Genomic DNA, 57671 nt, shown 5'->3' with positions numbered 1-57671 from the left:
CTACAAAAAGCAATAGCATTATTACCTCAAAAACAACAACAAGTATTCAATATGAAATATTTTCAAGAATTAAAATATAAAGAAATCTCTGAAATCTTGGAAACTAGCGAGGGAGCTCTAAAAGCTTCTTACCATCTAGCGTCTAAAAAAATTGAAGAATATTTAAAAACTAATTAAACCTTTTTACATTTACAGCGTCCTAGATATAGTGAAAAAAAATAATTTACATAACAAAAAAGGAGGATTTAAAGTTCCCAGTGATTATTTCGAGAATTTCGAAGAGAAACTTTTTGAAAAAATTTCTAAAGATGATCAAGTCAATTCTGCACTCCCCAATAAAGCTAACTCTGGTTTAAAAGTTCCAGAAAACTATTTTGATAAGCTTGAGCGCGATATATTTAAAAACGTAAATTCTGAGAATCAGGAATCCTCTATACTTGCTGGTAGTATCAAAACAGGATTAAGCGCTCCTGACAAATACTTTGAAAATGTAGAGAACACTATTCTACAAAAAACAATAAATACCAATCAAGAATCTAAAATAATATCACTTTTATCTCGGAAAAACATTTTATATATCTCTGGTATAGCTGCTATGATAGCTATTATAATTTCTATATCAATAAATAAAGGACAAGATTCTTTTAGTTTTGATTCTGTTGATATAGTAGATATTCAAGAATATTTCGATGAAGGAAATGCAGAATTTAGTGATTCTGAAATTGCAGAATTATTAGACGAAGAAATTAACCTAACGAATACATTTAGTGACGAAGATATTACTGACGAAGAATTAGAAAACTATTTATCAGATGAAGAATTAGAGGATGAAATTATATATGTTGAATAAAAAAGAGCACATGAAAAAGATATTACTACTATTTATTATCGTTTTTACTATTAACTTCTCTTTTGGTCAAAGAGGACCTAGAGGAAAAGTAAAAGCTTTAAAAATAGCTTACATAACGGAACAATTAGATCTAAGTAGTAAAGAAGCTCAAGAATTTTGGCCTATTTATAATGAGCATGAAGAAACTATGGAAAACCTTAAAAGGACAGAACGTAAGTCTCTTAGAGCCATTAAGGAATCTAATGGTTTCGAAAATCTAACTGAAACACAAGCAAAGGACTTTTTAAATAACTATATAAAAGCGGAAGAAAAAAAACACCTAATGCGTAAAAAACTAATTACCGATTTAAGACAGGTGATTCCGCATAAAAAAATCCTAAAACTGGTAAAAGCAGAAATGGACTTTAATAAACGTTTATTAAAACAACTACGAAATAGACGTCAAGGAAAGTAAAAAAACAATCTATTATCATAAAAAAGTAAATGAACTCTATTGATCATTTACTTTTTTTGCTTTTAAAAATCAATTTTGCCATTCTATTTTTACCTGCTGCAATCGCTATACTATCATTAATAAATCGTATTGTATAAAAGCTTTCTGCGCTTATATCTTTCCAGGTATTTCCGGAGTCATTGGAAATAGATATTCCTGTAAAACCAACCGTAACAATCTCTTTTCCCTCACTATTAGGTACATATCGGACACAACTCTTATAACCCGCTCCTACCCCATCCGCAATTAAATTCCAAGTTTTTCCTCCATCAGTTGTAACGGCTTTATTTTTTTGATTTGCTTCTGGCTTTGTATAATCTCCTCCGAATATTATTCCAATATTCTTATCATAAAAGTCCAATGAATACGCTCCTTTAGTCTCTGTACCTTGAATTATCGGAGTTTCTGAAACACTCCAAGTATTACCTTTATCAGAAGAATAAAATACTCTAGATTTAATTCCTCCTGAAGCCATCCAAACATCATCCTCTATTATTTTTATATTTCCGTTACTTGCAGCAAATGCAGCTTCTCCTTTTGCAGTCTTTGGTAATACATCGCAAGAAACTTTATTCCAGGTTTCTCCCCCATCTTTGGTTCGTATAACTGATAAACATCCATCGGTAGGATCCCCCATTGCTATTCCATCGGTATTATCCCAAAATACCATAGAATCATAAAATACTTTATCGTGATCCTCTTTGTATACTAATTTTGGTTCCCTACTTTGCTTGTTAACCTTATATAATAATGCTGGCGATTCAATACTTAATACAAAAAAATCGGTCTTAGTTTGCGCAATAGCTCTAAATTGAATTTTTCTTCCCTCAAAATCTAAAACTGAGATTTTTTTATTCTTTACGTTAAACTCATTATCAATATCAAAAGTTCCATATATCCCATTACTACCAGCAAAAATTAATTGATTATCACTTATATCGACAGCTCTAATACTAACAGAATCATCATAAAAAGGTGACACCTCGACAGCAGAAAAATTATGATTAACAACTATAGGTTTTTCAGAACTACAACTAAAAAGAAGTATCAAAGTAATTAATGATAGTAAAAATCTCATACCCAATATTTTTAAACCAAATATAACACTATTCTAAAGCAAAGGATTACCTTTGCAAACCCTAAAAAAATAAAGGATGCGTTTACATAGAAATCTGGTCTTTGCTGTAATTGATGGACTCAATGAAATTTTTAATGAAGAAGCTTATGCGGATAAGGTAGTTCAGAAATTACTAAAACGAGACAAAAGATGGGGTTCTCGCGACAGAAGTTTTGTTGCAGAAACCGTTTATGACATTGTACGATGGAAACGTCTTTATGCAGAGATTGCTGATGTTTCGGAACCATTTTCAAGAGAAAATCTTTGGAGGATTTTTGCGGTTTGGGCGACACTTAGAGGAATTACTTTACCCGATTGGAAACAGATTGTTCCTACACCAACAAGACGTATCAAAGGTCGTTTCGACGAATTAAGTCAAATTCGCAAGTTTAGAGAATCTATTCCTGATTGGATGGATGAATTAGGCGAAAAAGAGCTTGGAAAAAAATGGGAAAAGGAAATTGCTGCTTTAAATGAACAAGCACCTGTAGTACTTAGAACTAATGCATTAAAAATATCTAGAGATAAACTTAGAAGTATCCTTGAAGATGAAAATATAGATACCGAATTTATAAAAGGATATTCATCAGCGCTTCAGCTCACAGAAAGAGCTAATGTCTTTTCTACAGAAGCTTTTAAAAAGGGATTCTTCGAGGTACAGGACGCTTCTTCTCAATTGGTAGCCGATTTCTTAGATGTAAAACCTGGTCAACGAGTAGTAGACACTTGTGCCGGAGCAGGAGGAAAAACACTACACCTGGCTGCTTTAATGGAAAATAAAGGGCAAATAATTGCCATGGATATCTATGGCAATAAGTTAAAAGAACTTAAAAGAAGAGCAAGAAGAGCAGGTGCTCATAATATAGAGCCAAGAACTATAGAGAGTTCTAAAGATATCAAGAAACTACATGCCAAAGCAGATCGCGTTTTAATCGATGCTCCCTGTAGTGGATTAGGTGTTTTAAGTAGAAATCCAGATGCTAAATGGAAATTGCAACCAGAGTTTCTAGATAAAATTAAACAAACTCAATCACAGATTTTAGAAAGTTATTCTAAAATGGTTAAACCAGGTGGAAAGCTGGTATATGCAACTTGCTCCATACTTCCTTCTGAAAATCAAGATCAAGTTAAAGCTTTCTTAACTAAAGAAATAGGAAAAGGTTTTACTTTTATAAAAGATAAAAAAGTGCTTTCTTCAGAATCTGGATATGATGGATTTTACATGGCATTGCTAGAAAGAAAATAACTCAACTTACGTAACAAACAATGAAAACAAAACTACTTCTTATTGCACTTTGTACATTTTATATAGGATATAGTCAAGTTCCTACCGGATATTATAATTCTGCTACTGGATCAGGATATACGCTAAAAACACAATTAAAAAATATTATTGATAGTGATAATGATGGATTATCTCCAGAGTTTCAATCAACAGATCCCGGATATAGCGGGCTGTACACTACATATGTAGCGTCAGATTCTGACTCATATTATGAAAATAACGGAAGTGTACTAGATATGTACTCAGAAAACCCGACAGGAGCTGATGATTACGAATATACTCACTTTACAGATCAAGACCCTGGATCTGGAGGAACTTCAGAAGGAGAATTTTACAATAGAGAACATATAATACCACAATCTGTTTTTAATCAAGTAACTCCTCAACGTTCAGATGCTCATTTTGTGGTTCCTTCTGACAAATTCGTAAATGGTGCTCGTGGTAGTTTACCATTTGGAAGAGTGGAAACAGCTAACTTAACTACCACAAATGGTTCTAAAAGAGGGAATAATGTAAATTCAGGATATTCAGCAGGATATGCAGCTACCGTTTTTGAGCCAATAGACGAGTTTAAAGGAGATATTGCCAGAATGCATTTTTACTTTGCCACTCGCTATGAAGATGACGTAGCTGGTTATTCATATACCATGTTTAATGGAACAAGTGATCAAGTTTTTGATCAAACCTTTTTAAACATTCTTATAACTTGGCATAATCAAGATCCTGTATCAACAAGAGAAATCGACAGAAATAATGCAATTTTTGGAAGACAGAGTAACAGAAATCCATTTATTGATCATCCAGAATACGTAGAAATGATATGGAGTACTGTAATTGATTCAGAAGCTCCAACATCACCTACTAACATAATGGTATCTAATGAAACTTCTAATAGTATCGACTTGTCTTGGACAGCTTCTACAGATAATATAGCCGTAACTGAGTATGATATATATGTAAATAGTGTTTTTAATAAATCTGTTTCTTCTACAACAACCACAGTAGGTGGTTTAAGTTCGGAAACAACATATGCTTTTACAGTATTGGCAAAAGATGCTGCAGGAAACGAATCCTCTCAAAGTGCTCCTGTGAACGGAACCACATTAACTGGCGGAACTGGCGGAACTGCTTGTGCTACAGAAACGTTTGGTAATATTGGAGCCGCTTCTAGTTCATATTCCGAACGTACTTGGACTGGTGATGACGGAGGAGAATGGACCGCTACGGATGCCAGAACAGACCAGACATTAACTGCAAGTGCAATTACTATTAGAAATGGTGAACTAACTTCTTCTTCAATTTCTGGAGGAATTGGATCACTTACTGTTACTACGCTAAGAGCCTTTAGTGGTGGTACAGGAACATTTACCATTAGAGTTAACGGAACTGAAGTAGGAACAATACCTTATAGCGATGTTCAAGAAACGACTACTATTAATAACATCAATGTAACTGGAAATATTATAGTTTCTTTTACTGATAAAGCTACAACTAGTGACCGAGTAATTATTGATGATTTATCCTGGACCTGCTATGATACAACATTAGGGGTGGATGATCTTGATCTGGATAACCTTATAACGGTATATCCAAACCCTTCTTTAGATAGAAGACTGACGATAGACATTTCAAATAGTGTAAATAATGAAGTAAATGTTTATGATATTACTGGTAAGCGAATAGTCTCTAAAAAGAATATTGACGAAACCATTCAATTAAATAATTTACCTCAAGGTGTGCTGCTCTTAGAAATTATTTCTTCTAAAAGAAGTATTACCAAAAAGGTAATCATACGATAAAACGAAAAGCGGCTAGAAAAGCCGCTTTTTTTTATTTTTAATCGTTGTTTAAAATTTAGTGAATAACTCTATCATTACGATAAAGTTTTATACAATACTTTCTTAAGAAAAGTAGTAAATTTGCAGCTTATTAAAAACAACACAAAGTCTGGGAGCATGATCCACTTCTTCGGAAACCAAAATGAGAAAGTATTTGCAGTACAAACCACTGACGAAATCTCAACAGAAAACATCAAAAAATTAGTATGGTTATTTGGCAACCAACCTAAAATCTCAACGGCGTCTATTGACGCTTTTTTTGTTGGTCCACGGGCCGCTATGATAACTCCATGGAGTACCAACGCAGTGGAAATCACTCAAAATATGGGGATATCGGGAATTATCAGAATTGAAGAGTTCGAAGCGGTTACTGAAAATTACACTGATTTTGACCCTATGCTTTCGCAAAAGTATTCTAATTTAAACCAAGATATTTATACCATTGATATTGAGCCTGAAGCCATTCTAGAAATTGATGATATCGATGTATATAATAAAGCAGAAGGTTTAGCATTAAGCGCAGAAGAAGTAGTGTATTTAGAAGAAGTTTCTGAAAAAATCGGAAGAAAACTTACAGATTCGGAAGTCTTTGGTTTCTCTCAGGTAAATTCAGAACACTGTAGACACAAAATATTCAACGGTACTTTTATCATCGATGGAGAAGAACAGCCAACCTCTCTTTTTAAATTGATAAAGAAAACTTCAGAAACAAATCCTAATGATATTGTTTCTGCATACAAAGATAATGTAGCTTTTATAAAAGGTCCTAAGGTTACTCAATTTGCGCCAAAAAGTGCTGACAAACCAGACTTTTATCAAGAAACACATTACGAAAGTGTAATCTCACTTAAAGCTGAAACACACAATTTCCCTACTACAGTAGAACCATTTAATGGCGCTGCTACAGGTTCTGGTGGAGAAATTAGAGATCGTCTTGCAGGTGGAAAAGGTTCTTTACCGCTAGCGGGAACTGCTGTATATATGACCTCCTATTCTCGATTAGAAGAAAATCGTCCTTGGGAACAGTCGGTCGAAAAAAGAAAATGGTTATATCAAACTCCAGTAGATATTTTAATCAAAGCTTCTAATGGAGCTTCAGATTTTGGTAACAAATTTGGGCAACCCTTAATTACTGGATCTATATTAACTTTTGAACACGAAGAAGATGCTCGTAAATTAGGTTTTGACAAAGTTATTATGCAAGCTGGTGGTATCGGATATGGTAAGAACGAACAAGCACTAAAGGACAAACCTGAAACTGGTGATAAAATCGTTATTCTTGGTGGAGAAAATTATCGAATTGGTATGGGTGGAGCTGCAGTATCTTCTGCAGATACTGGGGAATTTAGTAGTGGAATCGAATTAAATGCAATCCAACGTTCTAATCCAGAAATGCAAAAACGTGCTGCCAACGCTATTAGAGGTATGGTAGAAAGTGATACAAATACTATTGTTTCTATTCATGATCATGGAGCTGGAGGTCATTTAAATTGTCTTTCTGAATTAGTAGAAGAAACAGGAGGAAAAATTGATCTTGATAAATTACCTGTTGGAGATCCTACCCTTTCTGCAAAAGAAATTATTGGTAATGAATCTCAGGAGCGTATGGGATTAGTCATTGGGCAAAAAGATATTGATACTTTAGAACGTATAGCTGATCGTGAACGTTCTCCAATGTATCAAGTAGGTGATGTTACAGGTGATGATCGTTTTACTTTTCAATCAAAAACCAAAGGTGATAAACCAATGGATCTTGCACTAGAAGATATGTTCGGTAGTTCTCCTAAAACGATCATGAATGACAAAACAATTGATCGTAATTATAAGGAGATATCTTATCAAAAAGAAAATATTCATGACTATCTAGAACAAGTATTGCAGTTAGAAGCTGTTGCTTGTAAAGATTGGCTAACAAACAAAGTAGACCGTTGTGTAGGTGGAAAAGTTGCCAAACAACAATGTGCTGGACCCTTACAATTACCACTTAATAATTGTGGAGTAATGGCTTTAGATTACACCTCTAAAGAAGGTATCGCTACATCTATTGGACACTCCCCTATTTCTGGACTTATTAATCCCGAAGCGGGAAGCAAAAATTCTATCGCAGAAGCTTTAACCAATATCGTTTGGGCTCCACTTAAAGATGGATTACAATCTATTTCTCTATCGGCAAACTGGATGTGGCCCTGTAAAAATGAAGGTGAAGATGCCAGATTGTATAAAGCAGTAAAAGCAATTTCCGATTTTGCTATTGATTTAGGAATCAACGTGCCTACTGGTAAAGATTCTCTTTCGATGAAGCAAAAATATCCTAATGAAGAAGTAATCTCTCCGGGTACTGTAATTATTTCTGCAGCTGCCAATTGTAATGATATTACTAAAGTGGTAGAGCCAGTTCTTCAAAAAAATGGTGGAGATATCTATTATATCAATTTATCACAAGACAATTATGAATTAGGTGGTTCATCTTTTTCACAAATAACAAATAAAATTGGTTCTAAAGCTCCTAATATTAAGGATGCTCAAAGTTTTAAAAACACTTTTAATACTATCCAACAACTAATAAGAGAAAATAAAATAGTTGCTGGACACGACATTGCTTCTGGAGGGTTAATTACTACACTACTTGAATTATGTTTTGCAGATATTAATCTGGGAGCAACCTTAGACCTTTCTAAACTTGGAGAACAAGATACTATCAAGTTACTATTTGCTGAAAACGCTGGTATTGTATTCCAAAGTGCTAATAATTCTAATATAGAAGCTATACTTTCTCAGAATAACATCCAGTTTTTCAATATTGGTACAGTAACCAATAAAGCTTCATTAGAAATTAAAAATGTAGATGATTCTTACAATTTTGATATCGAAAAACTTAGAAAAACTTGGTTCAAGACATCGTATTTATTAGATCAAAAGCAAACTGCCAATAATCTAGCAAAAGATCGTTTTGAAAATTTTGAAAATCAAGCTTTACAATATAGTTTCCCTAAACATTTTACAGGACAGCTTCCAGTAATTATTAATGATCAACCAAGACCTAAAGCTGCTATCATCCGTGAAAAAGGAAGTAATTCTGAGCGTGAAATGGCAAATGCTATGTATTTAGCAGGTTTCGATGTTAAAGATGTTCATATGACTGACCTAATATCTGGTCGAGAAACATTAGAAGACATCCAATTTATTGGAGCTGTAGGTGGATTTTCTAACAGTGATGTTTTAGGTTCCGCAAAAGGTTGGGCCGGCGCTTTTCTTTATAACGAAAAGGCAAATACTGCACTCAAAAACTTTTTCAAAAGAGAAGATACCTTATCCGTAGGGATTTGTAATGGGTGTCAATTATTTATGGAATTAGAAGTAATCAATCCTGAGCATAGCGAGCATGGGAAAATGCATCATAATAATTCTCATAAACACGAAAGCAATTTTACTTCTGTTAAAATACAAGAAAACAATTCGATTATGTTATCCACATTAGCAGGAAGCACATTAGGAGTATGGATTTCTCATGGTGAAGGGAAATTTAACCTTCCTCTTTCTGAGGATCAATATAACATTGTTGCTAAATATGGGTATGAAGGATACCCTGCAAATCCTAATGGATCAGATTATAACACTGCTATGATGTGCGACACATCTGGACGTCATTTAGTAATGATGCCACATATAGAACGTTCTACATTTCAATGGAATTGGGCAAATTATCCCGAAGGAAGACAGGATGAAGTATCACCTTGGTTAGAAGCTTTCGTAAATGCTAGAAAGTGGATTAAAAATCAATAGTTATACGAATTCAGTACATTATTAGTTTAATCTGTTTAGGGTTTATTATAGTCTAACTGTTATATATCTATACTAGTTAGATTGATCAATGGAATATTACGATTGAAGATTTAATCAGTATTTTTATCCCATTGCTATTAACTATTTTAAAACCTAAACACCTAAACCCTTGAAAAAAAAAATTATTTTCCTGTTTTTTTTGGTCTCGGCCACGATTATAGCGCAAACAAAACCGTCATATAGCAGAGCAAAAATTATTTATAATACTTCAGCTAATTTTAAGATCTTAATGGACGCTGGAGTACCAATGGACCACGGACAACATAAACGAGGGATGTTCATTATTTCCGATTTTTCTAATGAAGAGATTCAGACTGCAAAAGATCTTGGGTTTAATGTAGAAATTATAATTGAAGATGCAGAGGCCGATTTTATACTAAGAAATGAGATAGCGAAAAATCAAAAAGCGATTCAGAATTTAACATGTCCGTCCGGAAACGGAACCGTTAACAACTACCCAACTCCATCTAACTTTTCTCTTGGATCTATGGGCGGATATCTAACTTATCAAGAAATGTTAGATAATCTTGATGCCATGCGAGTACAATACCCAACATTAATTTCGGCAAGAGCGGACATCGGTACATTTGTTACGAATGGTACACCTGATAATTCCGTTTCTCCATCCATAGGAGGAAATACAATACAATGGGTGCGTATTTCTGATAATCCTGATGTAAATGAAAACGAATCTGAAATATTATATGATGCCATACATCATGCGAGAGAACCTGCAAGTTTATCGCAACTCATCTATTATATGTGGTATTTATTAGAGAATTACAATACTGATCCTGATATTAAACAAATTGTAGATAATACTGAGTTATATTTCGTACCTGTCATAAACCCAGACGGATATCTTTATAATCAAGTAACAAATCCAAACGGAGGTGGATTATGGAGAAAAAATAGATTCAATACACACGGGGTTGATAATAACAGAAATTACGACCACTATCCTAATGGAAATTCTACAGCAGCTACTTGGGGAGGTCCAGGCTCATCTAGTAATACAAATGATCAAACCTATCACGGCACTAGTGCTTTTTCTGAGGTAGAAAACCAAGCAATGAAGTGGTTTACTGAACAACACGAGTTTGTTATTGCTTTAAACAACCACACTTTTGGAGAGTTATTATATTTCCCATATTCCTATGCCGCCAACACGCCAACTCCTGATGAGGATATTTTTATTGCAATAGGAACCGAACTTACTTCTCAAAACGGTTATAACCCATTAAGAGACGCTCCATTTGCTGGTGATAGTGATGATTTTATGTACGGAGGTGTATCATCATCTCACAATAAAATATTTTCTTTTACTCCAGAAGTTGGGACCTCCTTCTGGCCTGCTTCTAACCAAATAGATGGGATCTGCAAAGAAATGATGTATCTAAATCTTACTGCTGCAAAAATGACTAACAATTATGCACAATTAGAAAGTATAGGAAGTCTTTTTGTAGGAGAAATGACTTCTTTTAATGCAGAGTATACACTAAAAAGACTTGGTATAACAGGAAATGGAAACTTTACTGTAGCTATTATACCAATATCAAATAATATTACTAGCGTTGGTAACACTAAAACGTATAACAATACCCAAATCGGAGAAGATATTACAGATAATATCCAGATCAACGTTGATAATACAATAAAAGTTGGTGATGAGATCTCTTATACTATTGAAATAGATGGAGGTACGATTACTGAATCCATAAATGTCATTAAAAAATATGGATCATTACAGAGTATTGTAAATAATGACGCTAATAGTTTAACAGATTATACGCAATCTGGATGGTCCACAACAACAACTACATTTGTTTCTGCCAATGCATCAATAACTGAATCTCCTACTGGAAACTATGGCGCTAATGAAAACAAAACAATTGAACTTACCCAAAGTATCGATCTTACCACAGCGGCTTTTGCTAATGTTCAATTTAATGCCAAATGGGATATCGAAAATAATTGGGATTATACTCAATTTGAAGTTTCTATCGATAATGGATCTTCTTGGACTCCTCAATGTGGAAAATTTACCAACTCGGGAAGTACAAATCCAGGTCAACCAACAGGAGAGCCTCTATACGATGGAACTCAAACGGATTGGATATTAGAAGAAATTGATCTTAGCGATTATTTAGGAGAAACGATTAAAATACGTTTTCAATTTGTTTCAGATAGTGACATCGAAAGTGATGGATTCTTTTTCGATGATTTAATAATAAATGGTATCAATGAAAATGTATTAACTATTGAAGAAAATTTATTTTCAGAATTCAAAGTTTTTCCAAACCCCGTAAAAGATCTACTACAAATATCAGCAACTTCTTCCTCCAATTTCAATCTACATTTAAGAAATGTCATTGGACAAAAGGTTGCTACAAAAAACAAAGTTTCTGGAAATCAAGAATTTGATATTTCAAAATTAAATGTAGGATTGTACTTTTTAACGATTGAAATGGAAGAAAACGTCAAAACTTTTAAAATTCTAAAACAATAATTATTCAATTAAATCCCATAAAACTTAAGGAGTTATCAAAAGATAGCTCCTTTTTTTATATATTAGGGTTGTGTATTGTTAGATTTTTTATAATTTGCGAAACTATGCGCGCATAGTAATTTTCAAAAAATTCTCTATAGAATAAAAAGTACGAGAATTTTAAGAATATAAAATAAATTTTGTGCAACTTTATAATAACGGTTAACTATCATTTTTCTTAAAAATACAGTTAACTGAAGGTCTTTTAAACAGAGTAAAAATATCTGAAACAACGTATGAATACAATTACTAGATTATTTGATTTTCCGCATTATCAATTAGAAAAATACAACTTAGACAAAGCTTTAATTACGAAATATAATGGTGAGTGGGTTGCAACTTCAACTAAGGAGTATGTAGATAAAGCAAATCAGATCAGTCGTGGTCTATTACGATTAGGAGTTAAGCCTAATGATAAGGTCGCAATTATTTCTTCCAATAATAGAACGGAATGGAATATTGTGGATATTGGAGTTTTACAGATCGCTGCACAAGATGTACCTATCTACCCTACTATTTCCCAAGAAGATTACGAATATGTTCTAAATCACTCAGAATCTGTTTATTGTTTTGTATCTGATGATGAAGTTTTACAAAAAGTAAATAACATAAAAGGCAATGTTCCTTCATTAAAAGGAGTATATTCTTTTAATGATCTTGATGGATGTGATAGCTGGAATAAAGTATTAGAACTTGGTAAAGATGATAGTAATCAAGAAGAAGTAGAAAAAATAATGGCTTCTGTTAAAGAAGACGATTTAGCTACATTAATTTATACTTCTGGAACCACTGGGAGACCTAAGGGTGTAATGCTAAGTCATAAAAACATTGTATCTAACGCTTTACATAGCTCTACGAGATTTGCAGATTTTGGAGGAGAAGTTAAAGCATTGAGTTTTTTACCGGTTTGCCATATTTATGAAAGAATGTTAATGTATCTATACCAGTATAGAGGTATTGGTATTTACTTTGCAGAATCTCTAGAAACTATAAGTGACAACTTAAAAGAGATACAGCCGGATATGATGACTGCTGTTCCTAGACTTCTAGAAAAAGTATATGATAAAATTATTGCTAAAGGAGCTGACCTCACTGGTATCAAAAAGAAATTGTTTTTCTGGGCGGTAGAGCTTGGTCTTGAATATGAACCATATGAAGCAAATGGTTGGTGGTATGAAAAGAAATTAGGTATTGCCAAAAAATTAATATTTAGTAAATGGCAAGAAGCATTAGGAGGAAATCTTAAAGTAATAGCTTCCGGTAGTGCTGCTTTACAATCCAGACTAGCTAGAGTGTTCAATGCTGCTGGTATTAACGTAATGGAAGGTTATGGATTAACCGAAACGTCACCTGTAGTCTCCGTTAATGATATTAGAGACAGAGGGTTTAAAATTGGTACTGTTGGAAAAATGCTTCCGGATACCGAAGTAAAAATTGCGGAAGATGGAGAAATTCTTGTAAAAGGTCCTCAAGTTATGATGGGATATTACAAAGATGAGGAAAAAAGTAAAGAAGTATTAAAAGATGGATATTTTCATACTGGAGATATAGGAGAAATAGATAATGAAGGTTTCTTAAGAATTACAGACCGTAAAAAAGAAATGTTCAAGACTTCAGGTGGAAAATATGTAGCGCCTCAAGTAATCGAAAACGCAATGAAACAATCTCGTTTTATTGAACAAATAATGGTAATTGGAGATGGAGAAAAAATGCCAGCTGCATTTATCCAACCAAATTTCGAATTTGTAAAAGACTGGGCAAACCGAAAAGGCATATCTATTGGAACTACTAATGAAGAAATTGTTAGTAATCAGATAGTAATTGATCGTTTCCAAGAAGAAGTAGATGAACATAATGAAAAATTTGGAAAATGGGAACGCATCAAACGATTCGAACTTACATCTGATGAATGGAGTATTGAAGCGGAACACCTTACCCCTACAATGAAATTAAAAAGAAGAGTGATCAAGGCAAAATACCAAGATCTATACAGTAAAATTTATGGCTAATTCAATTCACTGATTACAAATGTATAGTGTAAAACTTTAACTTTAAATCAGTAAACTCCTCATTTTATGAGGAGTTTTTTTATTAATTCAATAGAAAAACGTAAATTACTTACTCTTTTTTTGATTTTTTACACAATTTATTATGCGTGCATAGTAAATTTTTCTTACCTTTACTGCATAACAAATTTTCTGAATGAGAGAAAAAACGATTGATTATGCACTACGAGCTACATGGATGGCAGTTGCCAAGATGTATAACGAAGAAGCAGGTAAAAAAGGTAGTACAATGGCAACAGGTTTTGCTTTAATTAGCATTGATCCTGAAAACGGAACACCATCTACCTCATTAGGCCCTAAAATGGGTATGGAAGCCACCAGTTTATCTAGAACTTTAAAAACCATGGAAGAAAAAGGATTAATCTTTAGAAAGAAGAATCCTCAAGACGGCCGTGGTGTTTTAATTTATCTAACACCTTTCGGTGTAGAAATGAGAAATTTTTCAAAAGACGTAGTTTTTACATTTGATCATGCCGTAAGAAAACATGTTTCTAAAGAAAAGTTAGATACTTTCTTAGAAGTATTTCAATTGATCAATGATCTCATTGCTACGAAGAAAATATACACAAAACAAGAATCTATAACATCTTAACAACCAGAAGTTAAAAAAAATGAAAAGAGTCATTAAAAAAGTTGCAGTAGTTGGTTCAGGAATTATGGGATCCGGTATTGCATGTCATTTCGCTAATATAGGCGTCGAAGTACTATTGTTAGATATAGTACCAAGAGAATTAAACGACAAAGAAAAGGCCAAGGGTCTTACATTAGAAAGCAAAGTGGTTCGTAATAGGTTAGTAAATGATTCACTAACCGCCGCTCTTAAGTCTAAACCCTCTCCTATTTACAGTCAAAAATTTGCAAATCGTATCACTACGGGTAACCTAGAAGATGATGTTGCAAAAGTAGCAGACGTAGACTGGATCATAGAAGTAGTAGTAGAAAGACTGGATATCAAAAAACTAGTTTTTGAAAACCTAGAGAAACATAGAACTCCTGGAACACTAATAACTTCCAATACCTCAGGTATACCAATAAAATTTATGAATGAAGGAAGAAGTGAAGATTTCCAGAAACATTTCTGTGGAACACATTTCTTTAACCCGGCACGATACTTAAAATTATTTGAGATTATTCCTGGTCCAAATACTTCTACAGAAGTTCTCGAATTCCTTAACGGATATGGAGAACAATTCTTAGGAAAAACATCAGTAGTAGCTAAAGATACTCCAGCTTTTATTGGAAACAGAATAGGTATTTTTAGTATTATGAGTTTATTCCATATGGTAAAAGATATGGGATTAACTATAGAAGAAGTAGACAAATTATCAGGTCCAGTAATAGGACGCCCTAAATCTGCTACTTTTCGTACAGTTGATGTAGTAGGGTTAGATACTTTAGTACATGTGGCTAACGGTATTGCAGATAATTGTCCTGATGATGAACGTCACGAATTATTTAAACTTCCTGCTTTCATCACTACAATGATGGAGAACAAATGGTTAGGGAGTAAAACAAAACAAGGATTTTATAAAAAGAGTGTTTCGCCAGAAGGAAAAAAGGAAATCCTTTCTTTAGATCTTGACACTTTAGAATATAGAAGCAAAAAAAGAGCTTCATTTACTACTTTAGAAATGACCAAGACTATTGATAAAGTAGTGGATCGTTTTAAAGTACTTGTAGCCGGAAAAGATAAAGCAGGCGAGTTTTATCGTAAAAGTTTTGCTGCATTATTTGCATATGTATCAAATCGCATCCCTGAAATCACTGATGATCTTTATAAGATTGATGATGCCATGAAAGCAGGATTTGGATGGGAACACGGACCTTTCCAAATATGGGATGCTATCGGAGTAGAAAAAGGAATCGAAATAATGAAAGCAGAAGGGTACGAACCAGCTGCTTGGGTACATGATATGATCGCTTCAGGAAGTACTTCTTTTTACACTGTAAAGAATGGAGCTACTAATTATTACGACATTCCGAAAAAGGAACAAGTAAAAGTTCCTGGACAAGACGCATTTATCATTCTTGATAATATTCGTAAATCATCAGAAGTTTTCAAAAACAGCGGTGTTGTAGTAGAAGATCTTGGCGATGGAATCCTTAATGTAGAATTCCAAAGTAAGATGAATACTATAGGTGGTGATGTACTTGCAGGATTAAATACAGCTATTGATATGGCTGAAAAAAACTTCCAGGGATTAGTTGTAGGTAATCAAGCCGCTAACTTTTCTGTTGGAGCAAATATCGGAATGATTTTTATGATGGCTGTAGAGCAGGAATACGATGAGCTAAATATGGCTATTAAGTATTTCCAAGATTCTATGATGCGTATGCGTTATTCTTCGATCCCTACAATTGTTGCTCCTCACGGCATGGCATTAGGTGGTGGATGCGAAATTTCATTGCACGCTGATAAAGTAGTTGCTGCTGCAGAAACCTATATGGGATTAGTAGAATTTGGTGTTGGTGTAATCCCTGGTGGTGGTGGATCAAAAGAAATGGCTTTAAGAGCTTCAGATCTTTTTAAGAAAGATGATGTAGAACTTAATGTATTACAGGAACATTTCTTAACTATTGGTATGGCTAAAGTATCCACTTCTGCTTACGAAGCATTTGATACAAACTTACTTCAAAAAGGAAAAGATATAGTTGTTGTTAATAAAGATCGTCAGATCGCTACAGCGAAAGCATATGCAAAATTAATGGCAGAACAAGGATATACACAACCTGTTAGAAGAAAAGATGTAAAAGTCCTTGGAAAACAAGCACTAGGTATGTTTTTAGTTGGAACAGATTCAATGGAAGCAAGTAAATATATCTCAGAGCATGATCATAAAATAGCAAATAAGTTAGGATATGTTATGGCTGGAGGAGACTTATCAGAACCTACCCTTGTAACGGAGCAATACCTATTAGATCTAGAGCGCGAAGCTTTCTTGTCTTTATGTACAGAACGCAAAACGTTAGAGCGTATTGAACATATGCTTAAGAAAGGTAAACCTTTAAGAAACTAGAAAAAAGAAAAAGAAATGAAAACCGCATATATAGTAAAAGCATATAGAACAGCCGTAGGAAAAGCGCCTCGCGGAGTGTTCAGATTTAAAAGAACTGATGAGTTAGCTGCTGAAACAATTCAGCATATGATGAAAGAGCTACCACAATTAGACAAAAGCCGTATTGATGATGTTATTGTTGGTAATGCTATGCCAGAAGGATCTCAGGGTCTTAATATGGCACGTTTAATATCATTGATGGGATTAGAATCTATTGATGTACCAGGTGTTACTGTAAATAGATTCTGTTCTTCTGGAATTGAAACCATAGGTATGGCTACTGCAAAAATACAAGCTGGAATGGCAGATTGTATTATAGCCGGTGGTGCAGAAAGCATGAGTTCAGTTCCTATGACTGGATACAAAACAGAATTAAACTATGATTTAGCAAAGTCTGGTCATGAAGATTATTATTGGGGAATGGGAAATACTGCAGAAGCGGTTGCCAATCAATTTAATGTTTCTAGAGAAGATCAAGATGAGTTTGCTTACAATTCTCATATGAAAGCTTTAAAAGCGCAAGCAGAGGATCGTTTTCAGGATCAAATTGTTCCTATCAATGTTGAACAGATTTATGTTGATGAAAATGGTAAAAAAGCTAGCAAATCATACACCGTAAATAAAGATGAAGGACCACGTGCCGGAACTAGCAAACAAGTATTAGGTAAACTAAGACCTGTATTTGCAGCTGACGGAAGTGTGACTGCTGGTAATTCTTCTCAAATGAGTGATGGTGCAGCTTTTGTAATGGTAATGAGTGAGGATATGGTAAAAGAATTAAACCTAGAGCCAATCGCAAGACTTGTAAACTATGCTGCAGCCGGTGTAGAGCCTAGAATTATGGGAATCGGTCCTGTAAAGGCTATTCCTAAAGCATTAAAACAAGCTGGTTTAAAACAAGATGATATCGATCTGATTGAACTTAATGAAGCTTTTGCTTCACAATCATTAGCGGTAATGCGTGAGCTAAACATCAATCAAGATATAGTGAACGTAAATGGAGGTGCTATTGCTTTAGGTCACCCACTTGGCTGTACTGGAGCTAAACTTTCTGTTCAGTTATTTGATGAGATGCGCAAACGTGATATGAAAGGTAAATACGGAATGGTAACCATGTGTGTTGGAACGGGACAAGGTGCTGCAGGTATTTTTGAATTTTTGAACTAAAAAAAATAGAATAAAGAAATAACACTAATAAAATGAGTACAGAAACTTTAAATAAAGACATTCTTAGAGGAGGACAATTCCTTGTGAAAGAAACGAAAGCTGAAGATGTATTTACTCCAGAAGATTTTTCTGAAGAGCAAAAGATGATGCGTGATAGTACCAAAGAATTTGTAGATAGAGAACTTTGGGCACACTGGGAAAAATTCGAATCAAAAGATTATGCTTTTACTGCAGAGTGTATGAAAAAAGCCGGAGAACTTGGTCTTCTTGGTGTTGCTGTACCAGAAGCATATGACGGTCTAGGAATGGGATTTGTTTCTACAATGTTAGTATGTGATTATATATCAGGTGCTACAGGATCATTTAGTACTGCTTTTGGAGCACATACAGGTATTGGTACTATGCCAATATCATTATATGGAAACGAAGAACAAAAGAAGAAATATGTTTCGAAATTAGCTACTGGAGAGTGGATGGGAGCATATTGCTTAACAGAACCAGGCGCAGGATCTGATGCAAATTCTGGAAAAACAAAAGCTGTATTATCAGAAGATGGTAAACATTATTTGATCTCAGGTCAAAAAATGTGGATCTCTAATGCAGGATTCTGTAATGTAATGATTGTTTTTGCTCGTATTGAGGATGACAAAAATATCACTGGATTTATTGTAGAATATGATCCTAACAATTCTAACGGTATCTCATTAGGTGATGAAGAAAAGAAATTAGGTATCCACTCCTCTTCTACTCGTCAAGTTTTCTTTAGTGACACTAAGGTCCCTGTAGAGAATATGTTATCAGAAAGAGGTAATGGATTTAAAATTGCGATGAATGCTTTAAACGTTGGACGTATCAAATTAGCAGCAGCTTGTTTAGATGCGCAACGTAGAGTAATTGGAGAAGCTACTAAATATGCTAATGAGCGTATTCAGTTTAAAACTCCAATTATGAATTTTGGAGCAATCAAATCTAAGATCGCTGAAATGGCTACGAATACCTATGCAGATGAATCTGCAAGTTATCGTGCTGCAAAAAATATCGAAGATAGAATTGCTATCCGACAAGCGGAAGGAAATACACATCAAGAAGCTGAATTAAAAGGAGTTGAAGAATACGCTATCGAGTGTTCTATACTAAAAGTAGCTGTTTCTGAAGATGTTCAGAATACTACAGATGAAGGTATTCAAATATTTGGAGGAATGGGATTCTCTGCAGATACTCCTATGGAATCTGCTTGGAGAGATGCTCGTATTTCTCGTATCTATGAAGGTACTAATGAGATCAACCGTATGTTAGCTGTAGGTATGCTAGTAAAGAAAGCAATGAAAGGTCATGTAGATCTTTTAAATCCTGCTATGAAGGTTGCTGATGAATTAACAGGAATTCCTTCTTTTGATACTCCTGATTACTCTGCTTTATTTGCAGAAGAAAAAGAGATCATTGCAAAATTAAAGAAAGTATTCTTAATGGTGGCAGGAGCTGCTATGCAGAAATTTGGTCCGCAATTAGAAGAGCACCAACAATTATTAATGGCTGCCTCTGACATTCTAATTGAAATCTATATGGCGGAATCTACAATTCTACGTACAGAGAAAAATGCTAAGCGTTTTGGAGAAGATTCTCAAGAGATTCAAATTGCAATGTCTCAATTATACTTATATAACGCAGTAGATATCGTTATTAAAAAAGGAAAAGAAGGAATCGTTTCTTTTGCTGAAGGAGATGAGCAACGCATGATGTTAATGGGACTTAAACGTTTCACTAAATATGCGAACCAACCAAATGTGGTTGCATTAAGAACAAAAATTGCTGATAAAGTAGCTGCCGAAAACGGATACTGCTTTTCATAACAATAATAATATATCCGTTCCTAAGGATTAAAACTAGGAAGTTGTTTAATTTTGATTTAAGAAACCGTCTTTCTGTTGGGGAAAGACGGTTTTTTTATTTATCAAATTTTATCTACCCTCTACATCCACGTAATACTCCAAAAAGGAAATCATCAGCAGCTTGCGCATATTCATCTCCACAATTACGATCAAAAGGATTCGTACTTCCACCTAATACACGTCCGCATTGATCATGATCTAAACAATCTTTAGTCCAAGCACTAGCGATAGAAAAAACACCCGGACAACCAGAACCGCAACGGCCTAAACAACGATCACCATTTACTAATTCACGATCTCTATATATTTGGCCTTCATTATCATCGTACACAGCAGTAACATATGTATTTTTTCTAATACAAGTTATTCCATCATCATTACCTTTCACTAGATTGGTTTGGTTCCCTTTAAAAACAATTTTTTCGTAACTATAATTACTTGGAGATTTAGCCCAATATTCTAGTAATTTCAATAAGGTGAATTCTGCCATCGTAAAATCATCCACAGAACCATCCTTAAATAGATATGCAGAGATCTCTTCTCCTATCATTAATAATGTTTCTTTCTCTTTACTAGATAACACAACATTCTTACCATCGATTTCAATAAATTCTGTATCATAATCTATTGAAGCGACTAGCCTTACATCATTTATCGCTACTTTAACAGTATAATAATTCGATTTTTCTACAACTTTATATGCTATCTGGAAACCGTTAAGTTCTTTTTTTCCTTCTAATTGATCTTCTTGATGAATTTCTAATCCAATTGTTTCATCATTATTGGAGTCCTCTTGATTATCACAAGAGTTTAATAAAAATAAAAACAAAAAGATGTTTACTAAAAATTTAAATTGAATTTTCATGATTTGATATATTTAAGTTAGTTATACTAAAATACTTTACTAATCTAAATTTCTTACTACCAAATGATTATCAAAACATTAATCTAATTTAATATTATGGAAATATCACATTATAGTTCATTAAGAAATTTTTAAAAAAACAATAAATAAGTACGCTAATAATTCATTAAAAGAGCCTCAAATTTTTACAAATACAATAAACAACTGTTAATTATATGTTGTTTTTCAATATATTATGTGAAATAACAAGAATTTATCAACACGAAAACGTTATAGTAACTTTTCAGAAGATAAGAATTGAATATTTCGTAATAACTTAGTAGAAATTTAACACAAGAAACACTTTTACAAACTAAAACTTATGAATTATGAAATCAATTTCCCCTCCTCCGAAAATTTCGAAATTATTTGAGCTACTCTAATTAAATAAAATAGTTCTATTAACTAATCAGTCAGAATAAATAGAACCTGTTTTTTTGAATAAAAATTTTGAAAAAATCACTTATCTATAGTCGTCATAATTACTGTTTTTATAATTAAGAGCACCAAACTCTTGATTATCTTTTCATTAAAACAAACAAAGTAAGTTTCGCTGGTTGTCAGACAAACTTCTATTTTCTTGTATATATACGTCTTTTCATAAGTTATTTATTTCATATTCTTATTTAACTAAGAACGAAAATTTGCGAAAAAAACTTACTCACTTATTACAAACTACTGTTTTCAACAGAACAAAAAATCTTAAAATGAAAAGAAAAAACCTCTTAAAAATCCTGGTAAGCTTTTTATGTTGCTTCCCATTTTTACAGTTACAGGCACAAGATGAAGATGTAATGTTTCAGGCTTTTGACTGGAATGTACAAAACCAACCTGCAGGTCAAACTTGGTATGATGTTGTTTCTAGTGTTAGAAATACCATCAGTAATGCAGGAATTGACCTAATCTGGATGCCTCCTCCAAGTAATTCTGCCGCCCCACAAGGATATCTGCCTAGAGAGATTAATAACTTCGATAGCGCCTATGGTACTACTAATCAACTGAAGTCATTGATCGATCAATATCATAATTTAGACATTAAAGTAATAAGCGATATTGTAGTGAATCATCGAGTAGGTACTAACGACGCAGTTACATTTACAAATCCGGCTTGGCCAACATTTTATATTACAGCCGATGATGAAGGTAGAAATTTTGTAAATGGTCCCGTAGAGTTTAGTATTAATAATGATTTTGTACCTGGATTTGATTTAAAAGCAGATGGTTCTAGTGGAGGATTTGCAGCTGCCAGAGACTTAGATCACAGAAATCCAGCAGTAAGAGCAGAGATTATAAAATGGATGAAAAAGTTACAAGATGATCTTGGTTTTGATGGATGGAGGTATGATTTTGTTCACGGATATGATCCTATATATAATAAAGAATACAACGATGCTACAAACCCTTACTTTGCGGTAGGAGAATTACTAGAAAGTAGCAGAGTACAAACGAATAATTTTGTGAATAGAACACAAGGTTCGTCTTCTGCTTTTGATTTTAACACAAAAGTAAGTTTACAAAATGCGATTAGAGATAATAATTTATCTTATTTAAGAGATGGTCAAGGTAGGCCTTCTGGTATGATGGGTATCAATCCATCTAAATCAGTTACTTTTCTTGATAATCATGATACTGGTTTCGCACAACAATGTTGTGGCTCAAATTTTGTTTTTCCAGGTGGAGAGACAAATCTTAGAAAAGGATATGCTTATATTTTAACACATCCTGGAAACCCAATGGTATTCTGGACTCATTTCTTTGATACTGGCGCAGGCGTACAAAATGCTATTAAGGATCTTATTGCAGCAAGAAAAAGTGTAAGAATTCACTCTGGATCTACTATAAGTATTGATGAAGCAAGAGGAGATTTATATGCCGCTTACATCGATGGAAGATCTGGAACACTAGCAATGAAGCTAGGATCTGGTAATTGGTCTCCTAACGGAAGTGGATGGACACTACAAACTTCTGGTACTGATTATGCGGTATGGACACAAGGTGCAAATACTGGTGGCGGAGAAACGGTACCTCCTTATACTGTTAACTTCTTTAAACCATCAGGTTGGGGATCTAACATCAATGCTTATGTATTCGATTCAGGAGCAAACGCTACACTTCCTGGGACTAGTGATTGGCCTGGAAACAATATGACGAACATTTCAGGAACAGATTGGTATTCTTTTACCATTACTCCTCCTGCAGGTGTTTCTGCAGCAAATCTTAGAGTCATCTTCAATGATGGAAATAACCAAACTGATGATCTTTCAAGAAGTACCAATGGATGGTACCGAGGAAATAGTTGGTCCGACAATTGTCCTAGCGATTGTAGTGGTAGTGGATCAGGAACAACTAATGATGTAACATTAAACTTCCAAAAACCTGGCGGTGGATGGGGTACTAATACCAACATGTACTTATATAATAAATCCACAAACCAAACATTGTCTGGAACTGCAGGTTGGCCTGGAACAATTATGAACAACTTAAGTGGTACATCTTGGTGTAGAAAAACGTTTACATTACCTAATGGAGTTGCTACAAATGATGTTGGAGTGGTTTTCAATAATGGAAATGGTCAACAAACAGTTGATCTCACAAGAGGTACCGATGGATGGTTTATAGTAACCGGAAGCAGTAATGGAAAAAGAACCGGAACTTGGTCTAATAACTGTACTAATAATTGTCCTTCTAACAGAGCAATGGAATTAGCTGATACAGCTGATAAAGAGAATACTTCCATCATAGAGAAAAGTATTGTTACTCTTTGGCCAAATCCAATTAAAGATAGAGGTACATTAAGCGTAAATACATCAGAAAATGGTGTTTTAAAAGTTAGTATCTCTAATATTTTAGGTCAAACTAAAACTATATACAGCCAAAACACGCAAGTAGGGAATCAAACTATAGAAATTAATTCAAGTGATATGCGAGAATCCGGCATCTATTTTGGTACCATAACATTAAATGGTAAAAAACTTAAAAGAATTAAAATTGTAAAACAATAATTTTTTTGTCCTAATTACTTACCAATAATTATCACAAGTTGATATGTTAGTCAAAAAGCGGTCGTTTTAATAAAACGACCGCTTTTTTAACCTTATTTAATTCTGATATCTTTTCTATTAACTTTACAAAATCTTAACTTTTATATATCGCCAATAAAAAGCGTATTGTTTTTAATATCTTTCCACTCTTTAAAAATTCAATTTATTAACTATAATACTCAAACTTTGAAAAAAATAGCTTTCATTTTATCTCTAATTATATTGATATCTTGCAAAAATCAAGAACCAAAAAGTTCTGATAAAACAATTGCAGATTCAACAGAAAAAACTGCACTTCCAAAAAAAGAAAAAAAAGATCATCAAATTCGAGATATTAAAAAAGCAGAAATAGCTCCCAACGTAGATGGAGATATGGATGATCCAATCTGGAATCAAACGAAATGGTATCCAATGGATCAGAATTGGATTGGGGAATTTCCAGATATCAAAGATTTCTTTGGCAGGTATAAAATGACTTGGACTCCAGAAGCTTTGTACATTTTAGTAGAAATTAAAGATGATATTTTATATGATCAATATAAAGACCCACTTAAATTATGGTGGGATGATGATTGTGTTGAGATATTTATAGACGCCGATAATTCCGGAGGAGAACATCAATACAACAACAATGCGTTTGCATATCATGTAGCATTGGATGGTAATGTTGTAGATCTAGATTCACAGAAAAAACCATTACTTTATAATAATCATGTAAAAATGAAACGTACAACAAAAGATGATGTTTCTATATGGGAATTCGAACTGACCGTATATGATGATACTTACCAAGAAGGTAAAGCCAATGATCCTGTGGTTTTATCTAAAGATCAAAAATTAGGTTTCGCTATAGCCTATAACGATAATGATACGAGTAAAGAAAGAGAAAATTTCATGGGTTCTGTCTTCGTACCTGGCGAAGATAAAAATCAAGGCTGGATTAATGCTGATATCTTCGGTACTATAGTTCTTGTTGAGTAAAATAATTCTCTAAAAATATAGAAAAGGAATTTTCCGTTGTGATACTCTTATAACATTGTTTCCATCAATTGTTCATCTTTAGATACGTCTTCAGAAAAATTAACTGCGGTTTCAATAAGTGCTAAATGAGAATATGCTTGCGGAAAATTCCCTAACAATCTTTTAGACTTAAAGTCTATATCTTCACTAAAAAGCCCTAAGTGATTGCTATAAGATAACAATTGATCAAACATTGCTTTTGCTTTTGCTTTCTCTCCTATTTTATTTAAACTATTGATAAACCAAAAACTACAAATAGTAAATGACGAAGAAGGCAACCCAAAATCATCTTTATTCTTATAACGATATAATAACCCATCATTACATAATTCTTTTTCTGTAGCTTTTACAGTACTTATAAATCTTGGATCCATTGGCTCTATAAAACCATAAGATTCCATTAATAACGTAGAAGCATCTAAATCAGAGGATCCGTAAGATTGGGTATAAGCCTGTACCTCTTCATTCCAAGCATTCTTATAAATATCATTATAAATCCGATCTCTAAGCTCAATCCACCTCGTATTATTTTCTGTTTTACCAATAAGCTCTCCTATCTTAATAGCTCTATCTACAGCCACCCAACATAACAATTTAGAGAATGTAAAATGTCTTTCTTCTGTTCTAAATTCCCAAATACCTTTGTCTGGTTTTTCCCAGTTTACATTTACAATATGAACAATACTCTTACTTATGGTCCATAAACTCTCACTATCATCTACGGCGCAATCAAATTTCACGAATTGTTGGTAAATTACATTCATCAGAATCCCATAAATATCATTCTGTTTTTGATGAAAAGCAGCATTACCAATACGTACGGGACTAGAATTTTTATAACCGCTTAAATGATCCAATGTTTTCTCCGTAAGATCCTTTTCGCCATTAATACCATACATAATCTGGATCTTTTCATCTTTATCTGGTATAATATCTATAATAAACTGAAGAAAACGTTGCGCTACCCTTTTATGTCCTAAATCAGAAATCACTTTTATTACCATAGAAGCATCTCTAATCCAACAAAAACGATAATCCCAGTTACGAACTTCTCCTATTGTTTCGGGTAAAGATGTAGTCGCAGCAGCCAAAACAGCTCCAGATTTTTCATAACTAAGTAATTTAAGTACCAATGCACTTCTTAGAATCTGATCATTGTAAACTGCATACGAAGTAGTTTTCTCACTCCAATTCATCCAGTACACACGTGTTCTCTGTAATTTAAGATAACATAGTTCTAAGGATTGCTTTAGAATTTTTTCGTGATAACTGATTAAAAAATAAGCATTACCAGATAAAACTATCTCTTCTGAATTTAAAATAGCTTCTAAATCTAAATCCGAATAAAGGTATAAAGTATCATATTTATCTTTATCTGTTATACTTTTTATATATTCATCAGTTTTTTTAGAATAAGTTTCCTCTTTGGCATACTCCAATCTAGGATTATATCTAACTCTAAAAGATGGCTTTCCTGAAATCAATTTAATATATCGTATGATATCAGCTGGTGTATGATAAGTACCATCTTCATTCTGATATCTAGGCATAAAATCTATACTTTCGAAAGCATCTGTGCCATTATTAAATTCGGTAACTAAAATATTTGTTTTGGCGATATACTTTTGGGAAATAGTATATTCATCTGAAACTAAAATTTCAAAAGAGCCTCCTTTTTTTTCATCTAAAATTTTTGCAAAAACTGACGAAGAATCAAAATTTGGCAAACAACACCAATCAATTGCTCCTTGTTTAGAAATCAACGCTGCACTTTTACAATTCCCTATAATTCCGTAGTCCAAATTGTCCATATAACCTCAAGTTCTTTTAAATAAACGTACCTTTATTCACTGAACCGAAATTTAATCAATCAAATTTAGTCAACCAACTTTCGCCACCCTTTATGAGCAAAACTATCATAATCTCAAATCGACTACCCTTACAATTAGAAATTGACAATAATTCTATTAAAACTACTCCAAGTGTTGGAGGATTAGCAACAGGAATGAAGTCTGTGCACTCCGGAAGTGATAGCATTTGGATAGGATGGAGTGGTCTAACCGAAGAACAATTAGACACTGAAAAAAGAAATTTAGTTAATAATGCACTAAAAAAACATCAATGTGTTGGTGTACCACTTACAGAATTAGAAATAGATGGATTCTATTATGGTTTTAGCAATAATACTTTATGGCCATTATTTCATTATTTTATGGAATATACAGAATTCAACAAAGACAGTTGGGAAGTATATCAACAGGTAAATCAAAAATTTGCAGATGTAATAATAGAAAATCTCGGAGAAAATGATACTATCTGGGTACACGATTATCAACTATTATTGCTACCTGAGATGATTCGCAAAAAGAAACCGAACGTAACTATAGGTTTCTTTTTACATATTCCTTTCCCATCTTATGAAGTCTTTAGAACGATTCCTTGTAGAGAAGAACTATTAAAAGGATTACTGGGTGCCGATCTTATTGGTTTTCACACCTATGATTATGAACGTCATTTCCTGAGTTCAGCCCAAAGAATTTTAGGATTAGAAATTAACTTCAATAATGTTCATATAGATAATAGAATAGTAAAAGTAGATTCTTTCCCAATGGGAATTGATTATGATAAATTTCATAATGCCGCTACTATTCATAATGAAAAAGAGAAAAAAGATCAAACAGAGATACAGCAAAAGATAGATGAACATTTAATAAGTGGTGATCGAGCTAAACTTATCTTATCTATTGACAGACTAGATTACACCAAAGGAATAGCCAACAGATTAAGAGCTTTTGAATATTTTCTGGACAAATACCCTCAATTTAAAGGTAAAGCAAGACTTGTAATGCTTGCAGTTCCATCTAGATCAAATGTTCCACAATATCAACTACTAAAAAACGAAATTGACCAATTGGTAGGTAGAATTAATGGAAAATTTTCCGAAGTTAGTTGGACACCCATTTGGTATTTTTATCGTTCTATGCCTTTTGAAAACTTGATTGATTTATACACTTCTAGCGAAGTTGCTTTACTTACTCCTATTAGAGACGGAATGAACCTTGTAGCAAAAGAATATATAGCCTCTAGAGTAGATCAAAAAGGTGTTCTTATTTTAAGTGAAATGACAGGAGCATCAAAAGAAATGAGTGAAGCACTTATTATCAATCCTAATAACTTTGAAGAAATAGCAGATACACTAAAATTTGCTTTAGAAATGCCGGAAGAAGAGCAAATAAAAAGAAATAAAGCACTACAAAAACGGTTAAAAAGATATAATGTAGAGAAATGGGCAAATGATTTTATGGAGTCTTTAGATGCAACTAAGACTACTGCTAAGAAATACTCTTTAAAAAAACTGACGCCTTCTATTAAAAAGGATTTATTTAATGATTATAATACTTCAAAAAATAGAATTTTATACATTGATTATGATGGTACTTTAGCACCTTTTGAAAAAATTCCTGAGAATGCAAAGCCAACTCAAAAAATATTTGATATTTTAGATACGTTACAAAGTGATGATCGTACCAAAATAATTTTAATAACTGGAAGAGATAAATTCACCTTTAACAAGTGGTTTGGTCATAAGGATTATACCTTAATTACTGAACACGGCGCTTGGCTAAAAGAAAACAATAAAGATTGGGAACTTTTGGAACGAGTTAGTAATGGTTGGTTCGAATCAATCGCCCCAGTTTTAGAATCGTTTACTGATAGAACACCGGGTTCTCTTATAGAAGAAAAAAATTATTCATTAGCTTGGCATTTTAGAAATGTAGATCCTGATTTAGGAAAATTAAGATCCATGGAACTAAAAACAACCATACAACATCTAATAGCTAATCACAACCTAGAGATTCTAGAAGGTGATAAAGTATTAGAAATAAAAGTTAGTGGCATTAATAAAGGTAAATCAGCGTGTAAAATGCTAACTGAAAAAGAGTATGATTTTATCTTTGCCATTGGAGATGATTGGACAGATGAATACATGTTTAAAGAATTACCTTCTTCTTCGTATACAGTTAAAGTTGGACTTAAAAAGACGATTGCTAAATATTATGTAGAAGATACAAATCAAGTTCACGAATTATTAAAAGAATTTAATAACCAATCATAAGAACACATATCTGAAACCAAAATTTTATATACTTCCGGTAATAATTATTGCGCAGTTTTTCTGTACTTCACTGTGGTTTGCAGGTAATGCGGTAATTGATGATTTTGCCGCTCAATTTAGTGTAGCATTTAATATTCTTGGATATCTTTTATCCACTGTACAATTCGGATTCATTGTTGGTACACTAACCTTTGCCTTACTTACTATAGTCGATAGATTCCCTCCTTCTAAGGTGTTTATGATTTCGGCAATTCTAGGAGCACTTTGTAATATTGCCTTGTTAATACCTAATATTACCGTATTAAATGTATTAACAGCTAGATTTGGTACAGGTTTCTTTCTTGCAGGAATCTATCCTGTAGGTATGAAAATAGCATCTGACTACTATAAGGATGGATTAGGAAAAGCCCTTGGATATTTAGTAGGTGCTCTAGTTCTTGGAACCTCGTTACCACATTTGTTAAAAGAACTTTCTTGGAATAGCGATTATAAAATTGTAATACAATCTACAAGCCTTTTAGCTGCTATTGGAGGAATTTTAATCTTTATTTTTGTTCCTAACGGTCCTTATAGAAAACCTGTTTCTAAACTTCAATTAGGTGTAATAACAGAGCTTTTTGGGATTGTTAGTTTTAGAAAAGCTGCTTTAGGATATTTTGGGCATATGTGGGAATTATATGCTTTTTGGGGGTTTGTTCCGATATTATTAAAAACATATGTAGAACAACACAGAATAGGAATTCCCATTTCATTTTGGTCATTTATCATTATCGCAGTAGGTTTTTTCTCTTGCATCATTGGCGGATATATTTCTTTAAAAACGGGTAGTAGAAAAGTAGCTCGATATTCACTTATTATTTCTGGACTATTTTGTATTACCTCTCCCCTATTATTCCAGTTAAACACAGAAATCTTCTTAGGATTATTATGTCTTTGGGGAATGGTCGTTATTTCAGACTCTCCTCAATTTTCGACTTTAGTTGCGGCTGCAGCTCCTCCAGAATTAAGAGGAACAGGACTTACTATTGTTAATTGTATAGGTTTTGCTATTACCATCATAAGTATTCAGTTACTTTCATATGCAGTTACCAAAATTGATCCTATATATTTATTTCTATTTTTAGCAATTGGTCCAGCCATTGGATTATATAGTTCAAGAAAACAATTACTATAAACTCTTAACAAATACTTAAGAAAATACTTGATAATTCAGTGTACTTTAGAAAACAAAACCGATGCAAAAACATCTCTCATTCATACTACTATTACTTGTTTTTGTAGTATCCGCACAACCAAGTACTGAAGTCTATTTGTTTGATATTTTCGTAAATGGAGAAACATTAGAGCTAAAAAACAAACGAAACATTTCTAATAACGAAGGATATGACAATCAGCCTTCCTTTTACAATGATAATATTGTACTTTTTGCTTCTACTAGAAACAAACAAACCGACATTGCCAAATATAATATTAGAGATAATAAGATAGATTGGATTTCTGAAACAGCAATAGGTAGCGAATATTCGCCTACTAAAATTCCAAATCAAAAGGCAGTATCCGCTATCAGATTAGACACGACAGGCACACAGTTATTATATCAATATGACTTTAAAAATGGAAAGCCAACCGTTCTTATAAAAGATCTAATTATCGGTTATCACGTTTGGTTTAACCAAAACACATTAGTTTCTTCTGTGTTAGAAGATGGAGGATTATCATTAGTGGTTTCTAATCTAAAGACAAAGGTAAATAAGACTTTTCAGAAAAAAATAGGCCGATCATTGCATAAAATACCCAATACGCCACTGATTAGTTATATTAGTAAAGAAAATAAAGAATGGGAAATAAGGTCGTTAAACCCAATTACCGGTGAAACTGAAAAAATAATTAACACAATACCTGAAGCTGAAGATATGTGTTGGTTGATCAATGGAACTATTCTAATGCCAAAAGGGAATACTATTTTTAAGTTCAACCCTAAAACGGATACTCGTTGGAGTATCTTTCATACATTTCTTGATAACGAAATTGCTAATATTAGCAGAATTAAATCCAACGAAATAGGAACAATGCTCACTTTAGTATCAGATGTTTCACCAGAACAAATTGTACAAAAACAACTAGATGCTTATAACAAACGAGATGTTAATGGCTTTGTAGACACATATTCGGATAACATAAAAGTGTATAATTATCCAAATGAATTGATATATGAAGGTAAAGAAAAATTAAAAAGAGGGTATGCTTCTTTTTTTGAACAAACTCCAGACTTACATTGTGAAGTGAAAAAACGGATTGTTTATGGTAATAAAGTAATTGATGAAGAATTTCTGATTATGAATGGTCAAAAGAGAAAAGCTGTAGCGATTTACGAAGTAGAAAACGGAAAAATTGCGAAGGTTACTTTTATACAATAAAACCGATTGAATTAGAATTGTATCTAACCTTTATGATCATTAAACAAAACTAGGAAGTCAATCAAATCAAAAAAGACCTAACTGGTTTATTATGATTATTTTCTTAATATTTGTTGATAATAATTTATAAAGCTAATCATTATTGGAGAACAAAATAGAACTCATAGAAAGTATTGGAAAAATAGTTGTTTTTTTAATGCTATTACTTTCCATTTTCCTATTTACTGTCAAAACAAAAAACAAATTATCTAATAAATTATTTGGAATATATTTATTAGTAGTTGCATTCGATCTTACAGGGCTGTTTTCAAATAAAATTTTAGAGTATCCAAATCTTAATATTTTAAAAGTATCTTCTAGTCTATTGCAACTACCTTTATTTTATCTTTATGTACTTTCCGCTTGTTATACTAACTTTAGAATAAAGAAAAAGCATAGTATACACGCCTCCCTATTCATTCTATTTTTATTGCTCTTTAAAATAACAGGGTTTTCCGATCAAAGTTTAATGGTTTTTGAAATAATTGGTGAGCTACAATTCATTGGTTACATCATCATTGTATTTATAGTTCTCAAAAAATATAAAACCGTTTATCTTGAAAACTATTCTAGCACAAATTACGTAGTTTATAAATGGTTATTTAATATCACAGCTTTTTCTTGTTTTGCACATAGCTTTGTAATTTTAAGATGGTATCTCTCTAACTCCACTTTTCAAGGATATATAGTAAATATAAATGTATTGATTAGTATTATGGTATTAATCATTACCATATATTTTGTATTAAGTGCTTTATATCGTCCAGAACTTTTTACCGGTATAAACATGAATCTGAAACCGCTAACTTCGAATTCCCCAAGTGAGTTGTCAGAAAAAACCACTCCTATTGAAGATGAACATTTAAAGAGATTACATTCATTTATGGAAAGTGATAAACCTTATTTAGATTTTGAACTTACACTACAGAAATTGGCAGTCCAAATAGATATTTCAGAAAAAAACTTATCTCTTCTAATCAACAGACATTTAAATAAACATTTCTTTGATTTTATAAATGCTTATAGAATTGAAGAAGCTAAAAAATTATTAAAAGATACTTCATTAAATATTCAACAGATTATGTATCAAGTGGGATTTAATTCCAAATCTTCGTTTAATACTGCCTTCAAAAAACACACATCAAACACACCTTCAAGCTACCGTAAATCAATAACTTAGGAACGTTCGATTTAAAGTCGAACCTTTTTATATGGTAAAAAAGGTTCGACTTCTTATACCCGTACCATTTCATCTTTTTGAATACTCATTTTTGTGTAGAAATCAAAAAACAAGTAAAGATGAAATCAATTTATGTAATCACACTCTTCATATTCTTTCAATATTCTTTTAGTCAAAAAAGCACCTCTGAATTAAACGGAATTGAAGATGACATAAAGCTATGGATAGAAAAATATCAAGCAGTTGGATTATCTGTAGCGGTAGTAAAGGATAATGAAATTATATACTCAAAAGGCTTTGGATATAGAAATCTAAAAGAACAATTACCCGTAACAGAAAACACTGTTTTCCCAATTGGTTCGACAACCAAAGCATTTACTGGTTCACTTTTGGGCATCCTAGCATCCCAAAACAAAGTTTCACTTAAAGATAAACCTGCTAAGTACATTCCAGATTTTGAATTCTACAATGATAAGATGAATAATTTAATTGCCATTGAAGACTTACTAAGCCATAAAAGTGGTATTGGGAACCAAGGTACATCAGAGGTGTTTTTCCCTGACAAAAATAAACTCAAAGTAGTCCAACGATTAAAGTATCTAAAACCAGAAGGCGAAATTAAAAACAGTTTCGAGTACAGTAATATGGGATATACGTTAGCTGGGACAATAGTTGAACAGATAACAAAGAAAAGTTGGGATACCAATATCCAGGAAATGATATTCAAACCTCTATCTATGAATAATTCATATACCGAACTCGAAGAAATCAATAAATCTGATAATTATTCTTTACCCTATGGTTTATATAATAAAAACATAGAGCAAGTAAAGTTCGAAATATACAATTCTATCAGTCCAGCTGGAGCAATAAAAAGTACCGTAAGCGATCTATCAAATTGGATGTTAACTTGGTTAAACAATGGAACTTTTGAAAACAATGAAGTTATCCCAAAAGCATATGTTAAGCAGGCAACAAGGCTTCAAAATATCAAAAATGGAGATTATGAAAGTGATTCCTTTTTACACGGAGATGGATTTGGATGGCGTCTAAAATCTAGCTATGGTCATTATAGAATAGACCACGGTGGTAATACATTTGGGTTTAGTTCTTCCTTAGTAATGTTTCCTTTTGAAAAAATAGGCATCGTAGTTCTTAGTAATCAAGATAATTCTTTGTTACCGCACCTTATAGCGGATATCATTACAAGAAAATTATTTAACATCGATCCTGAGTCAGCATACCCAGTAAAAATAAAAGAAATTTTCAAACCACTTCCCTATCAATCATTTAATAAAGAGAAAATGCCGACCCACCCTTTGGATAATTTTTGTGGAATATTTGAAGCAAAAGGATATGGACGTATTAAAGTTATCATAGAAAATGAAAAATTATACGCGGTATTACCTAAATATAAATTCCATTTACAGCATACAAATCACAACTCATTCTTTTTTAAACCGACCAAAAATTTTAAAGATGTTTTTAGTCCTCAATTCGATTTAAAGTTTATCAATGATCTGAACGGAGATATCTCCGGTTTACAATTATTCTCACAAAAAGAACCTATTACATTTAAAAAGCACTAAAATCATAAATCAAAATCTTATGAAAACCATATATATAAAATGTATTCTTATAATAATACTAATACAACCAATATTAATAAATGCCCAGTCCATACGATCCATAGATTCAGAAAAAATAACATCTATTTTAGAATCTCATTTCGATAAAAAAAACCCAGGTGGAGCTTTTGCTATAATACAAAAGGGTAAAGTTATATTCAAAAAAACAATGGGATTGGCTAATGTAGAATATCAAATACCTATTGCGGATACGACAGTTTTTAATATTGCTTCCAATTCTAAGCAAATGACCTCACTATTAACTTTAATCTTACAAGAGGAAGGGAAGTTGTCCATTAATGATGACATCCGAGATTATTTACCAGAACTTAAAGAGCTTCCTTATAAAGTTACCATTAAACAATTAATGAATCATACACACGGATTGCCTAATGTTGATGAATTAGCCCAAATAAAAGGAATCAGAAAAATGACCTATGAAGAGGTTATAACTATGCTATTTAATATAAGACAATTTAATTTTAAGCCAGGAAATGATTATCAGTATAACAACACAGGTTTTGTTTTACTTTCGAAAATCATTACTAATGTAGGCGAAAAAACGTTCCAAGAACAGCTCAAAGAAAAAGTATTTAATCCATTTGGAATGGATTATAGTCAAGCTGTAGACAACTACAATCAGGTAATCCCACATAAAGCATATTCTTATACTTCTATAGAAAATAATATTATAAATAATTCTGTAAAAATTAGCACAATAGGATCTTCAGGAGTATATGCTAGCTTAAATGATTTAATAGTTTGGGCTAAAAATTTTACAAGAAAAAATTCTAAATATCAAAAACATTTCAAACGAATGCAGAAAGAAACTATTCTAAATAACAATAGAGTTATAGAATATGGTCTAGGAATTCAGTTTGAAAATTATAAAAGCATTGATATTGTATTCCATGGCGGAGGAACGGAAGGTTATAGATCTTATATTTTACACGCTCCAAAACATGATTTATCATTAATCTTCTTATCTAATGCTGGAGGATTATCAGGGTATGAAATCATATATGATTCCTTAGAAATACTACTAAAAGATAATTTAATAAATAAAAAAGAGCCATCATACAAGGGTGATTTATCCTCTTATGAAGGAATTTATGAATTAAATGCTAGTACATATTATAATATTTGGGAAGAGGATAATTCATTATACTTTGGAACTCATGGAACATCCGAAAAAACAATGCTCCCTAAAACAGGAAAAAACGTGTTTGATTTTGTTTTACCTTATTCTAAATTGATCTTTAATGAGGATAGTTTAGACTTGCGTTTCCTAGATTTTTCTTTCAGGGCTAAAAAAGTAGATCTTCCAACCATAGATAACTCTAATATTGATCTTACCAAATACATAGGCATCTACAAAAACAAAGATCATAATGCAATCTATGAACTTACGATTATTGATAACAAACTAATTGTAAAACACACTATAAACGGAACGTTTTCACTCAACATATATTCTGAATCTATGATGAATGTAATAAATAGCTACTTTGGTAAAATCGACTTTATCTTTAATTCTGAAGGAGAAGTTCTTGGGTTTAATTTATCAAGGCAAAACCTAGTCGGGCAATTTTTTGAAAAAAAAGACTGATCATTACTAACACTGTACTTCTTTACATTCAATTACAAAAACTAAAACATGAGACATCTATTTTCTATATTCTTACTAATACTATTTTCTTGTAATAATGCAACAGATACATCTACTAACACTATCCCAAAAAACGAAGTATCTAAAATTCATAAGGACACTACACTAAAGAGAAAATTAGAATTAATTGGAATTGAAGATCAAACACTAAGACTCATCCTTCAGGATTTAACAAAAAAATTTGATGTTGTTATAAATTCTTCTCAATTACCAAAATATAAACTTAAATAAAACTAGAGTCTTAAAATCTGTAACTAAAGATTTTACCTAAAGTCTTTAGTTATATTTATAATTCTAATAAACTATGAGAAAAATAATTTCATTACTCGTAATAATCATAGCACTTACAAGTTGTACAAATAAAAAAAATATCTCTGAAGAAGATAAGAAACAGATCATATCAGAACTTAATGTTATTGATATTCTTGATCAAAAATACGCCGGTATACCTCCTACAGCATTAAGAGAAAAACATGGTTACGAAAAAGCTTGGGAGATTTTTGAACGTCAAAGAGATAGTATTGGAATAATAAATCAACAAAAAATTAAAGAATTATTTAATAAATATGGTTATCTCGGAGAACGCAAAGTTGGACAAAAGGCTTCGACAAGTTTTTGGCTTCCAATTCAACATGCAGATAACGACATCCCTTTTCAGCAAGAAATGCTGACAGCGATGGAGAAAGAAATTAAAAACGGAAGTAATGACAAGTATCACTACGCGATGTTAGAGGATAGAATTCAAGTGAACCTAAATAAACCTCAACGTTTTGGCACCCAATTAACATACAATAAAAATGGACAAGCGATACCAAAAAATGGTTTGCTAGATTCTACAAATATAGATAGCATAAGAAAAGAATATTCTCTTCCAACTTTAAAGAAATATTATAATGAAATGACAAAGTCGCATTTTGAAATGAACAAACAAATGTTTCTTGAAAAGGGAATTACAAAACCCCAGTTATATCAATAAAACATAATGAAATGTAATAATAATTAGTTCAATTACGATTATCAAAACCTTTTACAAACGTTACCTATATCATCAATTAACATTTTAAAGAGTATCTTACAAAGTATTGAACGCGAATTAATACTACTATGCAGGTAATTTTAGGTGCAAATGGAATAATTGGAGAGGAATTGGCCAAAGCATTACGATCCAATTACACGAAAGAAATTAAACTAGTTGGACGGAACCCCAAAAAAGTACATATAGATGATATTTTGTTCAAAGGTGATCTGTTACAAGCAAAAGATGTTCATAACGCTGTAGAAAATGCCAAAATTGCGTATCTAACTGTAGGGCTCCCATACCGATCTAAGATTTGGTTAAGAGATTGGCCTATCATCATGAAGAATGTAATATCTGGTTGCAAAAAAAACAACTGTAAACTTGTATACTTCGACAATACATATGCATATCCCCAAGACAGCAAAATTCAAAAAGAAGATACACCCCTGCAACCAAAAGGTAAAAAAGGAGAAGCAAAAAGAATAGCTGCAGAACTTTTATTAAATGCGATTAATAACAAAGAAATTAATGGAGTAATATGTAGAGCACCTGAATTTTATGGGCCCGATAAAACAAAGGGAATAACGAATACACTTATTTTTGATGCGCTAAAAGCCAATAAAAAACCAAAAGTATTTTTAAAAGATAATGTCTTAAGGACCTTTATTTATACTCCTGATGCTAGTAAAGCAATGGCTTTGATCGGGAATACTCCAGATACATATGGTCAAACTTGGCACCTTCCGTGTGATGAAAATCGATTAACATACAAAGAAATCATAGAACAAATCTCGTTACAATTAGATCGAAAAATAACATACAATACCTTAGGAGGATTTATTCTAAAAGTAGCATCAATCTTTAATCAAAACATCAGAGAAACTCAGGAGTTATTACCCAGGTATAAGATTGATAATATTTTTGATTCTTCTAAATTCAAAAATCGATTCCCTGATTTTAAAATAACTTCTTATCAACAGGGTATTAGCAACATAATTAAAGATTATAAGATTAGGTAAAAGAATAGAAAAAATGAACTACCATAATAAGTCATTTCGTCCAATACAAAATTCAGAAAATGGGGAAACAACAGAAGAAACAATTTTTAAGTATAAACAGGAAGGTACAATCTTAACTTCGGAATATAGTGGTGGTCAAATTAAAAAAGGACACCTAATTGGATTAGTGGATGAAAACGGAAATATCGAAATGCGTTATCATCAAATAAATAACAACAAAGAGTTAATGACTGGAATCTGTTTTTCGAAACCAGAAATATTAACTAACGGAAAAATACGTCTTCATGAAACTTGGGAATGGACATCTGGAGATAAATCAAAAGGAAAATCCACTTTAGAAGAAATATAAAAAATACCTAAAGTATAATCTGTTTATAATAAATCTGATCTTTTATTATAAATATAAAAAAACAGGGTAACATTTTTAGCTATAAAGCTACTTACAATAAACCTTGTTATATCTCATGAAAAATACAATCATACTGCTAATCATAGTTCTAACTTCTAACTTAGTACAGGCACAGTTTATAAAACAAAAATCTATCAATGCTCAAATTGGTTACGGATTAAGTGCTCCCTATAATAGTGTTGATCAAGTTGTTAATAATGGTTTTTTTATACAAGGAGAATTTGTACTTAAAATTACTTCCTGGGTTGAGTTCAAACCTTATGCAGGCTTTATAACAACTAGTTCTAATGGAAAAGATATAAATGATAACCCAACCGATGAAAAAGCCGAGACAAAAGCTTTTTTACTAGGTGGAAAAGCAAGATTGAGAGCACCAATTCCTTGGGTAGCACCTTATGCCGAAATTGGGATAGGAACTTCTATCGGGAAATTTGAAACAGTAACAGCATTTGATAATATTGATAAAAGTGGAGTGATTTATCACATTCCTTTCTCATTTGGATTAGAGCTAGGAAAAAACCATAATGTAGATTTAGGCTTTGCCTATTATTTTCAGCCATCCGTTGCGCAATACGTTGGAGCATTTACCCTAGGTATTACATTTCCATTAAATTAAAAAATGAAAGCTAACGATATAATTCTCCGTGTCATCAATTTTTGATACCTTAGAAACCATACTATTTTCTAAAAGATATTAGTCCCCAATAGGATATAACTCAATTATAATATCAATTTATAAAGTACAATATAATCATACAAAATTATAACTCATTATGAGACTAAATGCTGGGATTCTGACTAAAAAACTCAATGAAACAAAATCTTTCTATACTAAAAATTTAGGCTTCCAAATAAAGTTTGAGAATGAGTTTTATCTTCTGCTCAAGACTCCCAATGAAAGAGACACTTTGAGTTTTTTATTACCAAATCATCCAACTCAACAATCCTTTTTTCATAAACCTTTTCTAGGAGAAGGAATGTATCTAACAATTGAAGTCGAGGATGTAGATACCTTTTACGCTGAGATAAAAAACAAAGGAGTGGAAATAAAAGTAGATTTAAGAGATGAACCTTGGGGCGAAAGACATTTTGCTATACAAGATCCAAACGGTATTGGAATTGATATTGTAAGATATACAGAGCCTATTGATGATTAATTATCATTAGGTGGTATAGCAATTAGAATTTGAACCAATAGTTCTCTAATTTGGTTACATTGCAATGGTAACCATCAGTAATATCCATAAAAGTTAATAAATCAAGTAACATTACACCGCATCGTGAGACGTATATTAAAATACAACCAAAATCTAAATCTAAAATATCAGATACGGAATACAATTAATGTGTGAATTCAATTTAAATATTTTTAATCTTCTTATAATAGCATCTGTATTTATAGGAACTACGTTTGGACTACTATTAATTCTTACTAAGCGGATAAACAAAAAAGCCAATGTATTACTTGGGTTACTTACGTTTATCATTGTTTTATGGAATATTTGGATATTAAGTTTAGATTTTCAGGTAACCAACTATCTCCCAAATTTTCACTTAATACCATTACAGTACTCTCTAGCTCTAGGACCATTATTATATCTATATGTAAAAAAAATAACCAACTTTAATTATCGTCTTTCTCAAAAAGATATCCTTCATTTTTTTCCTTTAGTTATAGAACTCATTATACATTTTGTAATTAGTCGTGATGCACTAATAAATAACACCATTGGTATTGAGACGATTACATATCTTCAATTAATGCCTATTGTACAGTTTCTTGCTATTGTATCTATTGTTACTTACTGTATATATGCACTAAAAGAAATTAGAACTTATCATAGATGGTTAAACAAAAATTATAGTAATAACGATGCATACAGTTTACGATGGCTATATAGATTAATTATCATATTTGCCGTACTTTGGTTCTTATGGACACCATATACTATTATAGATTATGCTCTATTTAATTTCCAGTTAGGACTAGCGGATTATTATCCAATTTATGTGTTACTGTCAATTGTTACTATTTGGATTAGTGCCGAAGCCTTTTTGAGACCAGAAGTAATTCTATTAGAAACCAACAGAGAAAATAATCTCGAAAAAGAGAAACCATCAGAAGAAATCTCTAAAAAAGCATCTTGGTTAAAAGAACAAATGGCAACCAATCGATTTTACCTTAACTCAGAATTGACATTAAAATCCTTAGCAGAAAACCTTGATATGCATCCTAATATTTTATCTAAAGTTATTAATGATGGATTAGGTAAAAATTTCTCTGATTTTATAAATGAATATCGCGTAAACACTATCATAGAAAAATTGCATAGTGGTCATTATGATCATCTCACGCTGTTAGGTCTGTCATTTGAGTGTGGTTTCAATTCGAAAACAACTTTTAACCGAGTCTTTAAAAATATTAAAGGAGTAACTCCTTTACATTATAAAAAGTCTATAAAAAATGACTCAAAACATCTTTAAATGAGTGCCATTATATAATCTGGAGCTTTTAAAAACCTTGATAAGTCTATGTTTGTGGAATAATTCAATTATCAATCAAATATAAAATAAAAAATGAAATCAAATTATTTAGTACTAATTACATGCTTACTAATAGCTTGTAATACCAGCAAAAGTTCAACTCCAGAAAATTCTCAAACAAGAGAAACTGAAAAGCTACATTTTTCTAAAGTTGACTTCAAAAAAAGCCCCCCTACATCAGATAATTATATCAAAAGTTTTACATTAAACAAGGATGCTTTTCTGAACATTCATTTTACTTTAGAACAACCGCTTATAGAGAGCCTTAAATTATTAGCTCCTACCCTATCCCAAGATCAATTATTAAACAAAGGGAATTTTCAATTTTCATTCTTAGTCAATGGTAAAAAAGTTCACGTAGAAAATCTAAATAAAGGTGCAGGAACTATAGATGCTAAAACAACCAAACTTAAATATATGGTTCCCTTACTCTATCCTAAACAGATTGATTTTTGGGGTTGGTTCACGTGGTTAAGGTTCATGAAATTAAGTGGTGGACAAGATATATTGACAGAAGGCAATCATTCCTTAACAATCGAGGTAAGACCTTATTTAAAACAGGAAACAGTAAAAGTAGGTGCTGTTTTAGCTAAAGGGACTATCTCCATTAAAGTAGCTAAAATCCAAGTAGATGAAAACCTAATACCTGTTCAAAAAATCCAATCAAATAGTGGTTGGGAAATATCGAAAGATAGTTTCGATAATCGCAAAATAGAAGCGTTAAATAGAAAAATTGCTGAAAACAGATTCGAAAACATTAATGGAATCATAGTTATAAAAGAAAATAAACTTCTAATAGAAGAATATTTTAATGGCGAACATAGAAATAGTCTACACGATTCTAGATCTGTAGGAAAATCATTTGCTTCTACAATGTTAGGAATTGCTATACAAGATGATTTCATAAACAATGAGAAGGTTTTTCTAAAAGATTTTTACAATTTAAAATCCTTTAAAAATTATAGTAAAAAGAAAGATTCAGTAACCTTAAAATCTCTTCTAACAATGAGTTCAGGATTTCTTGGAGATGATAACGATTATAGTAGTCCCGGAAATGAAGAAAACATGTACCCAACAGATAACTGGGTTAAATTCTCATTGGATTTACCCATGGAAAAAAGTAAAAAAATAGAAACCGATTTCACTTACTTTACCGCAGGAGTAGTTATTCTGGGTGATATCATTCATAAATCTGTTCCTGATGGATTAGTTTCTTATGCGGATAAAAAACTTTTTAAACCACTTAATATCACTAATTATAAATGGCAATATACTCCTCAAAAAGTTGGTAATACCGCGGGAGGAATACAACTACGAGCCATTGACTTTGCAAAATATGGACAATTATACAAAAACAAAGGTACATGGAATGGTAAACAAATTATAACCAAAAAGTGGGTAGAGAAAAGTTTATCAAAACAAGTGTCACAAGCAGCTGCAGGTATAAAAGATGGGTATTATGGATACCTTTTCTGGAATAAAACATATAATGTTAATGGAAAAGACTATGAGGTTTCTTTTTGTAGTGGTAGAGGCGGAAACAAAATTTTTATATGTAAAGACATTCCTTATGTAATAGTTATAACTTCTTCTGCATATAATAATCCTAACGCACATCCTAATGCAGACAAAATAATGAAAGAATACATATTACCTGCAATCATTAATAACTAATAAAGTTAGCAGATATACTATAGAAACATAAGGCGGTTTATAAATATTCTTTAAGGTTTTACTAATTAATAAAACCGTCTTATGTGTTTTTAGATAACAAAACACAAGCTAATGCAACATGTGATTGTAATGAAACATCAATTTACATAAATAATGATCTGGCCATGTATTAAGAAAAAGCTATCACACATTAGAAGTTTAACAACATTTATCTTACACTAATGTATATATTTGATATTACTAGTCATTAAACAAAATGGAAAAATTAAAAAACTGCATTCTAAGTCAAATAACTATTGAGAAAAACTCAATGGATACTATTCTTTCAGTTTTTGAACCATTAGAAATTACAAAAGGAGAATTTTTTCTAAAATCGGGAAGGGTTTGTCGACATATGGCTTTCATCGAATCTGGTTATCTAAGAATGTATGACATCGCAGATGGAAAAGAAATAACACTATGGATTGGTAGTAGTGATAAATTTATCACTTCGCTTTCAAGCTTTATTTTCCAAACAACGAATAACTGGAACATACAAGCAATTACGGACTGCAAACTGTATGTAATTAACCGAGAAAATCATTTTAAACTGAATAAAACCGTGCCTAAATGGTTAGAGTTTGATAATATGCTCTTGGCACATTCTTTTGCATTATTAGAAAAAAACATGTTTGCTCAATTACATACTACCGCAAAACAACGATTTAGAAGTTTACTAAGTGAAGAACCAGACCTTTTTAAAAATATTCCATTACAATATATAGCATCTATGTTAGGAATTACTCCAGAATCATTAAGTAGGTTAAGAAGAATGAATTAACTATCATTTGTCAAGAGAGATTAAACTTTGTTTATAGAAATTTGCTAAAACAAAATCTCATTCAAATGAACAAGCTACAAAATGCCTTAAGAATCAATGCCTTTTTCTCGAGTACATCAGGCATTATTTTGATTATATTAAATCAACAAATTGCAAAACTATTCGGTACCAGTAACACTACCGTTTTTTGGATAGTGGGAATCGTATTGATTTACTTTGCTTTGACCATCTGGTTCGAAATCAAGAAGCAACGAAAATCAGCAATCATTTGGATTATAACACAAGATTATATCTGGGTGCTTGTTAGCATACTACTCGTTACATTTAATCCTTTTCAAATTACCAAAACAGGGAACTTAATAATCAGTATTATTGCGTTAATTGTTTTATATATGGGCGTAAATCAAATGATCAAACTAGATTCAATCAACAAGTAACTTCCCGTAAGCCCAATAGATAAAACTAATCACTTTTGATAATAATTGTTCTAAAAGGTTCTATTTCCTAAAAAATAATAATGATTTTTTTTTAAAAACGTATACTGTACTAGCTAAGTGTACGTTTTTTAAATAGAAACAAAATATAAACTTAATCGGAAGTTCATTAGTTTTAATTCCCATTCTAACCCAACCAAGATGTTAGAATTTATTTTGATTATTTAAAAAAATAAATTTAACCATTATGAAAACCTACAATATGACTAGTCTCTTAAAAAATATAATTGCATTCGTGCTACTCTTATTTAATTGTACATTAGTATTAGGACAATCTATTAATTATACAGCATCTACAGACATTATAGCAAACCCAGAAAGGGGATTACAAAAATATTCTATTACATCTAGTGAGTACGCAACGACTGTAGATTTTAGCAACTTATCTGTTAGCACTTTAAATAATTGGAAAACAAGTACGGACAAAGTAACTGTTGTATACCGTTATTTTCTTTTAGATGCATTCTTAAATTCAGATATTAACACTACTTTTTTAGATAATATACAGGGGGATTTTGATAATGTAAGAACTGCTGGTCTTAAAATAATTGTGAGATTTTCTTATTCTAATTCACAAGGAACTTCGGCACAGCAACCAACCAAATCACAAATATTAACGCATATTTCTCAACTTTCTACAGTATTAAACACCAATAAAGATGTTATTTTTTCTGTTCAAGCGGGTTTTATTGGTACTTGGGGAGAATGGTATTATACAAACTCTACAGAATTTGGTACCGATGGTAGTATCTCAGAAACTCAATGGGCTAATCGCAAAGAAATAGTAGATGCAATGTTAGCAGCTACACCAATAGAAGTTCCCATCCAAGTTAGATATGCCGCTATTAAAACTACGATGTATGGTGATACGCAACTAAATGAACAAACTGCCTATCAAAATAACGAAAATGCTAGAATTGGATTCTATAATGATGCGTTCTTAAATGATTTTGGTGATCAAGGAACTTACGGAGTGTCATCGCAATGCGAAAACCCTGTTGGGGCAATTGATTACTCTTATATTTCTAACGAAACCAAGTATTTACCAATGACGGGAGAGACTAATGGTATAAATACTTGCGATAATGGTTTTAGAACGAGCGGCGCTAATGCGTTAAATGAATTAAACTTAACCAATTGGACAACCATAAACAGAGATTACTATACACCCTTTTGGACTCAGGCAATCAACTCCGGTCATTATGATGATATTGTAAAAAACGTCGGATACAGATTTGTTTTAAATTCATCAACGATAACGACTAACAATAGTGATTTTGACCTAAGTTTAGATATCACAAATGTCGGTTTCGCAAGACCTTTTAAAAAAAGAACTGTATATCTAATTTTGAAAAATACAACTACAGATGAAATCATTACAGAAGTGATCGACACAGATATTAGAACTTGGGAATCTTCTGTTTCAATAACACAAAATTTTGATTTAGGGTTAACCGGAACATTTCAATTATATCTTTGGATGCCTGATACTGAAGCATCATTAGCATCTAATTCTGATTATAGTATTCAACTTGCAAACACAAATACTTGGCAATCTGAAACAGGCTACAATAACCTACTACAGACAATATCTTTAAACAACACACTTAATGTTGATGATTTTTCGATTACAGACAATTTCTCAATCTATCCAAATCCGGCATCCGATATTATTACAATAAAATTAAAAAAATATGATAGTGCAGAACTTGAAATTTTTGATATTAACGGCCAATTAATCAAAGAATTATCTGTATCTGAAGATTCTCAGTTAAATATTTCTGACTTATCAAATGGAGTGTATTTTTTACGTTTAAATAAAAACAAATTAGTTACTCGTAAATTGATAAAAAAATAAACATTATATTTTGTAATAAATCGTAATCACCATCAGTAGATCGTAGTCGTTATACGTACTGTTAATGAAACACAAGATTCTGATTATTCGAAGAATATAATGTTTAAAAAATCTAATAAAAACATAGAACAAAAGGATAAAGCGAATTCCAAGTTAAAAAGAATTGATAAACACTATTTGTATGCCGAAATTCAAAGTATACTTAATTTAGAAAAAGGGTTTTTATTAACCGTAAAAAACCTCTTGATTAAACCGGGGCAATCTGTTCGAGAATTTATACATGAAAATAGAGAAAAGTATGTAAAACCGATGCTATTCTTAATTCTCACTTCTGTGATTTTTACATTTATTATAAATTCATTAGATATAAATTTTAGTCTTTTTAACATTGATAAAGTTCGAGGTTTCAGTGGAAAGATCCGGTCCAAGGAAATTGGAGATTGGACTCAAAACAACATTGGATATTCTCAACTTGCAATGGGTGTTTTTATTGGATTATGGATAAAGTTATTATACCGAAAATCGAATTACAATTTCTATGAAATACTAGTTCTTCTATCATTCATTTTAGGGGAATCCTTTATTATTTTAGGAACTTTTATTCTTTTAACGACAATTTTAAAAAGTCCAATTATAGGAGTAATTGGTATTATTATGTATTTTGTTTACATCGTTTGGGGAATTGGCCAGTTTTACGGAGAGAATCGGATCGTAAATTATCTAAAATCACTTTTAGCATATGTATTAGGTAATATTACTTACATGATGCTAATGGCATTATTAGCATATATTTTTAAATTTATATGATTAAAATAATACCCCCTCTTATAAACTATATATCTAAAGAACATTTAATAAACCAGTGCTGAAAGAACATCTTTATCATATCAAAACTGATGACAATGAACTCATAGCTCTTTGGAAATTGAGTTCTAATAATATATCTGGTAAACATATATTTTTAACTCACGGGACATTTTCTAATAGAAAAATATGTGACGGTATAACATCATATTTAATTGAAAAAGGATTTACCTGTTGGATAATGGAGTGGAGAAATCATGGAAAAAGTTCAAAAACCAAAAAAGAATTTAATTTTGAAACCATTGCAAAATTTGACATTAAATCAACATTCAATTTTCTTCTAAATGTTCAAAATATAAAAAAAATAGATTGTTTAACTCATAGCGGTGGTGGTATTATCTTAACAATGTTTTTGATTAACAACCCAAGTTATAATTCCATGATTAGTAGTATTACTTTATTCGGAGTACAAGCATTCGGAGCTGGAGAGACATTGAATAGTAAAATAAAAATAGTATTAAGCAAATATATAACCGCTTTATTGGGAAAAGTTCCTTCGAAAGCTGCAGGTTCTACAGAACAAAGCGAAAGTTATTATACCATGAAACAATGGTTTGATTGGAATTTAAAAAAGAACTTTATTGGAGCAAACGGCTTTGATTACTTAAAAAGGATGAATAGTATCAATGTGCCAATTTTATCAATTTGTGCACAAGGTGATGACTTTATAGCACCAAGGAAAGGTTGTGAAAAGTTTCTCAATGCATTTGATAACAAACAGAACAAACTTCTTTTCTTCTCAAAAGAAAATGGAAATTTAGAAAACTATAATCATAGTCGTATTTTAAAATCTCAAAACTCAAAAAAAGAAATATGGCCCATTGTAACAAACTGGATTACCCAAAGAAAAACTGTTACTTGATACTACAGAATTAATTATTAAATTAGAAATATAAAAACCTAAAGAATAAAACTAACACTGATAAACAAAGGGTTGTAAGTATTTATAATTAATTATAAGTAGCGAAATAGTAACTATACGATCATTTTGGGTAGACATTTCGAAGCAACTTAAAATAATTAAGAAAATGGCTAAAAATAAAACCACAGAAACAGAAGTAAACGTATTTGATTTTATCGAATCATATGTAGACAACGATCAAAAGAAAGCTGATAGTCATAGATTAATAGAATTAATGAGTGAATGGTCTGGTTTTGAACCTAAGATGTGGGGACCAACTATAATAGGTTTTGGAAGCTATCACTATAAATATGCAAGTGGTCATGAAGGTGATGCTCCTTTGCTAGGATTCTCACCACGTAAAACACAATTTTCACTCTATATTTATTCAAAAACAGAAAAAAGTGATATTCTCCTGACGGATTTAGGAAAATTTAAAATGGGGAAAGCTTGTATTTATTTTAAGAAACTAGCTGATTTAAATATTTCAATTGTTGAAAAACTGAGTATGGAAACAATCGCATATTTAAATGAACATCATGAATGTGCTTGTAGAAATTAATAACAATTGTAAGCCAACACTATTCAGGAATCTATTAAACGAATTTTATATTAACCGTTAGCACCAATTAATTTAAAATCAAATAAAAATGAAAGTTACTGTCGAAAAAAATGAAAAAGTTGCCAATATGATATTTGCTTCCATTTACCCACTTTACCTTAATAGGTTGGAAAAAAATGGTAGAACAAAAGAAGAACTCAACCAAGTAATTAAATGGTTTACTGGTTTTGATGATGATTCTTTACAAATGCTTATTAATGAAAAAGTAACCTTTAGAACATTTTTTCAAAAAGCTAAAATAAATTCAAACGCACACTTGATTAAAGGAGTCGTTTGTGGTTATCGAATTGAAGAAATAGAGGATGAGTTTGAATTATATAAGCAATGTAGGCGCATGGAAAAGCTGATTGATGAATTAGCGAGAGGTCGCAAAATGGAGAAGATTTTGCGAAAAGAAAAGAAATAAAAACTGATATTAGCTATAACCATAGAAAATGAAAATCCCGAAAATAAAAGGAATAATCGACAGGCGCATTCTTATCAATTATCAAGTTGACGAGGAGATCTTGGAAAATTATTTACCGAAACCTTTTAGACCCAAACTTATTAATGGAAAAGGTATTGCTGGAATATGTTTAATTAGACTAAAAGAAATCAGACCGAAAGGATTACCAAAACAAATCGGAATTTCCTCTGAAAATGGAGCTCATAGAGTTGCAGTTGAATGGAATGAAAATGGAAAAATAAAAGAAGGTGTTTACATTCCAAGAAGAGATACGTCTTCTAAAGTAAACTCTTTAGCCGGAGGTACTATTTTTCCCGGTATTCATGATCTTGCTGAATTTACGGTTAATGAATATGACGGAAATTATAATGTAGCGTTTATTAGTGATGACAATACCTCTTTATCAATTGAAGCAAGTGAAACAGACAATTGGAACGAAGAAAGTGTATTTGATAATCTAAATTGCGTCTCAGATTTTTTTGAAAATGGATCAATTGGTTATTCTCCTGACAAAAATGACTTTGACGGATTAGAGCTTAAAGCATATAACTGGAAAGTATCCCTCTTAAATGTAAAAAAAAATCACTCTAGTTTTTTCGAGAATAAAACTATTTTTCCAAAAGATTCTATAAAATTCGACAATGCACTTTTAATGAAGAATATTAAACACGAATGGATTGGATTAGAAAAAATAAAAGCATCTAAATCTATATAAAAAGCGGTTTATAGCTGTCTCGAAATAACTTATAAACAACATACCACAATAAAGTATAAAACAATGTTTAATCAGAATAGTTCGATTACTAAAATCTACTACTATTTTTAAGCTAATCCGTTGTATAATTAAAGAAAACCAAAAAGTATACGTATTTCGAAATTCCGTATAAGATTCCAACACATCATTGTACTGATCTTTGCTCTATTATTTTAAATAAAAAAAAGATCAACATGAGTATCAAAAACCAATTTGGAAAAAAGGGATGGACCCCTGATAGAATCACATCACTTAAAGATAAAACATTTGTTATCACGGGTACTACAAGTGGTACAGGATATGAAGCAGCAAAAATATTGTTATCCAAAGGAGCAAAAGTAGTAATGCTTAATCGTAATCCAAAAAAATCAGAGGACACTATCGCAACATTAAAACAAGAACTTAGTGATACTATAGATGTATCCAATATACGTATGGATTTGGCAGAACAAGCTTCGGTAAAAAAAGCAGTAGAAGAAGTTCTTAAGACAGTTCCGCGAATCGATGCGTTAATGTGCAACGCGGCCATTGCTCAAGTACCAAAACAAACCTTAACCGTTGATGGTTTTGAAAGTCAGTTAGGTGTAAACCACTATGGTAACTTTTTACTACAAGCGTTACTTTATCCAAGAATTGAAGAATCTAAAGGGCGTATTGTGACTGTAGGTAGTATGGGATATAACTTAGGAATTAAAACCATACAATTCGACGATATGAATTGGGATCAAAATTACAGTCCTAATGGAGTATATAGCCAAAGTAAATTGGCGCAAATTATGTGCGTCTACGAATTACAAGATCGATTGAAAAAAGCAGGCAAGACCGATGTTAAAGCGTATGCTTGTCATCCAGGAGCTTCCAGAACATCATTAATCAAAACTAGTGGTAGTCTAGTTACTAGATTCGTGTGGCAAATAATGAAGTTGACTCCAATGGTACAATCTGCAGAAAAAGGTTCGTATCCCGAGTTAATGTGCGCCACAGAAGATGATTTAGATCAAAAAGGATTTTACGGACCTACAGGAAGAGGTTATTTTAAAGGTCCTGTTGGCGAATGTTCGTTAGAACCACACGCAAAAGATAAAACTGTAGCAAAAAAGTTATGGGAAGTGTCTGAAAAAGCGATAGGGTTAAAATGGAGTTTATAAACTATATAATTGAAAAAAAAATAAAACATGGATATTCTAAAAGCATCAACAGACTGGGCAAAAGCTGAACTTTTTTCGACACCATTTTTCATTCTTTTCGGAGTAATATTTATAGCTGCAAGCTTAGGTTTTTGGCAATTGGGAAAAACCGACATGGCAAGAGCTTACATAATTCCAACATTGGTAGCCGGCTCGTTATTGGTAATTATTGGGTTAGGGTTATTTTTTACTAATAAATCAAGAATTACAGAATTTAAAAAAGCCTACAATAGCGATACTACAACTTTTGTTACTTCAGAACTCCAACGTACCCAAAGCACTTTAAACGAATATAAAAACGTTGTTTTTACTGCTGTTCCCATAATTATAGCAGCTTGTGCCCTCTTCATTTTATTTATTAATACACCCATTTGGCGTGCTAGTATGATTACCACCATTGCCATGTTAGTTGTTATTTTATTGATTGACGGCACTGCCCATGCGAGAATTGATGTTTACCAGAAACAACTATTAGCAGTAGAAAAAGAATTGAAAAAATGAAACATTTTAAAACATTATCAGCTTATCTAGAATATCTGGAACTGCCTAGACCAGAACATCCTATGCTAAGTGTTTTTTCTTCTATTGGAAATAATTTTTTGCCGTGCACTAAAAAGAGTTCTCCTCCAATTACCAATGATTGTTATTCTATTAGTTTAAAAAAAATTGTAAAAGGAAGTTTAACATATGGGCGTACCAAATATGATTTCACCAATGGTGCTCTATTTTTCATCTCACCAAGACAAGTATTACAATGGGATAACAACATGATTTTTGAACAAAAAGGATTTTCCATCAACTTTCATGAAGATTTTCTGAAAGGAACTGAATTAGCACATCAGATCAAAAAATACGGATTCTTTTCATACTCAGTCAATGAAGCGTTACACCTATCACCCAAAGAGGAAAAGTTGATCGAAGACATTGTAAAAAGTATTGATATAGAATACCAAAATAATCAAGATAGATTTAGTAAAGACATCATCATTTCCCAACTAAGTACTCTTTTTAAATATACCAATCGCTTTTACGAGCGACAATTTATCAATCGAAAAGATTTTTCTAACCATCTCCTAGAACAATTTAATAAACAACTGGAAAGCTATTTTGATTCAGAACAATTGCAAAAAAATGGAATCCCTAGCATTTTACAAATTGCCAATAAACTCTCAGTTTCGCAGAGATATCTAAGTGATACGTTAAAAAAAGAAACAGGAAAAACTTCTACCGAACATTTACACTTATACCTAATCAATGAAGCTAAAAATATTTTGCTGAACCCTAGCAAAACCATTTCAGAAGTAGCCTATGAATTGGGGTTCGAATACCCACCTTATTTTTCACGACTATTCAAAAAGAAAGAAGGTGTCAGTCCTACGGAATACAGAAAAAAGTATAGAATGAATTAAATCAGCTAATGCAACTTAAAGTATGTAATAGAGATGATTGTTATAATAAAAAGTAATATCAAAGTACAAATCATAAAGTATAGAAATCAATTAGAATTAGTAGACAAACAAGAAAAAGTTTAAATTGTACATCAAGTTTTATATACAATTCGTTGTGTAACGCAAAACCTTGAAAAGAAATAAATTCCAATTAATCTTTAAGCATATTATGAAATCATCTATTTTGAAAAAAATAATTTTCACTTTCTCCTGTATTATAATATGTAGTGCATCAATTGCACAAGATAATGACTACAGTTACTTTGGTTTACCCAAACCCAAAACAATTCCGCAAGATTTTAATCCTGAAATATTAAATTTAAAAGAGAGCTTTAAATTTAACGTTGAAATTAAAAAATGTGATGAGATCTATTTCACCACTATTGATTCAAAAGAAAACATCTACATATCAAAAAAAAATAATGGAAAATGGAGTGAACCAAAAATTGCATCTTTTTCGGATCCAAAGTATAGTGACGCTGATCCTTTTTTGACTAAAAAAGGGGATAGAATATATTTTATTTCTGAAAGACCAACCAGCCAAAATGATGAAAACACGGATTGGAATATCTGGTATGCTAATAATGAAAATGGTATGTGGGGAAAACCCAAGCCACTTCCTGAACCTATAAATTCAAAAGAATTTGATGAATATTTCTTCTCGATTTCAGATAAAGGAAATGCTTTTTTCTCATCTAACAGAGCTGGTGGTCAAGGTTCTTTTGATATTTACACTGTAAAAGTATTAGGCAATAATACGTTTTCGGAACCAAAGAATGTAGGTCAACCATTAAGTACCGAAAAATATGAATTTGACCCATATATTTCAAAAGATGAAAGTTTTATAATTTTCTCAATCAACGAAAATGGTAATAGCAGTCTTTACTATAGTTATAGAAATAAAAAAAATAATTGGACAGAACCTCAAAATTTGGGAGATCAAATTAACATCACAAATCAGGATTTTGCGCCATCACTTTCTAAAGACGGAAAATTTATTTTTTATTCAAATAATGGAAAATTAAAATGGGTTAGTTCTGAAATAATAAGGATCCCTAACTAGAATATCTCACAATATTACTTACACATCATTATGGTTTTGTTTCACTCTTAAATAAAAGCTTGATTTAATAATATATGAAGATTGTAAAAAAATTATTTAAATGGCTTTTATTTATTTTACTAATTCCAATTTCCTATTTAATAATATCATTGATTCTATCTGCTATAACAATCAACTCAAAAACAAGTAATAACGATTTAAGTAAATCTATTTACTTAAGTACAAACGGAGTTCATTTAGATATTATATTACCAGAAAAAGATATAGATAGTATGCTCTTATCAGGCATCAAATATGAGAATCTAGAAAAATACATATCATTCGGTTGGGGAGATGAAAACTTTTATATTAATACACCAACTTGGGGAGATTTGACTTTTAACAATGCATTCAAAGCAATGTTTTTGAAAAGTACGACATTAATGCATGTAACTCGATATAAACAAAAACATTCAGATTGGGTTGAAATAAAAATAAATGAGATTGAATTGCAAAAATTGAATACTTATTTATTAAATACCTTTGAGAGAAATGAAAAAGGAATGAAAATTTTATTAAAAAATAAAGGGTATTCTTCTAAGGATGACTTTTATAAATCTAAAGGAAGTTACTCTTGTTTTAAGACTTGTAATAGCTGGGTAAATACTGGATTTAAAGAAAGTGGGTTGAAATCTTGTCTTTGGACGCCATTTGATTTTGGGCTTTTGAATAAATACCAATAAAAACAAGTTAACCCTAAACTCCCGAAGATAATACTCTAGAAATTAAGCTAAATGATCAGTATGCTTTTTATTTGATGTATAGTTTGTTAAACTAAACAATCATGATTACCATATTATAAGAGACATTGTAAATCAATTAAAAACCGTAGTCATAAATTGTAAGTGAAATGTAAGACTATCTGTTATTAAACGAAAAATAGCGCAACTTATCGAAAACAAGGAATAATATGGAAAAAATAGAGTTAATTAGGTAACAACAATACTCGCAAAAGCACTAATCTATAGAACCTAAAAAGAATAATTGTTTATGGCACTTCAATCAAAATTAGATATCTACATCGGAGATACGCCTATTACTTCATTTAAGAAATTTTCTCTTCGACAAAAAATTACAGAACACCACGATTTTGAATTGATATGTAGGACAGATGTTTTAGAACAACTATCAGGTGAGATGGTATCTCAAACTAAGAACTTTTTAGGGGAATCCTTTGTGGTACAAATAAAACCATTAGGGTTTATAGGTGGTTATAAAGAATTAGCATTTAAAGGTATTGTAACTTCTGTAAATAGTACCAAGGGATTTCAAAACAGTACAGGTGACAGCGTTGTAATTTCTGGTAAAAGTAGTTCTATTATAGCAGATGATGGCCCACATTATGCATCGCATAACGATGTTCCTCTATCTGATATTTTACAAAAAACATTTCAGGGATATGACATTTCTATGCTAGCCCTTTCTTTTGATCCTACTAAAACAGATGCTTTGCATTATAGCGTACAGCAAAATGAAAGCTCTTATGAATATGCAACTCGTCTTGCTGCCCAATATAGCGAATGGTTCTATTATAACGGGAATACATTAGTTTTTGGAAATGCAAAGTATGATACCGTTCCTTTATCTTACGGAATTGATTTACAAGAGTTTTCTCTTGAATTGGCTCCAAAACCTAATAAGTATAAATACTTCACTAATGATTACTTAACTGATGAACAACACGAGAAATCAACAGCAGAAGTGAATACCGGTGTTAATGGATATAATCAGTTCACTAATGATAAAAGTGAAAGTATATTTTCTAAAGAAACTGCTGTTTATATTAACTCCTACGATGATGCCAAATTAAAGCAACGTCTCGATACACATGTAATACAACAGAAAAAAGCTACCATAGTAAATCAAGTAATCGTAAAGGGAAAAAGTGATAATCCTGGTGTTAACTTAGGAGATGTAGTTACAATACAAGATGATATGACAGGATATGGTTCATTTAGAATCATCAAAGTTACTCATACTGCCTCAGAAAATGGTAAATACTATAATGAATTTGAAGGAATTACAGCAGAGTTAGATGTATATCCCAATACAGATATGATGGCATTTCCTAAAAGTGAAACTCAGGTAGCTACTGTAATGGAAAATGTTGATCCAGATGGATTGAGTAGAATTCGTGTTCAGTTCCCTTGGCAAAAACCGTATGGAGAAATAACACCTTGGCTACGAGTCGTTTCCCCACATGCAGGTGGCGAAAAAGGATTTCATTTTATTCCTGAAAAAGGAGAAGAAGTTCTTATTGGTTTCGAAGGAGGAAATGCAGAACGACCATATGTAATGGGTAGTATGTATACTGGTACCGCACAACCGGGAGCTTTTCAGAGTGATGCAAATGATATCAAAGCAATTCAATCCAGAAGCGGTACGAAATTAGTATTAGATGACAAAGAAGGTTCTACAACCATAACGGATCAAGGAACTGCTGGTATAAAACTAGATGGGAACGGAGTAGCAGTAACAAATGCTCAAGAAAGAAATGAAGTCAATATAGCGGATAAATCTTCTCTTTTTATAATGGATAAAGATGGAAACATTGTTTTTGAAGGTAAAAAACAATTCCAAATAATAATAGGAGAAAGTTCTTTGATTATGGATAAAGAAGGAAACATTGCCATTAATGGTAAAAATATTATTATTAATGGTAAAGAAAGTGTTGATAATAGATCTAGTGGTAGTCAAGTCTTACTAAATAAAAATGCAAAAGTAACAGGAAGTAAAGTAGATATTAACTAATCTGAGTTTTACCACTAAATATGTCTGAAAAAAGAAAAAGAAAAAGTTTTTTGTTAGATGATGAAGAGACTAATTCATCTGTTATTACAAATCACAAAATTGAAGTATCTGGAGAACGACTTAAATACAGAACTGTTCAGTCAAACTCAACCAAGATAGAAGATGAAATTAGGAGTCACTCAGAATTAAAAAAGCAGTATAATATAGACCTAAACCTTCCTGATAATCGAGTAGCAGTACTTCTTAATGATCTACACTATGAGTTTATGCCACCGGTAATGGATAAGGTATATGAATTTGTTTCTAAAACCGAACATATCAGAAACAATATACAGTTTAGTTTAGATACCAACGGTAGATTGAATAAAATACTTAATCGAGAAAAAGTATTTCAGAATTGGACTGATCTAAAAGAGAATGGTCTTAAAGATATTGATTTCATTAAAAATCTAAAAAAAGATAATCCAGCTCAATATAAAAATATTCTTAGCGAGGGTGATCTACAATTCGCCACTACTAATAATAAACTAGAACTGGATTACCAAAGAGATTTATTGTATTTAGTTTTATTTGACAAGCATATTAAAGCTGTTGATCTAAGTAACATCCCTTCAGAAGAATATATATATACCTCTCAGTTATTTCCAAAAGTTCAGATACCAATGGAAATTAGGTACGATGTGATAGAAGAAAATGAAAAATCTATTACCTTAAGAAAGGTAGCAGATAGCATATTAGATGATACCTTATTAAAAAAGATAGAGGAACAATATAATATATTACACAAACCTTTAATTAAATATAGTTTTACAGAATATAAACTTACATTTAGAACACGTTATACTGTTGATAAAAATACCAGAATTATTAATGATGCTGAATTAACAATCATAGAAGATGTAGAACATAATATCCAGAGTACTTGTAAGTATAATCTAAGAAAACTTGATTAAGGTATCGAGACATACACATCATATAGAATCTATAAAGAAAAATTTATTTTTAAAACAGTAATGTATCGTTCTGAAGCACTTGCTCTTTTTATTGCATGTTTCGTTTTGGTATCCGGTATAATACTACCATTCTTATTAATGCATATATTTGAATTAAACGAATGGTATGAAACACTTTCTGGATTAATGAAGAGAGTATACAAATATGGTTTTGCAATGTTCTATCTATCCATAATGATGGCAATTCTCTCAACAATTTTCTTTAAAAAACTTATTATAGATTTAAATCAACAAAGAATATTTATAAAAACGAATTCGCAAAATATATTCATTGATACTCCTCTAAAGGATTTAGAATATATTAGTATTGTTGAGTATACTAAAACAGAAACAGATGGTGTTTTCTATATAAAGTTTAAACAAAAAACTAGCCGTTCATTATTTTTAAAAACTTTGAAGAAGAATTTTCATAAAAACAAGAACATATATTACCAAGAGTTTTTAGCTTTCAAAAAGCATTTAGAATATTATTTACAAAATTCCGGTTATCAAACTATTAAAGAAAAAAAGAAAAACAAAATCATCAAAAAATACGTACTAAACGATTCTCAGGAGTTATAATATTTTGGATAAAAAAATAA

At 31.7% G+C, this 57671-nt stretch carries 47 protein-coding genes (1 of these 47 only partly in view); 44 read left to right on the top strand and 3 right to left on the bottom strand.

Annotation, left to right across the window (positions count from 1 at the left end):
• The 3 genes in view from D1815_RS00785 to D1815_RS00775 are tightly spaced (at most 31 nt apart) and all read left to right on the top strand, a layout consistent with a single transcriptional unit that may run on beyond the window.
• On the top strand, nt 1–177 hold the final stretch of the coding sequence (locus D1815_RS00785; protein WP_369899416.1) for an RNA polymerase sigma factor. It extends 363 nt beyond the left edge of the window; 177 of the gene's 540 nt are visible here — the last part of the coding sequence; the start codon falls outside the window, past its left edge; its stop codon occupies nt 175–177.
• Between the two features lie 31 nt (nt 178–208).
• The gene (locus D1815_RS00780; RefSeq protein ID WP_027392064.1) at nt 209–850 is read left to right on the top strand and encodes a hypothetical protein; all 642 of its coding nucleotides are present in this window, start codon (nt 209–211) and stop codon (nt 848–850) included.
• A gap of 10 nt (nt 851–860) precedes the next feature.
• Complete coding sequence (locus D1815_RS00775) at nt 861–1304, top strand: hypothetical protein (protein WP_147404251.1); 444 nt, start codon at nt 861–863, stop codon at nt 1302–1304.
• 43 nt (nt 1305–1347) lie between these two features.
• Here D1815_RS00775 and D1815_RS00770 read toward each other — a convergent pair whose 3' ends face one another.
• Nucleotides 1348–2421 carry an oxidoreductase gene (locus D1815_RS00770; RefSeq protein ID WP_118385547.1) on the bottom strand — a complete coding sequence of 358 codons (1074 nt, stop codon included), beginning with the start codon at nt 2419–2421 and terminating at the stop codon, nt 1348–1350.
• Nucleotides 2422–2497: 76 nt separating this feature from the next.
• On the opposite strand from D1815_RS00770, the gene D1815_RS00765 reads away from it, so the two are divergent.
• From D1815_RS00765 to D1815_RS00725, 9 genes are all read left to right on the top strand, one after another.
• Nucleotides 2498–3706 carry an RsmB/NOP family class I SAM-dependent RNA methyltransferase gene (locus D1815_RS00765; RefSeq protein WP_118385546.1) on the top strand — a complete coding sequence of 403 codons (1209 nt, stop codon included), beginning with the start codon at nt 2498–2500 and terminating at the stop codon, nt 3704–3706.
• A gap of 20 nt (nt 3707–3726) precedes the next feature.
• The gene (locus D1815_RS00760) at nt 3727–5544 is read left to right on the top strand and encodes an endonuclease (RefSeq protein WP_118385545.1); all 1818 of its coding nucleotides are present in this window, start codon (nt 3727–3729) and stop codon (nt 5542–5544) included.
• A 156-nt stretch (nt 5545–5700) separates the two neighbouring features.
• Nucleotides 5701–9366 (top strand): phosphoribosylformylglycinamidine synthase, encoded by a 3666-nt coding sequence (gene purL / locus D1815_RS00755; RefSeq protein WP_118385544.1) that lies wholly within the window; start codon nt 5701–5703, stop codon nt 9364–9366.
• 169 nt (nt 9367–9535) lie between these two features.
• Nucleotides 9536–11935, top strand: coding sequence for a M14 family metallopeptidase (locus D1815_RS00750; protein ID WP_118385543.1), 2400 nt, complete (start codon nt 9536–9538; stop codon nt 11933–11935).
• 275 nt (nt 11936–12210) lie between these two features.
• Nucleotides 12211–13983 carry a long-chain fatty acid--CoA ligase gene (locus D1815_RS00745; protein ID WP_118385542.1) on the top strand — a complete coding sequence of 591 codons (1773 nt, stop codon included), beginning with the start codon at nt 12211–12213 and terminating at the stop codon, nt 13981–13983.
• Nucleotides 13984–14176: 193 nt separating this feature from the next.
• Nucleotides 14177–14632, top strand: coding sequence for a MarR family winged helix-turn-helix transcriptional regulator (locus tag D1815_RS00740; protein WP_027392072.1), 456 nt, complete (start codon nt 14177–14179; stop codon nt 14630–14632).
• 19 nt (nt 14633–14651) lie between these two features.
• A complete protein-coding gene (locus D1815_RS00735) occupies nt 14652–17057 on the top strand; it encodes a 3-hydroxyacyl-CoA dehydrogenase/enoyl-CoA hydratase family protein (RefSeq protein WP_118385541.1) in 2406 nt (801 codons plus the stop codon).
• Between the two features lie 15 nt (nt 17058–17072).
• Nucleotides 17073–18263 (top strand): acetyl-CoA C-acyltransferase, encoded by a 1191-nt coding sequence (locus D1815_RS00730; RefSeq protein WP_027392074.1) that lies wholly within the window; start codon nt 17073–17075, stop codon nt 18261–18263.
• A gap of 32 nt (nt 18264–18295) precedes the next feature.
• On the top strand, nt 18296–20113 hold the full coding sequence (locus D1815_RS00725; protein WP_027392075.1) for an acyl-CoA dehydrogenase family protein: 1818 nt from the start codon (nt 18296–18298) through the stop codon (nt 20111–20113).
• A 112-nt stretch (nt 20114–20225) separates the two neighbouring features.
• On the opposite strand, the gene D1815_RS00720 is transcribed toward D1815_RS00725, so the two are convergent.
• Nucleotides 20226–21017 (bottom strand): hypothetical protein, encoded by a 792-nt coding sequence (locus D1815_RS00720; RefSeq protein ID WP_108803766.1) that lies wholly within the window; start codon nt 21015–21017, stop codon nt 20226–20228.
• A 746-nt stretch (nt 21018–21763) separates the two neighbouring features.
• On the opposite strand from D1815_RS00720, the gene D1815_RS00715 reads away from it, so the two are divergent.
• The gene (locus D1815_RS00715; RefSeq protein ID WP_118385540.1) at nt 21764–24058 is read left to right on the top strand and encodes a starch-binding protein; all 2295 of its coding nucleotides are present in this window, start codon (nt 21764–21766) and stop codon (nt 24056–24058) included.
• Between the two features lie 225 nt (nt 24059–24283).
• On the top strand, nt 24284–25078 hold the full coding sequence (locus D1815_RS00710; protein ID WP_240337537.1) for a CBM9 family sugar-binding protein: 795 nt from the start codon (nt 24284–24286) through the stop codon (nt 25076–25078).
• Between the two features lie 47 nt (nt 25079–25125).
• Here D1815_RS00710 and D1815_RS00705 read toward each other — a convergent pair whose 3' ends face one another.
• On the bottom strand, nt 25126–26928 hold the full coding sequence (locus D1815_RS00705; protein ID WP_027392078.1) for a glycoside hydrolase family 15 protein: 1803 nt from the start codon (nt 26926–26928) through the stop codon (nt 25126–25128).
• 92 nt (nt 26929–27020) lie between these two features.
• Here D1815_RS00705 and D1815_RS00700 point away from each other — a divergent pair, with 92 nt between their 5' ends.
• From D1815_RS00700 to D1815_RS00555, 30 genes are all read left to right on the top strand, one after another.
• Entirely contained in the window at nt 27021–29234 is a 2214-nt protein-coding gene (locus D1815_RS00700) for a bifunctional alpha,alpha-trehalose-phosphate synthase (UDP-forming)/trehalose-phosphatase (RefSeq protein WP_118385539.1), read from the top strand.
• Entirely contained in the window at nt 29221–30408 is a 1188-nt protein-coding gene (locus D1815_RS00695) for an MFS transporter (RefSeq protein WP_369899415.1), read from the top strand. Before D1815_RS00700 ends, D1815_RS00695 begins: the two co-directional genes overlap by 14 nt.
• A 61-nt stretch (nt 30409–30469) precedes the next feature.
• The gene (locus D1815_RS00690; protein WP_118385537.1) at nt 30470–31651 is read left to right on the top strand and encodes a nuclear transport factor 2 family protein; all 1182 of its coding nucleotides are present in this window, start codon (nt 30470–30472) and stop codon (nt 31649–31651) included.
• Nucleotides 31652–31793: 142 nt separating this feature from the next.
• A complete protein-coding gene (locus D1815_RS00685) occupies nt 31794–32870 on the top strand; it encodes an AraC family transcriptional regulator (RefSeq protein WP_118385536.1) in 1077 nt (358 codons plus the stop codon).
• A 119-nt stretch (nt 32871–32989) separates the two neighbouring features.
• The gene (locus D1815_RS00680) at nt 32990–34459 is read left to right on the top strand and encodes a serine hydrolase (RefSeq protein ID WP_118385535.1); all 1470 of its coding nucleotides are present in this window, start codon (nt 32990–32992) and stop codon (nt 34457–34459) included.
• 19 nt (nt 34460–34478) lie between these two features.
• A complete protein-coding gene (locus D1815_RS00675; protein WP_118385534.1) occupies nt 34479–36107 on the top strand; it encodes a serine hydrolase in 1629 nt (542 codons plus the stop codon).
• 48 nt (nt 36108–36155) lie between these two features.
• Entirely contained in the window at nt 36156–36398 is a 243-nt protein-coding gene (locus tag D1815_RS00670; protein WP_027392085.1) for a hypothetical protein, read from the top strand.
• Nucleotides 36399–36471: 73 nt separating this feature from the next.
• Entirely contained in the window at nt 36472–37143 is a 672-nt protein-coding gene (locus D1815_RS00665) for a DUF6624 domain-containing protein (RefSeq protein ID WP_118385533.1), read from the top strand.
• A 128-nt stretch (nt 37144–37271) separates the two neighbouring features.
• A complete protein-coding gene (locus D1815_RS00660; RefSeq protein WP_118385532.1) occupies nt 37272–38204 on the top strand; it encodes an NAD-dependent epimerase/dehydratase family protein in 933 nt (310 codons plus the stop codon).
• 13 nt (nt 38205–38217) lie between these two features.
• Complete coding sequence (locus tag D1815_RS00655; RefSeq protein ID WP_118385531.1) at nt 38218–38553, top strand: n-acetylglutamate synthase; 336 nt, start codon at nt 38218–38220, stop codon at nt 38551–38553.
• Between the two features lie 115 nt (nt 38554–38668).
• Nucleotides 38669–39229, top strand: a complete 561-nt coding sequence (locus tag D1815_RS00650; RefSeq protein WP_027392089.1) for a hypothetical protein — start codon at nt 38669–38671, stop codon at nt 39227–39229.
• A gap of 157 nt (nt 39230–39386) precedes the next feature.
• Nucleotides 39387–39770: a VOC family protein gene (locus D1815_RS00645; protein ID WP_118385530.1), complete on the top strand. Its 384-nt coding sequence runs from the start codon at nt 39387–39389 to the stop codon at nt 39768–39770.
• Between the two features lie 187 nt (nt 39771–39957).
• A complete protein-coding gene (locus D1815_RS00640) occupies nt 39958–41097 on the top strand; it encodes an AraC family transcriptional regulator (RefSeq protein ID WP_118385529.1) in 1140 nt (379 codons plus the stop codon).
• A 93-nt stretch (nt 41098–41190) separates the two neighbouring features.
• Nucleotides 41191–42831 (top strand): serine hydrolase, encoded by a 1641-nt coding sequence (locus D1815_RS00635; RefSeq protein WP_035084565.1) that lies wholly within the window; start codon nt 41191–41193, stop codon nt 42829–42831.
• 256 nt (nt 42832–43087) lie between these two features.
• Nucleotides 43088–43651, top strand: coding sequence for a Crp/Fnr family transcriptional regulator (locus tag D1815_RS00630; protein ID WP_118385528.1), 564 nt, complete (start codon nt 43088–43090; stop codon nt 43649–43651).
• A 65-nt stretch (nt 43652–43716) separates the two neighbouring features.
• Entirely contained in the window at nt 43717–44088 is a 372-nt protein-coding gene (locus D1815_RS00625; protein WP_118385527.1) for a hypothetical protein, read from the top strand.
• 244 nt (nt 44089–44332) lie between these two features.
• A complete protein-coding gene (locus D1815_RS00620; RefSeq protein ID WP_118385526.1) occupies nt 44333–46003 on the top strand; it encodes a DUF4832 domain-containing protein in 1671 nt (556 codons plus the stop codon).
• Nucleotides 46004–46102: 99 nt separating this feature from the next.
• Complete coding sequence (locus D1815_RS00615; protein ID WP_118385525.1) at nt 46103–46810, top strand: DUF3667 domain-containing protein; 708 nt, start codon at nt 46103–46105, stop codon at nt 46808–46810.
• A 55-nt stretch (nt 46811–46865) separates the two neighbouring features.
• Nucleotides 46866–47729 carry an alpha/beta fold hydrolase gene (locus tag D1815_RS00610; RefSeq protein ID WP_118385524.1) on the top strand — a complete coding sequence of 288 codons (864 nt, stop codon included), beginning with the start codon at nt 46866–46868 and terminating at the stop codon, nt 47727–47729.
• A 166-nt stretch (nt 47730–47895) separates the two neighbouring features.
• Nucleotides 47896–48330: a DUF1801 domain-containing protein gene (locus D1815_RS00605; protein WP_118385523.1), complete on the top strand. Its 435-nt coding sequence runs from the start codon at nt 47896–47898 to the stop codon at nt 48328–48330.
• Nucleotides 48331–48418: 88 nt separating this feature from the next.
• On the top strand, nt 48419–48796 hold the full coding sequence (locus D1815_RS00600; protein WP_118385522.1) for a DUF2200 domain-containing protein: 378 nt from the start codon (nt 48419–48421) through the stop codon (nt 48794–48796).
• 28 nt (nt 48797–48824) lie between these two features.
• A complete protein-coding gene (locus D1815_RS00595; protein ID WP_118385521.1) occupies nt 48825–49550 on the top strand; it encodes a DUF2071 domain-containing protein in 726 nt (241 codons plus the stop codon).
• A 233-nt stretch (nt 49551–49783) separates the two neighbouring features.
• Entirely contained in the window at nt 49784–50737 is a 954-nt protein-coding gene (locus tag D1815_RS00590) for an SDR family oxidoreductase (protein ID WP_118385520.1), read from the top strand.
• A 27-nt stretch (nt 50738–50764) separates the two neighbouring features.
• Nucleotides 50765–51277, top strand: coding sequence for a hypothetical protein (locus D1815_RS00585; RefSeq protein ID WP_118385519.1), 513 nt, complete (start codon nt 50765–50767; stop codon nt 51275–51277).
• A complete protein-coding gene (locus D1815_RS00580) occupies nt 51274–52185 on the top strand; it encodes an AraC family transcriptional regulator (RefSeq protein WP_027392103.1) in 912 nt (303 codons plus the stop codon). The genes D1815_RS00585 and D1815_RS00580 overlap by 4 nt, the downstream gene beginning before the upstream one ends.
• A gap of 223 nt (nt 52186–52408) precedes the next feature.
• The gene (locus D1815_RS00575) at nt 52409–53287 is read left to right on the top strand and encodes a PD40 domain-containing protein (RefSeq protein WP_158594452.1); all 879 of its coding nucleotides are present in this window, start codon (nt 52409–52411) and stop codon (nt 53285–53287) included.
• 74 nt (nt 53288–53361) lie between these two features.
• Nucleotides 53362–54009, top strand: coding sequence for a DUF2459 domain-containing protein (locus D1815_RS00570; protein WP_118385517.1), 648 nt, complete (start codon nt 53362–53364; stop codon nt 54007–54009).
• A gap of 307 nt (nt 54010–54316) precedes the next feature.
• Nucleotides 54317–56077: a type VI secretion system Vgr family protein gene (locus tag D1815_RS00565; RefSeq protein WP_118385516.1), complete on the top strand. Its 1761-nt coding sequence runs from the start codon at nt 54317–54319 to the stop codon at nt 56075–56077.
• A gap of 20 nt (nt 56078–56097) precedes the next feature.
• The gene (locus D1815_RS00560; RefSeq protein ID WP_118385515.1) at nt 56098–57030 is read left to right on the top strand and encodes a hypothetical protein; all 933 of its coding nucleotides are present in this window, start codon (nt 56098–56100) and stop codon (nt 57028–57030) included.
• Between the two features lie 60 nt (nt 57031–57090).
• Nucleotides 57091–57651: a hypothetical protein gene (locus D1815_RS00555; RefSeq protein WP_118385514.1), complete on the top strand. Its 561-nt coding sequence runs from the start codon at nt 57091–57093 to the stop codon at nt 57649–57651.
• The last annotated feature ends 20 nt before the right edge of the window (nt 57652–57671 follow it).

This window comes from Aquimarina sp. AD1, from assembly GCF_003443695.1.
In the GTDB taxonomy this organism is placed as follows: domain Bacteria; phylum Bacteroidota; class Bacteroidia; order Flavobacteriales; family Flavobacteriaceae; genus Aquimarina; species Aquimarina latercula.
This window is presented reverse-complemented; position numbering and strand designations above follow the sequence as displayed.

Bases quoted from the DNA above. Each gene is read 5' to 3' on its own strand.
- D1815_RS00775 (WP_147404251.1), top strand. From the start codon at position 861: ATGAAAAAGATATTACTACTATTTATTATCGTTTTTACTATTAACTTC.
- D1815_RS00770 (WP_118385547.1), bottom strand. From the start codon at position 2,421: ATGAGATTTTTACTATCATTAATTACTTTGATACTTCTTTTTAGTTGT.
- D1815_RS00765 (WP_118385546.1), top strand. From the start codon at position 2,498: ATGCGTTTACATAGAAATCTGGTCTTTGCTGTAATTGATGGACTCAAT.
- D1815_RS00760 (WP_118385545.1), top strand. From the start codon at position 3,727: ATGAAAACAAAACTACTTCTTATTGCACTTTGTACATTTTATATAGGA.
- purL (WP_118385544.1), top strand. From the start codon at position 5,701: ATGATCCACTTCTTCGGAAACCAAAATGAGAAAGTATTTGCAGTACAA.
- D1815_RS00745 (WP_118385542.1), top strand. From the start codon at position 12,211: ATGAATACAATTACTAGATTATTTGATTTTCCGCATTATCAATTAGAA.
- D1815_RS00740 (WP_027392072.1), top strand. From the start codon at position 14,177: ATGAGAGAAAAAACGATTGATTATGCACTACGAGCTACATGGATGGCA.
- D1815_RS00735 (WP_118385541.1), top strand. From the start codon at position 14,652: ATGAAAAGAGTCATTAAAAAAGTTGCAGTAGTTGGTTCAGGAATTATG.
- D1815_RS00730 (WP_027392074.1), top strand. From the start codon at position 17,073: ATGAAAACCGCATATATAGTAAAAGCATATAGAACAGCCGTAGGAAAA.
- D1815_RS00725 (WP_027392075.1), top strand. From the start codon at position 18,296: ATGAGTACAGAAACTTTAAATAAAGACATTCTTAGAGGAGGACAATTC.
- D1815_RS00720 (WP_108803766.1), bottom strand. From the start codon at position 21,017: ATGAAAATTCAATTTAAATTTTTAGTAAACATCTTTTTGTTTTTATTT.
- D1815_RS00715 (WP_118385540.1), top strand. From the start codon at position 21,764: ATGAAAAGAAAAAACCTCTTAAAAATCCTGGTAAGCTTTTTATGTTGC.
- D1815_RS00705 (WP_027392078.1), bottom strand. From the start codon at position 26,928: ATGGACAATTTGGACTACGGAATTATAGGGAATTGTAAAAGTGCAGCG.
- D1815_RS00700 (WP_118385539.1), top strand. From the start codon at position 27,021: ATGAGCAAAACTATCATAATCTCAAATCGACTACCCTTACAATTAGAA.
- D1815_RS00690 (WP_118385537.1), top strand. From the start codon at position 30,470: ATGCAAAAACATCTCTCATTCATACTACTATTACTTGTTTTTGTAGTA.
- D1815_RS00680 (WP_118385535.1), top strand. From the start codon at position 32,990: ATGAAATCAATTTATGTAATCACACTCTTCATATTCTTTCAATATTCT.
- D1815_RS00675 (WP_118385534.1), top strand. From the start codon at position 34,479: ATGAAAACCATATATATAAAATGTATTCTTATAATAATACTAATACAA.
- D1815_RS00670 (WP_027392085.1), top strand. From the start codon at position 36,156: ATGAGACATCTATTTTCTATATTCTTACTAATACTATTTTCTTGTAAT.
- D1815_RS00665 (WP_118385533.1), top strand. From the start codon at position 36,472: ATGAGAAAAATAATTTCATTACTCGTAATAATCATAGCACTTACAAGT.
- D1815_RS00660 (WP_118385532.1), top strand. From the start codon at position 37,272: ATGCAGGTAATTTTAGGTGCAAATGGAATAATTGGAGAGGAATTGGCC.
- D1815_RS00655 (WP_118385531.1), top strand. From the start codon at position 38,218: ATGAACTACCATAATAAGTCATTTCGTCCAATACAAAATTCAGAAAAT.
- D1815_RS00650 (WP_027392089.1), top strand. From the start codon at position 38,669: ATGAAAAATACAATCATACTGCTAATCATAGTTCTAACTTCTAACTTA.
- D1815_RS00645 (WP_118385530.1), top strand. From the start codon at position 39,387: ATGAGACTAAATGCTGGGATTCTGACTAAAAAACTCAATGAAACAAAA.
- D1815_RS00640 (WP_118385529.1), top strand. From the start codon at position 39,958: ATGTGTGAATTCAATTTAAATATTTTTAATCTTCTTATAATAGCATCT.
- D1815_RS00635 (WP_035084565.1), top strand. From the start codon at position 41,191: ATGAAATCAAATTATTTAGTACTAATTACATGCTTACTAATAGCTTGT.
- D1815_RS00630 (WP_118385528.1), top strand. From the start codon at position 43,088: ATGGAAAAATTAAAAAACTGCATTCTAAGTCAAATAACTATTGAGAAA.
- D1815_RS00625 (WP_118385527.1), top strand. From the start codon at position 43,717: ATGAACAAGCTACAAAATGCCTTAAGAATCAATGCCTTTTTCTCGAGT.
- D1815_RS00620 (WP_118385526.1), top strand. From the start codon at position 44,333: ATGAAAACCTACAATATGACTAGTCTCTTAAAAAATATAATTGCATTC.
- D1815_RS00615 (WP_118385525.1), top strand. From the start codon at position 46,103: ATGTTTAAAAAATCTAATAAAAACATAGAACAAAAGGATAAAGCGAAT.
- D1815_RS00605 (WP_118385523.1), top strand. From the start codon at position 47,896: ATGGCTAAAAATAAAACCACAGAAACAGAAGTAAACGTATTTGATTTT.
- D1815_RS00600 (WP_118385522.1), top strand. From the start codon at position 48,419: ATGAAAGTTACTGTCGAAAAAAATGAAAAAGTTGCCAATATGATATTT.
- D1815_RS00595 (WP_118385521.1), top strand. From the start codon at position 48,825: ATGAAAATCCCGAAAATAAAAGGAATAATCGACAGGCGCATTCTTATC.
- D1815_RS00590 (WP_118385520.1), top strand. From the start codon at position 49,784: ATGAGTATCAAAAACCAATTTGGAAAAAAGGGATGGACCCCTGATAGA.
- D1815_RS00585 (WP_118385519.1), top strand. From the start codon at position 50,765: ATGGATATTCTAAAAGCATCAACAGACTGGGCAAAAGCTGAACTTTTT.
- D1815_RS00580 (WP_027392103.1), top strand. From the start codon at position 51,274: ATGAAACATTTTAAAACATTATCAGCTTATCTAGAATATCTGGAACTG.
- D1815_RS00570 (WP_118385517.1), top strand. From the start codon at position 53,362: ATGAAGATTGTAAAAAAATTATTTAAATGGCTTTTATTTATTTTACTA.
- D1815_RS00565 (WP_118385516.1), top strand. From the start codon at position 54,317: ATGGCACTTCAATCAAAATTAGATATCTACATCGGAGATACGCCTATT.
- D1815_RS00560 (WP_118385515.1), top strand. From the start codon at position 56,098: ATGTCTGAAAAAAGAAAAAGAAAAAGTTTTTTGTTAGATGATGAAGAG.
- D1815_RS00555 (WP_118385514.1), top strand. From the start codon at position 57,091: ATGTATCGTTCTGAAGCACTTGCTCTTTTTATTGCATGTTTCGTTTTG.